General features: G+C 49.1%; 41 protein-coding genes and 2 pseudogenes. 35 read left to right on the forward strand and 8 right to left on the reverse strand.

What is annotated here, in order from left to right; all coding sequences use genetic code 11:
* Window positions 1–199 precede the first annotated feature (199 nt).
* Window positions 200–376 carry a hypothetical protein gene (locus ACFQ03_RS06870; RefSeq protein WP_379287034.1) on the forward strand — a complete coding sequence of 59 codons (177 nt, stop codon included), beginning with the start codon at window positions 200–202 and terminating at the stop codon, window positions 374–376.
* Between the two features lie 46 nt (window positions 377–422).
* Here ACFQ03_RS06870 and ilvD read toward each other — a convergent pair whose 3' ends face one another.
* Together ilvD and ACFQ03_RS06880 are read right to left on the reverse strand one after the other, a co-directional pair.
* Window positions 423–2,120, reverse strand: coding sequence for a dihydroxy-acid dehydratase (gene ilvD, locus ACFQ03_RS06875; RefSeq protein ID WP_379287036.1), 1,698 nt, complete (start codon window positions 2,118–2,120; stop codon window positions 423–425).
* 6 nt (window positions 2,121–2,126) lie between these two features.
* Window positions 2,127–2,810, reverse strand: a complete 684-nt coding sequence (locus tag ACFQ03_RS06880) for a GntR family transcriptional regulator (protein WP_150959888.1) — start codon at window positions 2,808–2,810, stop codon at window positions 2,127–2,129.
* A gap of 188 nt (window positions 2,811–2,998) precedes the next feature.
* Between ACFQ03_RS06880 and ACFQ03_RS06885 the strand changes: the two genes are divergently transcribed.
* The 13 genes from ACFQ03_RS06885 (at window position 2,999) to ACFQ03_RS06945 (ending at window position 18,210) form a co-directional block, all read left to right on the forward strand.
* Window positions 2,999–4,150, forward strand: a complete 1,152-nt coding sequence (locus ACFQ03_RS06885) for a phosphotransferase (protein WP_379287039.1) — start codon at window positions 2,999–3,001, stop codon at window positions 4,148–4,150.
* A gap of 991 nt (window positions 4,151–5,141) precedes the next feature.
* Complete coding sequence (locus tag ACFQ03_RS06890) at window positions 5,142–5,840, forward strand: GntR family transcriptional regulator (RefSeq protein WP_144938114.1); 699 nt, start codon at window positions 5,142–5,144, stop codon at window positions 5,838–5,840.
* A gap of 65 nt (window positions 5,841–5,905) precedes the next feature.
* The gene (locus tag ACFQ03_RS06895) at window positions 5,906–7,408 is read left to right on the forward strand and encodes a sugar ABC transporter ATP-binding protein (protein ID WP_144938111.1); all 1,503 of its coding nucleotides are present in this window, start codon (window positions 5,906–5,908) and stop codon (window positions 7,406–7,408) included.
* Entirely contained in the window at window positions 7,401–8,387 is a 987-nt protein-coding gene (locus ACFQ03_RS06900; protein ID WP_144938108.1) for an ABC transporter permease, read from the forward strand. Before ACFQ03_RS06895 ends, ACFQ03_RS06900 begins: the two co-directional genes overlap by 8 nt.
* A 25-nt stretch (window positions 8,388–8,412) precedes the next feature.
* The gene (locus ACFQ03_RS06905; RefSeq protein WP_144938105.1) at window positions 8,413–9,381 is read left to right on the forward strand and encodes a substrate-binding domain-containing protein; all 969 of its coding nucleotides are present in this window, start codon (window positions 8,413–8,415) and stop codon (window positions 9,379–9,381) included.
* 31 nt (window positions 9,382–9,412) lie between these two features.
* Window positions 9,413–11,644 carry a glycoside hydrolase family 20 zincin-like fold domain-containing protein gene (locus tag ACFQ03_RS06910; RefSeq protein ID WP_379287042.1) on the forward strand — a complete coding sequence of 744 codons (2,232 nt, stop codon included), beginning with the start codon at window positions 9,413–9,415 and terminating at the stop codon, window positions 11,642–11,644.
* A gap of 31 nt (window positions 11,645–11,675) precedes the next feature.
* Window positions 11,676–12,842 carry a M20 family metallopeptidase gene (locus ACFQ03_RS06915; protein ID WP_150959859.1) on the forward strand — a complete coding sequence of 389 codons (1,167 nt, stop codon included), beginning with the start codon at window positions 11,676–11,678 and terminating at the stop codon, window positions 12,840–12,842.
* 6 nt (window positions 12,843–12,848) lie between these two features.
* A complete protein-coding gene (locus ACFQ03_RS06920; RefSeq protein ID WP_150959858.1) occupies window positions 12,849–13,235 on the forward strand; it encodes a RidA family protein in 387 nt (128 codons plus the stop codon).
* 36 nt (window positions 13,236–13,271) lie between these two features.
* Window positions 13,272–14,009 carry an MBL fold metallo-hydrolase gene (locus tag ACFQ03_RS06925; protein ID WP_379287045.1) on the forward strand — a complete coding sequence of 246 codons (738 nt, stop codon included), beginning with the start codon at window positions 13,272–13,274 and terminating at the stop codon, window positions 14,007–14,009.
* Window positions 14,010–14,064: 55 nt separating this feature from the next.
* Window positions 14,065–15,216 (forward strand): aminotransferase class V-fold PLP-dependent enzyme, encoded by a 1,152-nt coding sequence (locus ACFQ03_RS06930; RefSeq protein WP_379287047.1) that lies wholly within the window; start codon window positions 14,065–14,067, stop codon window positions 15,214–15,216.
* A complete protein-coding gene (locus tag ACFQ03_RS06935) occupies window positions 15,213–16,253 on the forward strand; it encodes a galactitol-1-phosphate 5-dehydrogenase (RefSeq protein WP_379287049.1) in 1,041 nt (346 codons plus the stop codon). Before ACFQ03_RS06930 ends, ACFQ03_RS06935 begins: the two co-directional genes overlap by 4 nt.
* Window positions 16,250–17,245: a Gfo/Idh/MocA family protein gene (locus tag ACFQ03_RS06940; RefSeq protein WP_379287051.1), complete on the forward strand. Its 996-nt coding sequence runs from the start codon at window positions 16,250–16,252 to the stop codon at window positions 17,243–17,245. The genes ACFQ03_RS06935 and ACFQ03_RS06940 overlap by 4 nt, the downstream gene beginning before the upstream one ends.
* Before the next feature lie 29 nt (window positions 17,246–17,274).
* Window positions 17,275–18,210, forward strand: coding sequence for a fumarylacetoacetate hydrolase family protein (locus ACFQ03_RS06945; protein ID WP_379287053.1), 936 nt, complete (start codon window positions 17,275–17,277; stop codon window positions 18,208–18,210).
* Between the two features lie 161 nt (window positions 18,211–18,371).
* Here ACFQ03_RS06945 and ACFQ03_RS06950 read toward each other — a convergent pair whose 3' ends face one another.
* Window positions 18,372–18,797, reverse strand: coding sequence for a VOC family protein (locus ACFQ03_RS06950; protein ID WP_144938083.1), 426 nt, complete (start codon window positions 18,795–18,797; stop codon window positions 18,372–18,374).
* Window positions 18,798–19,099: 302 nt separating this feature from the next.
* Between ACFQ03_RS06950 and ACFQ03_RS06955 the strand changes: the two genes are divergently transcribed.
* From ACFQ03_RS06955 to ACFQ03_RS06965, 3 genes and pseudogenes are all read left to right on the forward strand, one after another.
* Complete coding sequence (locus ACFQ03_RS06955; protein WP_379287089.1) at window positions 19,100–21,343, forward strand: ATP-dependent helicase; 2,244 nt, start codon at window positions 19,100–19,102, stop codon at window positions 21,341–21,343.
* Window positions 21,344–21,372: 29 nt separating this feature from the next.
* Window positions 21,373–21,660 (forward strand): annotated as a pseudogene (locus ACFQ03_RS06960) (RNA polymerase alpha subunit C-terminal domain-containing protein); the annotation flags it as partial.
* 97 nt (window positions 21,661–21,757) lie between these two features.
* Window positions 21,758–21,952, forward strand: coding sequence for an AraC family transcriptional regulator (locus ACFQ03_RS06965; protein ID WP_379287055.1), 195 nt, complete (start codon window positions 21,758–21,760; stop codon window positions 21,950–21,952).
* 20 nt (window positions 21,953–21,972) lie between these two features.
* Here the strand turns inward: ACFQ03_RS06965 and ACFQ03_RS06970 are convergent, their stop codons facing one another.
* The 4 genes from ACFQ03_RS06970 to ACFQ03_RS06985 all read right to left on the reverse strand — a co-directional run bounded on the left by ACFQ03_RS06970 (window position 21,973) and on the right by ACFQ03_RS06985 (window position 25,080).
* Window positions 21,973–22,728 carry a MerR family transcriptional regulator gene (locus ACFQ03_RS06970; protein WP_150959851.1) on the reverse strand — a complete coding sequence of 252 codons (756 nt, stop codon included), beginning with the start codon at window positions 22,726–22,728 and terminating at the stop codon, window positions 21,973–21,975.
* Window positions 22,677–23,078 carry a DUF4870 domain-containing protein gene (locus ACFQ03_RS06975; RefSeq protein WP_150959850.1) on the reverse strand — a complete coding sequence of 134 codons (402 nt, stop codon included), beginning with the start codon at window positions 23,076–23,078 and terminating at the stop codon, window positions 22,677–22,679. Before ACFQ03_RS06975 ends, ACFQ03_RS06970 begins: the two co-directional genes overlap by 52 nt.
* Before the next feature lie 194 nt (window positions 23,079–23,272).
* Entirely contained in the window at window positions 23,273–24,370 is a 1,098-nt protein-coding gene (locus ACFQ03_RS06980) for a sensor histidine kinase (RefSeq protein ID WP_379287058.1), read from the reverse strand.
* Window positions 24,361–25,080 (reverse strand): response regulator transcription factor, encoded by a 720-nt coding sequence (locus ACFQ03_RS06985; RefSeq protein WP_379287060.1) that lies wholly within the window; start codon window positions 25,078–25,080, stop codon window positions 24,361–24,363. The genes ACFQ03_RS06980 and ACFQ03_RS06985 overlap by 10 nt, the downstream gene beginning before the upstream one ends.
* A gap of 155 nt (window positions 25,081–25,235) precedes the next feature.
* On the opposite strand from ACFQ03_RS06985, the pseudogene ACFQ03_RS06990 reads away from it, so the two are divergent.
* The 3 genes and pseudogenes from ACFQ03_RS06990 to ACFQ03_RS07000 all read left to right on the forward strand — a co-directional run.
* Window positions 25,236–25,922: pseudogene (locus tag ACFQ03_RS06990) on the forward strand (ATP-binding cassette domain-containing protein); the annotation flags it as partial.
* A gap of 37 nt (window positions 25,923–25,959) precedes the next feature.
* Entirely contained in the window at window positions 25,960–26,664 is a 705-nt protein-coding gene (locus tag ACFQ03_RS06995) for an ABC transporter permease (protein ID WP_379287062.1), read from the forward strand.
* 203 nt (window positions 26,665–26,867) lie between these two features.
* On the forward strand, window positions 26,868–27,002 hold the full coding sequence (locus ACFQ03_RS07000) for a hypothetical protein (RefSeq protein WP_379287064.1): 135 nt from the start codon (window positions 26,868–26,870) through the stop codon (window positions 27,000–27,002).
* Window positions 27,003–27,135: 133 nt separating this feature from the next.
* Here the strand turns inward: ACFQ03_RS07000 and ACFQ03_RS07005 are convergent, their stop codons facing one another.
* Window positions 27,136–27,714 (reverse strand): hypothetical protein, encoded by a 579-nt coding sequence (locus tag ACFQ03_RS07005; protein WP_379287066.1) that lies wholly within the window; start codon window positions 27,712–27,714, stop codon window positions 27,136–27,138.
* Between the two features lie 295 nt (window positions 27,715–28,009).
* Here ACFQ03_RS07005 and ACFQ03_RS07010 point away from each other — a divergent pair, with 295 nt between their 5' ends.
* The 15 genes from ACFQ03_RS07010 to ACFQ03_RS07080 all read left to right on the forward strand — a co-directional run bounded on the left by ACFQ03_RS07010 (window position 28,010) and on the right by ACFQ03_RS07080 (window position 43,167).
* Complete coding sequence (locus tag ACFQ03_RS07010; protein WP_225312520.1) at window positions 28,010–28,693, forward strand: ABC transporter permease; 684 nt, start codon at window positions 28,010–28,012, stop codon at window positions 28,691–28,693.
* A gap of 843 nt (window positions 28,694–29,536) precedes the next feature.
* The gene (locus ACFQ03_RS07015; RefSeq protein ID WP_379287068.1) at window positions 29,537–30,265 is read left to right on the forward strand and encodes a Fic family protein; all 729 of its coding nucleotides are present in this window, start codon (window positions 29,537–29,539) and stop codon (window positions 30,263–30,265) included.
* A gap of 411 nt (window positions 30,266–30,676) precedes the next feature.
* Window positions 30,677–30,856 (forward strand): hypothetical protein, encoded by a 180-nt coding sequence (locus ACFQ03_RS07020; protein WP_379287070.1) that lies wholly within the window; start codon window positions 30,677–30,679, stop codon window positions 30,854–30,856.
* Between the two features lie 609 nt (window positions 30,857–31,465).
* Entirely contained in the window at window positions 31,466–32,086 is a 621-nt protein-coding gene (locus ACFQ03_RS07025) for a TetR family transcriptional regulator (RefSeq protein WP_379287072.1), read from the forward strand.
* A 27-nt stretch (window positions 32,087–32,113) separates the two neighbouring features.
* Window positions 32,114–32,659 (forward strand): GNAT family N-acetyltransferase, encoded by a 546-nt coding sequence (locus ACFQ03_RS07030; RefSeq protein WP_379287074.1) that lies wholly within the window; start codon window positions 32,114–32,116, stop codon window positions 32,657–32,659.
* Between the two features lie 172 nt (window positions 32,660–32,831).
* A complete protein-coding gene (locus ACFQ03_RS07035; protein WP_379287076.1) occupies window positions 32,832–33,758 on the forward strand; it encodes an ABC transporter permease in 927 nt (308 codons plus the stop codon).
* A gap of 80 nt (window positions 33,759–33,838) precedes the next feature.
* Window positions 33,839–34,711: a carbohydrate ABC transporter permease gene (locus ACFQ03_RS07040; RefSeq protein WP_144938178.1), complete on the forward strand. Its 873-nt coding sequence runs from the start codon at window positions 33,839–33,841 to the stop codon at window positions 34,709–34,711.
* A 97-nt stretch (window positions 34,712–34,808) separates the two neighbouring features.
* A complete protein-coding gene (locus ACFQ03_RS07045) occupies window positions 34,809–36,311 on the forward strand; it encodes an ABC transporter substrate-binding protein (protein ID WP_379287078.1) in 1,503 nt (500 codons plus the stop codon).
* A 155-nt stretch (window positions 36,312–36,466) separates the two neighbouring features.
* Complete coding sequence (locus tag ACFQ03_RS07050; protein ID WP_379287080.1) at window positions 36,467–38,212, forward strand: sensor histidine kinase; 1,746 nt, start codon at window positions 36,467–36,469, stop codon at window positions 38,210–38,212.
* A 23-nt stretch (window positions 38,213–38,235) separates the two neighbouring features.
* A complete protein-coding gene (locus ACFQ03_RS07055) occupies window positions 38,236–39,843 on the forward strand; it encodes a response regulator (RefSeq protein ID WP_379287082.1) in 1,608 nt (535 codons plus the stop codon).
* Between the two features lie 101 nt (window positions 39,844–39,944).
* A complete protein-coding gene (locus ACFQ03_RS07060; RefSeq protein WP_150959275.1) occupies window positions 39,945–41,081 on the forward strand; it encodes a VanZ family protein in 1,137 nt (378 codons plus the stop codon).
* A gap of 241 nt (window positions 41,082–41,322) precedes the next feature.
* Window positions 41,323–41,661 carry an antibiotic biosynthesis monooxygenase gene (locus ACFQ03_RS07065; protein ID WP_144935536.1) on the forward strand — a complete coding sequence of 113 codons (339 nt, stop codon included), beginning with the start codon at window positions 41,323–41,325 and terminating at the stop codon, window positions 41,659–41,661.
* Window positions 41,662–42,166: 505 nt separating this feature from the next.
* Window positions 42,167–42,430 (forward strand): YqkE family protein, encoded by a 264-nt coding sequence (locus ACFQ03_RS07070; RefSeq protein ID WP_379287085.1) that lies wholly within the window; start codon window positions 42,167–42,169, stop codon window positions 42,428–42,430.
* 130 nt (window positions 42,431–42,560) lie between these two features.
* On the forward strand, window positions 42,561–42,689 hold the full coding sequence (locus ACFQ03_RS07075; protein WP_379287087.1) for a hypothetical protein: 129 nt from the start codon (window positions 42,561–42,563) through the stop codon (window positions 42,687–42,689).
* Window positions 42,690–42,852: 163 nt separating this feature from the next.
* On the forward strand, window positions 42,853–43,167 hold the full coding sequence (locus ACFQ03_RS07080; RefSeq protein WP_144935527.1) for a metal-sulfur cluster assembly factor: 315 nt from the start codon (window positions 42,853–42,855) through the stop codon (window positions 43,165–43,167).
* The last annotated feature ends 227 nt before the right edge of the window (window positions 43,168–43,394 follow it).

Raw genomic sequence — 43,394 nt, forward strand, 5'->3', positions numbered from 1 at the left:
ATTAAGCAAGCAATCAAACGTCTAGAGTCTCTAGGAATAAAAGTTAACATCGAACAATCGGCCTAAATTTGATACATACCTAATTTTTCCAAGTCCCTTATTTGGCAAAGGGTCTAGTTTCGTATTGTCTAAAAAGTTACTTTATGCATATCTAGATTTTCAAGTTAGATGCACAACCCGCTGCGGGGCGCGCCACCAGATGAAGAAATTGGATGAATTATTGCAGCAAGAATCTCCAGTTTCCAAGGCAGGCATCGATGCCGGAAAGGGCGCCATTCTCCCTGGATATCAGCGGAATATCTCACATAACGCACTCCATAGCAAAAAGGCCCCGAATCCGAAAATCCGGTTCAGGGCTTTTTCTAAATCAGCTTAAAGGTAAGCGGCTTTAATTATTAACCAGGTCAATCCGCAGCCGCGCCTTATTCGGAAAGGTCAAGGTCGGTTACGGCCCCTCTGGAGGCCGAGGAGACCAGCCGGGCATATTTGGCCAGCGCGCCGGAGGTGAATTTGAGCGGGGGCTTCACCCAGCTTTTCGCTCTTGCTTCCAATTCCTCAGCCGTGACATCGAAGTGAATCTCCTGCGTTTCGCTGTCAATCGTAATGAGGTCTCCATCCTGCAGTAAAGCGATAGGGCCGCCTACCTGGGCTTCGGGCGCAATGTGCCCGACGACGAAGCCGTGCGACCCTCCGGAGAATCTTCCATCGGTAAGCAGAGCCACCTCGCTGCCCAGCCCTTTGCCGACAATCATGGCCGTCACCGAAAGCATCTCGGGCATGCCCGGCCCGCCTTTGGGCCCCGCATACCGGATGACCAGCACATCCCCCGGGCGTATTTCATCCTGCATAATTGCCCGAGTGGCTTCCTCCTCACTGTCGAAGACGCGGGCCGGACCGGAGAAGCGAAGCTTCTTGAGCCCGGACATCTTGGCCACAGCTCCTTCGGGAGCCAGATTTCCTTTCAGCACGACCAAGGGGCCTTCGGGCTTGATCGGATTGTCAAAGGGCCGGATGACGGTCTGATTTTCCTTCAACGGAGGGGCGGATGCGAGATTCTCGGCCAAAGTCTGCCCGGTAATCGTCAGGCAATCGCCATGAAGGAGTCCTTTCTCCAGAAGCAGCTTCATGACGCCCGGGACTCCGCCGGCATCGCTGAGATCCTGCATCGCATATTTTCCGCTTGGCTTCAGATCCGCCAGATGGGGGACCCTCCGCCGGATTCGTTCAAAATCGTCCAGGCTCAGATCGACCTGAACCGAATGGGCGATGGCCATCAGGTGGAGGAACGCATTTGTCGAGCCTCCAAGGGCCATCACCAAAGTGATGGCGTTCTCGAACGCTTCCTTGGTCATGATATCCCGGGGCCGTATGTTTCGCTCCAGCAGCCGGATCACCTGTTTCCCGGCCTCCGCGCATTCAACGGCCTTATGGGGGGATATAGCGGCCGTGGAGGATGAACCCGGCAGGCTCATGCCCATTGCTTCGGCTGCGGCCGCCATCGTGTTGGCGGTGTACATCCCTCCACAAGCTCCCGCTCCCGGACAAGCATGGCATTCAATCCGATGCAGTGTCTGATCATCCAAGTTGCCCGCCTGGTGCTGTCCTACCGCCTCGAACGCGGAGACGATGTCGATCTCCTTGCCATCCAGCTTTCCCGGTTGAATGGTACCTCCATACACATAGATGGCCGGCAGGTTCAAGCGGCCTATCGCCATCAGACAAGCCGGAGTATTCTTGTCGCAGCCTCCGATGGCGACTAGGCCGTCGAAGCGTTCCGCTCCTGTTACGATTTCAATAGAATCGGCTATCGCTTCACGGCTGGGCAGAGAGAACAGCATGCCCTCATGCCCCATAGAAATTCCATCCGATACCGTTATCGTGTTGAAAATAAGCGGAGCCCCTCCGTTCAGCCGGGCCCCCTTCTTGGCTTCCCGCGCTAATTCATCGAGATGAATATTGCATGGGGTTACTTCGCTCCAGGCACTGACGACGCCGATCATCGTCTTGCGGAAATCCTCATCCTGAAAGCCGACCGCGCGAAGCATCGCCCGGTTGGGCACGCGGTTAACCCCTTCACTGATTACCTTGCTGCGAATCCTCAAATCCCGCTGTTCTGACATCATACATCACTCCTTGTTTTGGGATGAAATCCATTCATACAGCTCTCGCATAGGTCTTAACAGATTCTGTTTCATCATGGCCGCGGCCGTGTCCGAATCCTTGCGTTCCAAAGCTTCAATGATGCCGGCATGCTCTTGCACGGAGGAATGAGTAGAGGGCTCGGGCTGCTGCAGGAAAACATACTTGAACCGGCGGATATGATTTTGCAGATAGGAGCTGAAAGAAGAAATATAGGGATTGTCCGACATCTCCACCAGGAAGTTATGGAAAAGCTCGTCATATTCCATCGCCTGATAGGGCTGACCATGATCAATCGCCGCGGCAAACTGCCGGTTGAACTCTCTTAACTGCTCAAGATGCTCCGGCAGAATATGCGGACAGGCTTGCTCGACCGCCAAGGAATGCAAAGAAGCAAGGGTTGGATACATCTTGAGAATGTCGTCCTTCTGAATAGCCGTTACTCTCGTATCCTTCCCCGGATGCATTTCCACTAGTCCTTGAACCTCCAGAAGCTGCAGGGCTTCTCTGACCGGGGTCCGGCTGACGCCGAGCGCTTCCGCCAATTCCGCGTCCATCAATTTCTCCCCGGGCTGCAGCGTACCGTCAATAATCCATCTCTGAATTTGCGACAAAGCCCGTTCTTTGGCAGACAATCGAATAGGTTTTGAAAAATTGCTGGGAATGGGCATGGCTCTCTCTCCTTCAATATTTAATATGCAATATATCGCATATTTATATTTCAATCAAGTGTTTTCTGTAATTTCATTTCCCCGGCCATTAATAAAAAATACTTGTCGGGCGAAAATATGTTCGGTAAGATGAATAGAAAAAGTACAGGGAAAATGATCCTATTTTTCCTCCCTGGAGGGATGACGAGGTGGGGCAAACCCGGGAGATTGACAAACGGCATGATTTGAATGTAGAAGTGTTGGAGTACGCTGCCAACCGCGCCGCAGGCATAGATGGGAAACTGGAAACATGGACAGGTACGCCTATAGGGGCGGGGGCCGGGAATTTTGTTACTGACGGGGTTTACCGGGTGAAGGGCACCTCGAAGGCGGGCGCAGGGACCGTGTCGTGGTCTATGGTGGTCAAGCGACTGCGTCCCGACCCGGATCGGGATGATCCGGCACACTATAATTACTGGAAGAGAGAAGCGCTGGTGTATTCGTCCGGGCTGCTGGAGCGGTTGCCGGGCGAACTGCATACTCCTGTTTGTTATGCGGTTGAGAATAAGCCGGACGGTTCCCTCTGGCTGTGGTTAGAAGATATCGGGGAACATACACAACCGGTCTGGCAAAAAGAAGACTACGCATTCGCGGCTGCGGAGCTTGGGCGATTCCAGGCGGCATTCTGCCCTGGGGAGCCGCTTCCGGTGGAGCCTTGGCTTAACCGGGCCTGGCTGCGCTCCTGGATCAACGAGTGCAGAAAATATCAGCCGCGGCCATCGCTAGCTTCTGCGGAGATACGCGGGAAGGACAAACGGCTGGAGCGGATTGTGGAGCAGTTTGAGCGGGTGAATCATCAGATGGACAACTGGCTTCAAGCTGTAGAACGTCTGCCAAGAACGATGGCCCATCAAGATTTCTATGAAAGTAATCTGATGATCACTCGCGATGCTGCCGGTCAGGCCCGGCTTACGGTAATAGATTGGCAGTTTGCGAGTTTATCCGGCATCGGGGAAGACCTGGGCCGTTTTTACGGACTGACGATGAGCAGAGGAAGTGCGCCTATCGAATGCCTGGACGAATATCGGGAGCTTTTTATAGGTTCATACATAGAAGGAATGCGTCAATCGGGTTGGAATGGGGACGAGCGAGACATCCGCCTGGGCTTCAACATTTCCTGCGCGGCACGCTCTGTTTGGGAGGTCCCGAAGCTTCTGAGGAAGGTCACGGAGGCGGTCAACAAGCCGGAGGAGGAACGATCTGCGGGTTCTGCGGCCGAAGCGTTATTGGAGAGGCTTGTCCGAGCCACGGAGATCCAGATGGAAATGGCCGCCGAAATGGATGAACTAATCAAGCAGTAGCCATATTATTCTACGAAATTATCCAATTCGAACTTAATGAATCCATCACCTGACCAAAAATATAGCCAAGAAGGATATAAGCCGCTGTTCCCTTATGGAGCAGCTTTTGCAAAGTTACGGACCTGGGGAGGCTGTCGATTCATTATGGGAAAGGTGTAGAACAGGATGTTGTGCTAGTGAAAAGTCCAATTGGTAATCAATGAAACCGGTAATGGAGAAACAGCGAAATTGTAACGGACTTGGGGAGGCTGTCGATTCATAGTGGGAAAGGCGTTCAACAGGATGTTGACTAGTGAAAAGTCCAAGAGCGAAAACGTAACGGATCTGGGAGACCTTATTTCGTCAAAATAGGCGGTTTTTTTAGACTAACGGAAACAGTTGCGCTTATTGCTTAGAATTCTTCTACTTTCGCGAGCATTTCTTGGGAATAAGGTCATCTGGTTCCGTTAAAATGACCGAGAGGCCCTTTTTAGTGCGATTAAGGTCTCTGGGTTCCGTTAAAACCAAACCGTGCAGGATTTTCGCATGATCTTTGGTTGTACACCATTAATCGCCAATCCTCCGGGGCCCTTTAATAGAATAGGTCTCGTAGGATGTCTCTTTGATTGTAACGGTCACCGTTGATGTTATTTGGTGGTTTCGATATGTATACAAGCCCGGAATAGAGAGATCCGTTTTTTCAAAAAGGCCAACGTTGCCAATAAGCCTCACAGTGTCCGTTAGCCCGCTGCGACATTCTCTTGTCCTTATGAGGTACGGTCAAATACAGCTAATCTCTTAATCTCCATATTGCGGCTCCCATCGTAGGGTGGGGGCTTTTTGACGTTCGCGCCGACGCTCTTTTTCTATTCTTTAGAAAATAAATATGTTGCACCAAAATTATATATTATATATAATCCATAATATATAATCCGAACATTGGTCTTGAACTGTTAACTTTATCGGCTTTATTAACAAAGCAACCATTATTCTTGTCAGAGCAGGTGATTGGATGAGCGTTATGAGAAATAAACAGTTTTTTATGGATAAGCAGAGCATTAGCCAGGATTTGGTCGATCATATTAAGCAGTTGATTTTAGACGGTGAATTGAATATGGGAGACCGCATAGTGGAAACGAGAGTGGCCAAAGATCTGGGGATCAGCCAAACCCCGGTCAGGGAAGCCATCCGCCAGCTATGCGGAGAAGGAATTCTCATTGTTGTACCCAACAAGGGACCGATGGTAAGAACCTTCGATCAGAAAGACGTCTATGAGATTTATTCCTTGAGAGCGGTGACGGAAGGGATGGCCATTCGTCTAGCCACCCTTAACGCATCGGAGGAGGATATCGATTCCCTTAAGCAGTTTTATGAAGAAATGAAGCGGAAGGAGGAAGACCCTGCCGTCGACTCTTTGTTAAGCGACTCCCTGCACATTCATCAGACGATTATGAGGCTTTCCAACCATTCCCGTTTGATTCAGACTTACGATTCGATATCTTTCCAAATTTCCATGGTCAACCGGATTCTTGGCCGGGAATCGACCAAGCGCAAGGAGGTAGAACAGCACCAGGAGCTGGTGGAGGCCTTGGCGTCAAGAAATCCGGAACATGCCGAGAAAACGATGAGAAGGCATATTTATCGCTCTTATGGAGAGTACGTTCAGCTTCAGGAAGGGGTCATTGAGCATGATGAGCAGGCCTGGTTTTAAACCGGCTGCTCGTCTTCGTCGGAACCCGGCCTCAAACAGGATTCAGCCGATAAGGAGGCTCCAGGATGGATGAGATACTGCTTGAAATGAAAGGAATCACTAAATCTTACTTTGGAATTAAAGCGCTTTCGTCAGCTAACCTTCAAATTAGAAAAGGCGAGGTTCACGCTTTGATGGGGGAGAATGGCGCAGGCAAATCTACATTGATGAAAGTACTGACCGGATTGGTAAAGCCTGATGAAGGAGAGATTTACTTTCAGGGGGAGCGGGTGACGATCGGCAGTCCTAAAGCTGCACTCGATATGGGGATTGCGATGATCCATCAAGAATTGAATCCCATTCCCGAGATGACGATTGCCGAAAATTTATTTCTTGGCCGAGAAAGCAGGTATTCTTACTTGCCCTTCGTCAATCGCAGAAGGATTCATGAAGATACGGAGCGCTTGCTGCAGGAATACCATCTGAGCCTGACTCCGAATCAGAAAGTGAAAGAATTGAATGTAGCCCAGAAGCAAATGCTCGAAATTATTAAAGCGCTTACTTATGATGCCAAGCTGATTATTATGGATGAACCTACCTCCGCGTTATCGGATGAAGAAGTGCAGACTCTGTTTGCAGTTATTAAGCGAATCAAGCAGGAAGGGGTTCCCGTCATTTATATTTCCCACCGAATGGAAGAAATTTTTGCTTTGGCGGATCGGGTTACGGTTTTGAGAGACGGGGAGTACATCGGAACGGAGCCGATTTCCAATCTGACCAAGGAAAGCTTGATCACGATGATGGTAGGCCGGCCCTTGACCAGTATTTTTCCAAAAACAGAGGCCGCAATAGGTGAGCCGGTTCTTGAGGTCAGAGGCCTTACGAGGAAAGGGGTGTTTGAAGAGATCAGCTTTCAGGTGCACAGGGGAGAAATTCTTGGTATTGCCGGATTAATGGGCGCGGGGCGGAGCGAAGTCATGAGAGCCGTGTTCGGGATCGACAGGGCGGATTCCGGGGAGATATGGATAGACGGCGTGAAGGCTTCCATTCGCCGTCCGATCGATGCCATCGCCTTGGGCATGGCCATGGTTACCGAGGACCGGAAGGAGCAGGGCCTTGTTCTAAGCCGCTCAATAAGGGAGAACATCTCCCTGGCGAATCTTCATAAAGTTGCCCGCAGCGGATTTGTCCGCTCCAGGGAGGAGAAACGGCTCTGTGAATTGATGATGAAAGAGATATCCATTAAAGCGAGCGGCTTAGGCCAGCAGGTTTCCTTCCTTAGCGGAGGAAATCAGCAGAAAGTGGTATTGGCCAAATGGCTGATTAACCGTCCCAAAGTGCTTATCCTTGATGAACCGACCCGGGGAATCGATGTAAAGGCCAAGGCGGAAATTTATCGGCTTATTTCGGAATTTGCCTGTCAGGGGATGTGCATTGTCATGGTGTCGTCGGAACTGCCGGAAATAATGGGGATGAGCGATCGGATTCTGGTCATGGGGGAGGGGAGGATCAAGGGCGAATTTTGGAGAGATCGGGTGACTCAGGAGGAAATATTGGAATGTGCAATAGGAGGGGACGGAATTGTCTAAATTGACGGCGGAAGTAAACGACAGAAGTATTTTCAAGGCTTGGAAAAGCAAGCATTCGGCGGATCTGATGAGAAAATACGGCATTATTATCATCCTGCTTCTGATGGTGCTGGTGCTGAGCTCCATCTCCGATGCTTTCCTGACCTGGAACAACATGATGAACGTGCTGCGCCAGGTATCCATTATAGGAATACTGGCCGTGGGGATGACTTTTATTATATTAACCGGCGGGATTGATTTGTCCATTGGTTCATTGATGGCCGTGTCCGCGGTTATTGCGGCGAGTATTGTTCAGATGAATCCCGATTATGTCCTCCTGGCCGTTGCTGCCGGAATGCTGGCTTCGGGAGCGTTGTCCGGAGTCAGCGGGACTATGACGGCCAAGCTCAACGTGGCTCCTTTCGTGGCAACGTTGGCGATGATGACGATTGCGAGAGGAATCGCCCTGATTTATACCAACGGCCGGCCGATCGTCATTGAATCCAAGCCGTTTCTGACGCTGGGTCAAGGTTATATCGGCCCCATACCGACACCGGTTGTCATCTTTGTAAGCGTATGCATCATTTTTGGAGTTCTGTTAACGAAAACCAAGTTCGGGAGGTATGTGTATGCGATAGGGGGAAACGAGAATGCGGCCAGAATATCGGGAGTGAATGTAACGAAGGCCAAAATTTCGGTTTATGTGCTGAATGGTCTCCTGGCCGGACTGGCCGGAATCTTGCTGGCCTCCCGAATCAGTTCCGGTCAGCCTAATAGCGGCCTGGGATACGAGCTTGATGCGATTGCCGCTGTAGTTATCGGAGGCACCAGCCTGTTCGGGGGTGTCGGCACATTGACGGGCACGGTCGTTGGAGTGCTGATCATCGGGGTTATCAATAACGGTTTGAACTTGATGGATGTGTCTTCCTATTATCAGCAGATTATTAAAGGGGTGATTATTGCAGGAGCAGTCATCTTGGACCAAAGAGCCAAAAAATAAAACCCAATAATGGAGGGTGCAGAAGATGAACAGAAGCGCTTGGAAAAACAGAATCCTAGGTTTGCTTGTTATCTTATGTATAAGTTTGGCCGGCTGCGGGAATCCGCCGCAGAGTGAAGGGGGAACCGGGAAGGAAGGCGGCGGATCGGATGCGAAATACCGAATCGGCGTCGCTGCCCAGGGCTTATCGCACGAGTTTATTAAAGCTCTTGTGGAAGCTATGCAGGACAAAGCGAAGGAGCTCAATGTCGAGCTGCTCGTCATGGACAGCCAGGATAAAATTGAAACCCAGCTTAGCCAGGTCGATAACCTGGTCACGCAAAAAGTGGATGCCGTCATTTTGAATACGGTTGACTTTGTAGGCCTGGGTCCTGCTGTGGATCAGGTAAAGGGGGCCGGCATTCCCCTGGTAGAGGTTATTACATTTACGAAGAATGAAAATTATGACGTATTTGTCGGTACGGATCCCAAACAGTCCGGTATTTTTATGGGCGAAATGCTTGCGGAGGTCTTGGGCGGCAAAGGCAATGTCGCCTTGCTGCAGGGGCAGATTGGCCACTCCGCAGAGATTACCAGGGGGCAGGGACTTCAGGAAGCTCTATTCGACAAGTATCCGGATATTAAGCTGATAACTCAGCAAACGGCAAACTGGAATCGTGATGAGGCAATGAGAATAACGGAAGACTGGCTGCAGCGTTTCCCCGAGATCGATGCGATCGCTGCCCAGAATGACGAGATGGCGATGGGGGCGCTGCAGGCAGTGGAAGCAGCAGGGAAAGACATAGTGGTCATGGGAATTGACGGTATACCGGATGCCCTGAAAGCGGTCAAAGAAGGGCGTTTGGCGGCAACGGTATTGGATAATGTGACGGCAGAGGGCAAACGGGCGGTTGAAGTAGCGGTAGGTCTGATCAAAGGGGAAAAATTCGAGAAGAAAGAATTGATCGACTATGTTCCCGTTACCGCCAAGAACGTGGATGAGTACTTAAAGTGATTAAAGAATACCTAGAGGAGGCTGAGCTTTAGTGAACGTTAACCTTGAAGAGAAGTTCATTCTGTTCCCTACTCCTAAAGAGACCGGGTCGCTCCCCGGGGAATACACCCTGCCGGCATCTCGCTGGAAGGTGTTCGTCCCACAGAGTCTTACGAAGGTTCAAGACATCATAGCAGCGGAATTAACGGAAGCCGGAGCAGAAGGGACCGAATGGTTATCGCAAGGTGAATCGTGCGATTTGCGATTTGCGCTGAAAGAGGAATTAACCGAAGAAGAGGTCGGTCGGCTGAATGGCTGTCCTGTCCCGGAGCAATCGTATGTGTTGGCTGTGAAGCAAGATGGGATCCGACTGGCTGCCCTTACCGTTCAGGGAGCCTTGTACGGACTGACGACTCTGACCCAAATGATCGGCAAAAGCGGCAGGCAAACCATCCCATGCTTGCAAATGCTGGATGGCCCCGATGTGGAAAAACGGGTGATTTCTCCTACCTTGACCTGGTATGCGGGCTATGCCAGAGCCGGCTTCGGCATGCAGTTGTGGAACGGGGAGAAGTGGAAAGCCTTTATCGATTGGTGCTTCCGGCATAAAGTTAACGCGCTGAATGTTGTCATGTACGGCTTCTGGCCGTTTGAGTTTCCCGAATATCCGGAAACCGTTCTAAGGGACCTGCCCGTTCAGACCTGGTGTAAAGAGACAGGCCAGTGGATGGAGGTTTCGTTTACTCATCCCAACCTGCTCCAGCCCTTCCTGTCTGAAGTTATCGAATATGCCAACAGGCGAGGGATTGACGTATACGCCTATATCGGTCTCAACTCATACAGCGGAGGATATGCTGTCCGTCATCCGGAAATGAGGGCGGTCCTTTCCGAAGAGTTGAAGGAAGCCGGGCATGTGAACAATTATGATGCGCTATGCCCTTCCAAGGCAGAGGTAAGGCAGTACTTGATCGCAAGCGTAAAGCAAATCGAAAGTCTCGGCTTTAACGGCCTTGTCTTCGAGGAAAGCGAGGAGGTGCAGTGGTTCTGCCAATGCTCCGCCTGCCGGAACACCTACGGACATTTGCCGCCCAACGATGCCAAGCACCAGGTTTCTGTCGATTTATTGAAGGATTATGTCCGGGTGCTTAACCCGGATACACTCGTCGGCGTAAGGTGGCTGCGTGAACCGCCGATTGTTAAAGAGCCGGATGCACTCAAGCGATGGGCGTCTCTCCTTCCGCCCAAGGTCAATCTGTTCTGGGCACCCGGTTTGGAGGATGACGACCGGGAATTTATCAAGTGGGTCAATATTTTCGGAAGAGAACGAATCTATTCTCGCAACTGCGAAGGCAGCGGATTCGCCGCCAGTCTAGGAAGAATCCCTTATCTGATTCCCGATACGTTCCCCGAAGAGCTCAGCAATTACGCTTTTCAACACCTGCGTAATGACATCGCCCAGTTTCAGGGGGCGGCCAATGCAGGCTGCAAGGGAATCAACGGCTATGGCTTTGAGTGGTACGGTCACGAGCTGTACTTCCTCGCAACGGCCCAATACGGGTGGAACAGCCGCAGGCTCGATCAAGACGAGTTCCTGGCCGTGGCGAGCCGGCATCTGTTCGGTACGGAGCATGGGCCTGCCTACGAGCGCATCATCCGGACAATTCCATGTATTCACGAAACCCAAATTTGTGCGGAGCTTCCTTCATTTCCATTCATGCCTAACAAATACATCGGACCTGAGGGCCGGTTGTATTTGGAGCAATGCCTCGATTCGGCTGCAGCGGTTATCGCCGCGCTGGAGGCCATTCTGCAAAGCTCCAGTCTAACCAGCCTACAGCAAGAATGTGCCTCGGCAACTCATTTGATGGCGCTGCGCATGAAAGCAGTCGCTGAAGCCGGAATCGCCTACAACCATTATTTGGAGGCCAAGAAGAACATGCCGGAAAATCGGGAGCTGCTCCGTCATTTTGCCCGGAAGGCTCTGGCCGCTGCCGAGGAGGATTACCGGATGATCAAAGAAAATTATTTCGATTCGAAAGAGCATACCTGGACGGGGGTGGCCATTGGAGAGTATTACATTCCGATGGTGATTAACGAATACCGCAAACAATTCGAAGCCGATCTGGGAGAGGAATTTGCCTCCAAGGAAAGGGTCGCTTACATTGTCGGAGGCGAGAGCCTTCCCTGGGAATGGCTGCTGGAATGGGGCCCCAAGATCGCTCAAGCCAAGCCCTTGGCCGCCCTAGGCCAATTGCTTCCTGATGACAAAGCCCCGGTTGGATAAATAAATCATGGAACGAAGTGAGGGCGTATAAGTGCAGGCAGACAAACAAACCGAAGTGCTGGAGCTGCTGGAAGCAATGATTGCTATTCCCTCCGTAAACCCGGCTTATGAAGAAGGAGCGGAAGGAGAGATGGAGCTGTCCCGATTCATTGAGCAGCGCTGCAGAGCCGCCGGCTTGTCCGTATATCGGCAGCCGGTTCTGCCGAACCGGGATAACCTCATCATTGAATTAAAGACCGGTCATCCCCAGCGGACCTTGCTGTTCGAAGCCCATATGGACACCGTATCCCTGGGGGGGATGCCTAATCCGCTGCAGCCAAGGCGTGAAGGAAACCGCCTCTACGGGCGTGGGGCCTGCGATACTAAGGGAGCGCTTGCAGCTATGCTTCATACGATGGAATATTTCTCACTGCATCGGGAAGAGCTGCAGGCCGATCTGCTTATGTGCGCATCGGTAGATGAGGAGCATGCCTACCGCGGGCTGCTGGCATTCATGGACCTGGATCTGCCCATCCAGGGGGCTGTGGTTGGTGAACCGACCAATCTGGATATTGTTATCGCTCATAAAGGCTGTGTCCGATTTGAAGTGGAAACGTTGGGTAAGGCTGCGCACAGCTCGGTGCCATGGGAAGGCCGAAATGCTATTACCGATATGATGAAGGTGATGGAGTATCTCGAGAGGTCCAAGGGGGACCTTGAACGCAAGGTTCATCCGCTGTGCGGCGCACCCACTTTATCGGTAGGAACGATTCATGGAGGCAGCCAAATTAACATCGTCCCCGATCAGTGTGTGATTAAAGTGGACCGCAGGCTCATTCCCGGGGAACGGCCGGATATAGTACTGAACGAAATCAGGAAGGAGTTGGCCGCTTTCCTGCATGGGCAAAATGTACAATTTGCCATTCATGAACTGCTGCTGGATGAAGCATTGGATACTCCGCCTGAATCCGAGGTTGTGAGAAGCGCCCTTGCGGCAGCCGGACGATTGGGGACCAACACCGCATTATGCGGCGCTTCTTATGGCAGCGATGCCAGCAAGCTTCAGCAGAGGAAGGGGATTCCGAGCATCGTATTCGGCCCCGGCTCCATCCAGCAGGCACATACGGATGAGGAATGGGTACCTATGGATGAAGTAGAACTGGCGGCCGAGTTTTACAAGGAGCTTGCCCGTCAGTTCGGAAAGTCGCCAAGGAGGTGATGCCATGTGAGAAAACAAATCATCAGAACCGATAAAGCGCCGGTCCCTTCAGGAGCTTATTCACAAGCGGTTCGTCTCGGGGACATGGTCTATGTATCGGGGATTTGTCCGTTTGATTTAGTTACAGGCGAGGTGCTGTATCCCGGCGACATGAAACGGCAGACGGAGCTGGTTCTGCATTATATATCCGAAATTCTGAAGGCGTCCGGCACTTCCCTGGAGCATGTAGTCAAAGTCCTTTCATTTATAAATGAACTTGACAGATTTCAAGAATACAACGAAGCTTACGGCAAGGTCTTCGCTGCTGAACCCCCGGCCCGAAGCACGGTGGAGATCGTGAAATTCCCGCCGGGAATGTGTGTGGAAATCGAGTGCGTCGCCTATGTACCGTAAGCCGGGGGAAAGAAATAACAGGCGAGGAGGAAGCGGATGAAGATCAGCGATAATCTGTATCTCGTGGGCAGCGGCCAATTCGGCATGCAGCTCAGCGATTTGAAGGACTGCAATGTCTACCTCGTGGATTGCGGCGAGGAAGCTGTGCTCATCGATGCCGGAGGGGGAGTCCGACCGCAGGCTATCCTTTCCAATATTGAACAGAGCGGTATTCCGCTTGAACGGATCACCCACATTCTGCTTACCCACGTTCATGGGGATCACGCTGCCGGAGCGTTCTATTTCCAGAATACTTATGGCTGGAAAGTGATCGTGTCCGAAGAAGCGGCCCCGTGGCTGGAACAGGGGGATCGGGACAAGACCAGTTTGAATCAGGCGATAGAAGCCGGGGTTTACGCCAGAGACTTCTCCTATCCCGCCTGCCCGGTTGCAGGGACGGTTCAGGATGGGGATGAGCTCCGAATAGGCAGCGTTACCTTTCGCGTGATCGATACCCCGGGACATTCCCGCGGCCATGTCAGTTATTTATGGGAAAAGGAAGGAAAACGGAGCTTGTTTTCCGGGGATGTTATTTTTGCCGGAGGGAAGATTGTTCTGCAAAACACATGGGACTGCGTCATTCAAGACTATGCGAGGTCGATAGCGCGGCTTCACGGCTTGAAGATAGACGCGCTCTATCCCGGACATGGCCCTTTCCTAAATACTCTAGCGTGGAAACATATCGAGATGGCCCATGAGAAATTCGTGAGGTTGGACATTCCGCCCAACTTGTAAGAAGATTAACCGTCAAGCACAAATTCCGGCAACGGATGAAGAAAGGTATTGGGATATGATGAGAGCACTTATAGATAAATCGGAGTTTGTCGGACTGGAGAATACGACCTGGCTATACAGCGGCGCGGAGACCCCCACGCACAGGGGGAGTATGGCCGCTGTCGAGGATTATATGCGTTCACGGAGCCTGGGGCCGATCGGAAGGGACCGCAACACGTCCGTGGAAAACAACTGCAAAGCCTTGTTGGCGCAAATGATGAATGGCCGGCCGGAAGATATTGCATTCATGTCCAATTCTTCCGAAGTGATATCGATGATCGCCAGCTCCATGGACTGGCAGGCCGGAGATAATCTGATCCTCCATACATTGGAGTTTCCTTCCGGAGTTTTGCCGTGGCTGAAGCTGAAGGAAAAGGGCATCGAAATCCGGATAGTTGAGGATACGAATGGCGAGGTAGGTGTCGACGATATCCTTCGGGTCACCGATGAGCGGACCAGGCTGGTTATGACCAGCCATGTCAGTTACTTGACCGGGGCGCGGCTGGATTACCGTTCTCTATACCGCAAGCTGAAAGAGACCCGCACACTGCTTCTGCTGGACGTAACCCAGTCTCTCGGCGTTGTTCCCGTACAAATGTACGAGGCGGATTTTGTCGTCTGCAGCTCGTATAAATGGCTTTTGTCCACGCATGGTGCCGCCGTATTCGGGATTAACCGGGAACGGATATCACTGGTTCCCGCTTACGTAGGCTGGAGAAGCGTCAAGGATATGTTCGGTCCGAATCGGTTTCAAGCTTTTGAACTGCAGGATGATGCCAGAAGATTCGAGCTGGGCTACCCGAGTTATCCGACTCTTTACTCAATGAATTTTACCGTTCAACTACTCCTGAATATTGGAATCGCCAATATTGAGCGCCATGTGCTTGAGTTGGGGAGCTATCTCATCCGGGGGCTCAAGGAGCTGGGACTTGAGGTCATGACTCCGGTACAGCCGGAGAAACGGGCGGGAAACATATCGGTAAGGCACGAGGCGGGAGAGCAAATTGCCGAGGGACTGCTGAAGGAACAAATCTATATCTGGGGAGGAGACGGCCGGTTCCGGATCTCTCTCCACTTGTTTAACGACAAGGACGATGTCGATTGGCTGCTGAACAAGCTGGCTCCGCTGTTGGCCGGGATTCAAGGGGAAGGGGGAGAGAATGGATGAAAGCTCTGATCTGGACTGCGCCTAATGAGATGGAATGGACCGAGGTGGAGCCCCCTCGCCCGGGGGAAGATGAGCTATTGATCCGCGTGGAAGCCGTCGGTATCTGCGGATCGGAAATCGAAGGATATCTGGGACATAACAGCTTGCGGGTTCCGCCGCTCATAATGGGGCATGAGTTCTGCGGCATCGTAGAGGGGACGGGATCGAAGGCGGATGAATTCATTGATATGGGAGCCAGGGTGGTTGTTAATCCGCTCCTGGCTTGCGGCCGCTGCCGATCTTGTACGAAAGGCTCGCCTCAATTATGTGTAAACCGGCAGATTATCGGGATTCACCGTCCGGGAGCTTATGGAGAACTGGTCACGGTTCCCGTATCATCGGTTATCCGGCTGCCGGATAGTATTTCTCCTTATCGGGCAGCGCTCGCCGAACCGCTCGCCTGTTCGCTTAGGGCGGTGAGGAGGGCGATGGAAGGATATGTATTTCCGAATGTGGTTATTTTCGGAGCGGGAGGCATTGGTTTGCTTTGCGCCAAATCGGCGAAGCTGCTTGGGGCCGAATCCGTTCTTATGGTGGATACGAATTCCCGGCGATTGGAAATAGCAATGGCGAACGGCGCGGACATGGTGATTAATCCGCTGGAGCGATCCGTAGAACAGGCCGCCGCGGAGATGTATGGAGATAAGGGAGTAGACGTGGTCGTAGATGCCGCAGGGTTTCAGCCGACCCGGTCCGCTGCAGCCGCTTTGCTAAACCCAGGTGGAACTTTAATGAATATTGGTTTGGGAATAGATGCTACCAGCCTGCCGGTTAATCATTTGATCCGCAGCGAAATCAATGTGCTGGGTTCCTTCTGCTACACCCGCCAGGATTTTGCCGAAGCGGTAGAGCTTCTTGTACGCGGGGCAGTTACAGAGGAGGGATGGACGGAAGTTAGGCCTCTTGCTTCAGGCGGCCAGGCTTTTGCGGATTTAGTGGCAGGCCAAGTCCATCATGGCAAGATTTTACTGGATGCGTCAGGGGGGAGAATCGGTTGAGAAAAGTAAGGGTAGCCGTAATAGGACTCGGAAGCTGGGGGGAATGCCATCTTCAAGCTTTTCATTCCCTCCCTTATGTTGAAATTGCAGCCGTATGCGATATCCGTGAAGAGAGAGTACACAGCTTGGCAGACCAATACGGGGTTCCCGGAAGGTATACGGATTATGAGCAGCTTTGTGAACAGGAAGAGATTGATTTGGTCAGTGTCGTCACGTTCGAAAAGGACCATCTGCAGCCGACGTTAAAAGCCCTGAAGTCCGGCAAGCGTGTTCTCGTGGAAAAGCCGGTAGCGACGCTCGTGGAGGAAGCAGCCGAAATGCGGGATGCGTCCATCAATCAGAATCGCAGTATTATCCCAGGTCATCTGCTTCGTTTTGATCCCAAATATGCCGAGGTTTACGAAGGGATTCGCAGCGGCTCAATAGGAAAACCACGAAGCATTTATTTAAGAAGGGGCCGAGCCAGGTCTCTCTTTGCCACCTACCGAAGAACCCATACCGTTTATGAACTCATGATTCATGATATTGATCTGGCCATCTGGTACGCGGCTAGCCGGGTCCGCAGGGTAAGGGCCTATGAGATAGCGCTGACGGACCCCGAGTGTCCGGAAATTTTGTGGGCGAACCTGGAGTTTGACAATGGAGTGCTTGCTGTATTGGAAAGTCATTGGATGACGCCCGATGAAGCGGGCATTGCCATCGCCGACACCGCTGAAATTATTGGAGAGCAGGGAACCGCTCATGTGGATACGCGTGAGACTGGTGTGCAGATTTGGAACAGCGGGGGAAGATTAACACCGGATTTAGCGATTCACCGGGACATCAATGGTTTACGGTTCGGGGCTTTGCGGGAGCAAATGAACTATGTATGCCAATGTATAGCGCAAGGGGAAGAGCCGCAGTACACTTCTTTTGCAGATGCGCTTCACGGGATTGAAGTTGCCGGGGCCATCTTGCAATCGGCGAAATCCGGTAAAGAGATTAGCTTGTAAAAAGACAGAAGCAGGAAGGAGCGGAACCGTTGAAGCTGGTACAATACCGAATGAAAGAAGGGAACAGGTCTCCAAACACGGCACGGGACCGGGAAGGGACGGCGGCTAGGGGAGAGGAGGCAGCCCTTCGTTTAGGAGCTGTCAACCGGAACGGAGAGGTCATCCCTCTCAGTTTCTCAGGGACGATGAGACAATTAATCGAGAAGGTGAGCCATACTCCCGAATATAAGCGGCAGATAGAGATAGAGGCGGAGGAGCTAACTTCAAGCCTTCCCATGTCGCAGGTCACGCTGTGTTCACCGCTTACCGATCCGGAGAAGCTGATTTTTGTCGGGCTGAATTACGCGGATCATGCCAGGGAGTCCGGGATGGACATTCCCGCGAAGCCGGTTTTGTTCGCCAAGTATAACAACTCCATAGCCGGGCCGGAGGAAGACATTTGGATCCCGGACGAGGTCAGTCAATGCGATTATGAAGTGGAACTGGCGGTGATTATCGGCAGAACCGCCCGGAACATTACCGAGGAGCAAGCGGTTGAGCACATATTCGGTTATACGATTATTAATGACGTTAGCGCCAGGGATATTCAATTGTCGGAGGGACAATGGACCCGGGGGAAGGCGATCGATGGCTTTGCCCCGATGGGGCCATGGCTCGTAACGGCCGATTCGCTGAGACATCCTGAAGAGCTGTCTATCTCTTTGAAGCTGAATGGAACTACGATGCAGAGCTCCAATACAAGAGAGCTGATTTTTAACATCCCTTATCTGGTATCGTTCTTGTCCAGAACGATGACGCTGAAGCCGGGGGATGTAATAAGCACCGGTACCCCGCCGGGTGTCGGAATGGGCATGACTCCTCCTGTCTGGCTTCAGGATGGGGATGTAACCGAAGCGGAAATCCAGGGGATCGGGATTCTTCGAAATACATTTAAGAGAGGATGCCAATGTCCGGAACATAAATAAAGCCCCATTCGATTTCCCCTGGAAAGCGAAAAGGGCGAAAATAGCGTGTTCCACATTATTTGGAAATTTGTTCTCTAGGAACCACCGCATGCGGACCGACATGTAAGGTGAGTGGAAGGGGGTTAGCCGCCCCCTTCTTAATTCGTTTGGCCAACGATTCCTTACTGTAGGCCCTCGGTGAAAACTTGGAAGGTGACGCCGAACTTGTCCGTTACACTGCCGTAAGCAGGGCTGAAGAAGGTTTCCTGCAATGGCATGTTCACACGGCCGCCTTGCTGCAGAGCTTCGAACATTTGCTTCGCCTTCTCCTTATCGTTCGTCGAGATGCAGATGGTCACTTGATTCCCGCTCTGATGAGGCTGTCCCGGGAATGTGTCCGAAAACATAAGATCGGTTTCGCCGACTTTTAACATGGCGTGGGCTACATGGTCCTTCGCTTCCGCCGGCAGAGGGAAGTCCGGATTCTCCGGCATCTCTCCGAAAGATTGGCTGAAGACGAGTTGGGCATCCAAGACTTGTTGGTAGAATTCGATTGCTTCTCTTGCATTTCCGTCCATCACAAGATAAGGGGACAATCTTAAAGACATTATTGATCAGCTCCTTGGCCATATTTTTATTACTTGCCTGCTCCATGCATTCCTCTGTGCAACATGGGTCGTTCAGGACACCGAATGAAACAAATCAAAGGGCCCACCCTCCATTATTACCCATAATTCAAGCATAAATCAGGAACATACGTTTGTAAATAAAAAGTATAAGGATGATGCTACAGAAACAAATGGGCATCCGCACTCTCCATCAAGGTCCCATTCGAATTTATTCCCTATCCGTGCGATGTTATAATGAAGGGACACACAATTTGACCGGTGGAATGGATGGGAATATGGGAATGACCGTACGAGAGCATTTTTTTGCCCGCAGTCTACATAGGCTTGGGGTGGCCCTGAATGAAATTCAGATGCAAGCCGTTCTTCAGACGGAGGGCCCTTTGCTGCTATTAGCTTCGCCCGGATCGGGGAAGACGACGACCCTTATCATGCGGATAGGCTATCTGATTGAAGAGAAGGGCGTGAATCCTTCACGAATCAAGGCGGTGACCTTCAGCCGGGCATCGGCGACCGATATGAAGGAACGGTACCGGCTCTTTTTTCCGCAGCATCCGACCGTGGAATTTTCGACAATTCATAGCTTCGCTTATGAAGTGGTGCGGGATCTCTTCCGCCGAACCGGAATGCCTTATCGAATCATTGAGGGGGATATGAAAGGGGAGAACCAGGCACCGGGTCCGGACCATCTGCCTCTCCACAAGAAAATGATCCTGAGAATGCTGTTCCATTCGATAGTCGGCGAACAGATCACCGATGACCAAATGGACGAGCTGACGACCTATATCAGCTTTATCAAGAACAGGATGGTCCCTAGAGACCAATGGTCCGGGGTTAAGGTGGGCGTTCCGGGAGCCGAGGCTGTCCTGCGCGAATACGAGAAGTACAAGGAGTCGAGCCATCCCGAGCGATTGATCGATTACGACGATATGCTGATCCTTGCTAACGATGCGCTGGAGACGGACCGGGAGCTGCTTCGCAGGTATCAAGGGAGGTATGATTATGTTCTAACGGACGAGAGCCAGGATACTTCCAGGGTGCAGCATGCCATGATCGAGAAGCTGGTTCGGGAGCACCGGAATCTGTGTGTCGTGGCCGACGATGACCAGTCGATCTATAGCTGGAGAGGGGCGGATCCGTCCTATTTGCTTAATTTCAAACAGACCTACCCCGAGGCCGTTATTATGCGGATGGAGCAGAACTACCGGTCATCCAAGGAAATTGTCGGTTCGGCCAATCAATTCATAAGACGCAACAAGAATCGCTACGTCAAAAATATGTTTACCGACAATGCCTCTTCAGAGCCTCCCAAGATTCACGTGTTTGCCCGCTACATAGACCAGACCCGATATTTGACGGAGGCAATTCAGAATGCCGAACTGCTTGGAGAAGTGGCGATTTTGTACCGAAACCATTCCTCATCCATTGCATTAATCAATGAGCTGGATCGGGCAGGGATTCCCTTCTATATGAAGGATGCGGATAATCGTTTTTTCTCGCATTGGGTAGTGGAAGATATATTGAACTTCATGAGGATGACCTTTACCGACAAGCGCCCGGACCTGCTGGAGAAAATCCATCTCAAATTTAACGGGTACATCAGCAAGCGGCAGATGGCGGCCTTGAAGGAGATCGACAATCAGGAATCGGTCTTCGACAATTTGCTGAATCATGTCCCGCTGCAGGATTATCAGGTTAAAGCCCTGCAGATGTGCCAGGAAACCTTTCGACAAATGAAGGGAATGCCTCCGCTGCACGCCATCCGGGTCATTCGCGGACGGTTGGGCTACGAGAAGGCTTTGGAGAAGATGTGTGAGCGTCTCGGGTTCCGCAAGGAATCCCTGATCGGAATTCTCAATACGCTGGAGGAAATTGCCCATTCCCTGGAGACGATGGAGGAATTTGCAGGACGGTTGAAATATTTGGAGTCGGTTCTGAAGTCCGCGAAATCGCGGAAGGGGCAGGACGCCGTGACGCTGTCCACGTTTCATAGCGCGAAGGGCCTGGAGTTCGACAGGGTGTACATGATCGATCTGATCGAGGGCATTATTCCGTCTTCGGAAGACCGGAAGGACGATTCGGGCGGGGCACCATTGATGGAGGAAGCGGCCCGTCTCTTCTATGTGGGAATGACGCGGGCAAGAACGCACCTGGAATTGTTGGCCTATCGGGAGCGGGATGGGGAAAAGACGGAGGAGTCCATATTCGTTACGGAAGTCAGAAATATCCTCAACCCGCCGAAGCCGATTTCGCAGGCCGGGAAGGCAGGGAGCGGAAATGAGGGGCGAAAGGGGAAGAAGGGCAGTCAGGGACAGGCGCCCATGGCAATCGATCCCCACGCGATAAGGACTCTATCGGAATTGCAGATGGGCGAGACGGTAAAGCATTCCGTCTTCGGACACGGGGAAATCGTCGAATTAAGTGAGGAAAGCATCAGCATACGGTTCCAAAGGGGAGTCAAGAAGCTCTCCATCCGGGTTTGTCTGGAGAAGGGGCTCTTATCGAATGGGGCGGAGGATGGATCTTAAAGTTAAATTTCGGGAAGGTGGTAAACAAAATGGCGGCCTCAAAGAAGACATTAAGGATTTGTGACAAAGGACATCGATACTACAAAAGCAGCGACTGCCCAGTCTGTCCGGTTTGCGAACAAGAGCAGAAGCCGGACACCGGATTCCTGTTACTGCTTTCCAGCCCGGCCAGACGGGCATTGGAGCACCATGGAATCACTACATTACACAAGCTGTCAGCCTATACCGAACACGAGATACTGCAAATTCACGGGATTGGACCGCGTTCAATGCCTATTCTTCGGAATGCGCTGAAGTCAATAGGCTTGGCGTTCAAGCCCGGGAGCAAAGCAAAAGGCAACAAAGCCAATGCCGTGGAAAGCGGCAAAGAGGAAAACGGGATAGCCGACCATTAACCGGTTCCGGGGCAGATCATTGACCAGTCGAAACAGCGGCTCCATTTTTTTACGGGGGCATGAAGTGGTGGAAATCGCCGAGAAGCTGCGATACAACAATTCGCAGAACTTTATCAGGGTGTTCGAGCGGATCAACGGCACAACTCCCGGAGAGTTCAGGACTTCGCGGGCAGCGTTGAAATCGCATGGCAGCCTTGCAGTGGAAGAGGATTGAACCATCAGACGGAGCCGGGATTACACGGCTCCGTCTTTGTGCTGATAAGCCTCCATCGCTTCTTTCAAAAAGCGCTCCTCTTCCTCGGTAAATGGGGTGGGGAAATCGAATGCCGTAGCCTCTTCAAGTTTTTGGTTAAACTCTGTCAAATTCCCCTTCAATGTCTTGTCCATAAGAATCATTAGCTTCCGGACCATATCTTGGGCTTCAGGAGCGAATGGAGAAACAGCTTGCTGGACCAGCGATTTTATTGTCGATAAAATCTGCATCCATTCTTGTTCTAACCTGAGCTTATCTTCGTGGTGAAGATCGAACAGTTCGTCCGCCTCTTGCTCCGGGAAGTGCCGGCGGCACCAATCCTTCGCCTCTTCCTCCCAAATAAGGGAATGGAGCATGGAGCAAAAAACGGAGACATCGACTTGATGTTGGCCGGCTATCATTTCGCTTAGGTGAGATAGGTTGGCTAAGATATGTTGAATTTCTTCCTGCTTGGCCTTAAATACTTTTTGCTGATACTGCAGGGATTCAGCCAAAGAGGCTTCGTCGATGATGCTTGTATCGATAATCTCTGCAATTTCTTTCAGCGAAAAGCGGAGAAACTTAAGAGCCTGAATTTGGTGCAGCTTCTGCAGATCAGGTATTCCGTACAAACGGTGTCCGCCTTCGGTATATCGGCTCGGAGTCAATAGTCCGATACTGTCATAATAACGAAGGGTACGGATGCTTACCCCAGACCTCTGTGCGAACTCTCCGATTGTAAAGCTCTCTTGTTCCATTGTCGTCCTCCCCTTTCACTGGTTTTAAAATAATGAATGACGGGATAAGAGAAGGTCTTCCCTCTAAGTGTACTGATGGCTGCAATACCAATCAATACAGTTTCAAGCAGTATTAATGCAAGCGAAATGGTTGAAGCAGGACTCCATAGCCTGGATAAACCAGAAAGAAGCAAAAATACCGGAAAAAAAGTAAAGTGCAGGTTCAACCCCTCCTTGGCATGGAAAGAGAAATAGTCGCTTTTTTTACGAACGGCGAAATAGACGATCAGCGGTAGAAAAAACGTCAATAGCAAGGATAAGAAGTGCATTAAGGCGGCCAATAATCTGTGAAGTAACGGTACTTGTTGCATGGTTTGCTCTCTCCTTCAACTTATGGTTATCGCTCACGGCTTCTGATGCAGAAGGTGACTGATGCCATTGTAAAAGGTGACGCGACTGGAGAATCAAGCCCGATATGCTCCAATAATAAAAGAACAGTATAAACTGTCGCTCGCTGGATCGCACGAGCAGGGCTACCGGAAAAACCGATAGCCCTGCTCCTTTTTTATCCTTTTTTCGGCAACCTAATATCGAACGTTGTTCCTTGCGAAGGCTCGCTCTCGACCGTAATGGTGCCGTTGTGGGCTTGAATAAGCTTGTAGACAATGGCCATTCCCAGGCCGGTGCCCTCGGAGGAGGAATCCGTGGTCGTGCCGCGGTAATATTGCTGAAACAGATGCTCCACCGTATGAGCCGGCATGCCTACGCCATTGTCCATGATGCGGATAGCCGCATATTCTCCTTTGTCCGCAAGCTCTACGTAAATATCGGTATTTTCCGGATTGTGGATTATGGAGTTCATAAAAATATTTTGCAGGATGCGCTGCATATATTTCGAATCAAAATCAACGTGAATGACAGGCGCATCCGTTTGAAAATGCATAGGGTAGTGGCTGGCTTGCGGATTGTTGCTAATATCGGCAACCACCCTTTTGGTAAATTCGACTATATCCTGATTCGTCTTCTGTAAGGGTAACGTGCCGTCAGCCCGATTGAGCTGGATGACGAGGCTTAAATCCTGGATCAATTCTTCCATGTGTTTTCCTTTGTCATCAATTTCCTCGATGAAAGAAATCGCCTCTTCCTTCGACCACTCGTACTGCTTATTCAATAAAAGGGTGGAGTAGCCTTTGATATAGGTCAAAGGCGTTTTCAAATCATGGGAAATCCCCGCAATCCAGTCCTGTTTGGCTTGTTCAATTTTGTTTCTCTCTACTTCGTTCGCTTGCAGTGTGACACCGAGGGATTGAAGCTGCTGGAGCACCTCCTTATACAGGCGGTAGCGCATGCGAAGCTTCCCTTGGCGGGTATATATTTTGGATAAATCGGGAGGCTGCTTATAGTTATCCTGCGAGAGTTGACGAATCCAGGCCATGATAAATCCGATCGGGCCGCCGAAATACCATCCAAACAGGCCGATGCATAGCAGTGTGCTGACCCCGAAGATCCATCCTACGAGCAAAGCTTCATTTTCCGGATTGACACGGATGTCGAAAATGGGAAGCAGGCCTTCCAACAACATGATGATGATGACTCCCGTCCCAAGCATCCAGAGAATAAGTCCTAATGCCAAATGAAGTGTGAATCGAGTTTTTATTCGCATCGGAACGCCTCATTCGGGGGGATGAACTTATAGCCGATTCCCCGCAAATTGACGATAATTTTTGGCTTCCGGGTGTCATCGCCGAGTTTTTTGCGGAGCTTGGAGATATGGATCGTGACTGTTTTCTCTTCTCCGAACACCTCATTTCCCCATACCAATTCATAAAGCTGGGCAGTCGTGAAAATATGATTGGGATGCTTGCAAAAGAAATGCAGCAATTCCAATTCCTTAGCTGTGCATTCTACAGGTTGATTCTTCACGGTCAATGTTGCAGATTCGGGATGAAAAGTAAAGTATCCATAATCGTATACCGTGTTCTGTTGATGCGTAGTCTCCACCATCCTTTGCCGGCGAAGGATCGCTTTAATTCGGGCAATAACTTCCAGAGGATTAAAAGGCTTCGTTATATAATCATCTCCACCGATTCCTAACCCCGTTAATTTGTCGAAGTCAGTGGAGCGCGCGCTAATAAAAATTATGGGCGCATTCGTATTTTTTCTCATCTCCGTGCATAGTTCAAAACCGCTTATATCCGGAAGCATGATATCGAGCAATATAATATCATATGCTTTTTCTCTGATCCGCTGCAGCGCACCTTTACCCGTCGATGCGGTGTCTATATGGGTGAAATTTTCTTTCTTCAATGTGATTTCCAACAATTTCGATATTCCGACTTCATCGTCTACGACTAATATTTTTGCCGATTCCATCGATCTTCCCTCATTTCAAACTTATCCTGTCCATCTCTTTCCATTTTACCCTATTTAAAAATGTTACGACTATTTTCCGCAGCGTTTACTTTGATTTTACTTTCATTCCTTAAGCTTAGTGTAGCACATCAATATGAACTCGGGAGGAAATCAAAGTGGAAGCTATCATTGAAATCAATCGAGTCAGCAAGACCTTTCAGGGCACGGAAACAATATCGAATGTCAATATGACCGTCAGCAGGGGAGAAATTTATGGATTTTTAGGCCCGAATGGAGCAGGCAAAACAACCATCATGAAAATGATTTTAAATCTGGTCAAACCATCTTCCGGCGTGATTAAAGTGTTCAAGCAGCCAGTTTTGCCAATATCTTATCAATATTTAAAAAGGATAGGCAGCATCATCGAATATCCCGTGTTTTATGACCGGCTAACGGCGGAACAGAATTTGGAGTTTCATTGTAAATATGTGGGCTATGGCGATAAGACAGCGATTAAGGAAGCGCTGGGAATCGTAGGTCTTCATGGAGTGGGGAATAAAAAAATCCACGAATTTTCCTTAGGTATGAAGCAGCGGCTGGGGATTGCGCGGGCGATTGTTACGAAGCCTGAAATCCTCATTCTGGATGAACCTATTAATGGGTTAGATCCTATCGGGATTAAGGACATACGCGAGCTCCTCTTGCTTTTGAAAGAGAAATACGGGACAACCATATTAATTTCGAGCCACATCGTATCGGAAATCGAATCTGTCGCCGATACCATCGGCATTATTCATCATGGGAAATTATTAAAGGAAGTAAAGATGGAGTCCATCCGAAGGCAAAATTCCGGATCGTTGGAAGAATACTTCATCAAACTAATTCATGGAGGCAATCTATATGCTTAAACTGATTCAACTTGAGTGGGAAAAAAGTAACGTATCCAGTTATTTTAAAGGATTAGCCATTTGCATTGCCGCTATTTTCGCTGCCGTTGCTCTGATGGCGTGGGGTTCTCACGAGGAAAGCAGCCACATGTTTCCGGATTATGCCGCATTCATGTCTTTAACAAATATTTTGATTCGCATCGTGTATATCATTTTCTCAAGCGTTATCTTATCGCGATTAGTAATTGAGGAATACAAGAGCAACATGATTCAAGTGCTGTTTACCTACCCGCTGCAGCGGAAAAAAATCATTCAAGCCAAGCTATCCATTGTCTTTGGATTCTGTTTCTTCAGCATCCTCTTAACGACGTTGATCATTAATCTGTTAACTTACTTCTTGAACCCGATAATGGGTTTATTCGAAGCGCCGGTTCGTATAGACGAAATGGCGGCTGCCATTCCAGCAACGTTGTTGAGTGCATTTATGATAGCTGGAATCAGCTTGATTCCTTTATCCTTTGGCATGAGGAAAAAATCCACGGCTTCCACTATCACCTCGGCTGTCATCATTGGATTTGTCATTAACGCGACGGTTTCGGATGGGGGAACCTCGACCAGCTTGTTCCAGTTCATAGCCATCCCGATTATACTCTGTCTGCTGGGTCTAATTATAGGGTATCTTTCTTTTTTCAAAGTGGACAAAATCGATGTGCGTTGAGATTTACACCTAAATTAAGCATTCCATTCCGATCGCCATCGTATTATGGCTGGTTGTTTATAATGCTCGTCTGTCAGGGGAGTGATGGTTTCTCCTTGTACTCTATCATTGCCTTAACGAAGATCGGTTCGGTGCCTCCGGGAATCTATGAGGCCTTTACTTCGATACGCCACAACATGTCGATAAGAAGGAGGGGGAAATAGATGGCGAATCAAGTGCTGATATGGAGTTGTTTATTATGGGTTGCCACCATCATTGTCAATGCGATTCCTAATCTTGAAACGGGAAGTCAGAAGATGCTTATCAGTCTGTTTTATATGGGCGGACTTGGAGTCTAGGGCGGAATCGGATGGCTGGTCACGAGGAATAAGGGGTAACTGGAAGGACATTAATGAGGTATAAAAAATCCCCGCTTAGCCGTAAGGCAAGGCTGGGGATTTTTATACCTAAAATCTATTTGCTATCTAATAGTTATTGCCAGTCAAACGTTCCGTTCACACTAACGTTAGCAGTATTTGTATCTGGTGTGCCGATAACGACATAGTATTCACCAGCATCTAGGGTGCTTGTACCTATAGTTCCAGAAGCACTACCTCCTGATAAATTTGAAATATAGTACTGTATATTAGGGTCGTTTTTACTTACAAATCCAATTTGAATATCTTGTCCGGTAGGAGACCAGTTTACACTATATTTTAATTTGTCTTTGCCTGGATCAATGTAATAGGTTGAAGAACTGGCCACGTAATGATTTGGTTCTAAACTTGAAGAGCTGATTGAAAAACTGGCCAAGATATCAAAGTCAGGACTCGTGTCCTCAATTACCTCAAGTACTCCAGCAGTTTCAGCTCTTTGGTAAGATTCTTGCTTCAAGACCTCATTTTGATCAGGTTGTTCGATCTTAACAGATTTCGGTTTTTGTAATACAGCTTCATCAGTAACTCCATTCCCATCAGTATTGTTAGATGCGAACGCAGCAACCGATCCTAGCAATACTAATACTAAAGACAACGAAATGACAGAAAACCACTTCTTTCCTTTCAAAGACATACAAATTCTCCTTTCATATTATTATAACAACCCATAATAAAAAGAAAAAACACCTCCTTTATATTAGGTATCTATCCAAAATTTGGGTTGTTATATACTAAGACACCGTCAACTTCAAAAACGTTCTACGAAAATTAGCAAAATCAAAATTAAGCGGGAAAACACAGAGAGGCTCTCTGTGTTTTTTTACTAGGTTCATATCGGGTCGCAACATAAGAAATTTGTAAGAAACGAGTAAGAAATAAGCAAACAATGATTTTTATAATGAAGCTTGTAACGAAACGGAGGTGGTTTAATGCTGGAACTGATGAGGCTCGAAATGCGCAAGTTTCCCGTCGGTCCTTATATTCGCGCGGCAGCGTTAGCCAATGTCGTGGTTTTGGCCCTTATTTGTCTGGTTAGTATCTTCGGCGAGGTGAAGGAGGCTCTGTCTCATTACGGCATGGCTTTTACGCTCATCGATACGATTATGCGGGGGATTTATATTGTGTTCGCAGCGGTGCTGCTGTCACGAATAATCATCGATGAGTTCCGCAGCAGAACGATCACGCTTCTGTTCATGTATCCCATCAACCGCAAAAAGCTCCTCGCAGCCAAGCTGCTTATCGTGGTGCTGTTTACGTTGTGTGCGATTTTTGCGGGCAATTTGTTCGTAGGGATCGGCTTCTATGTGTTTAATCTGGTCACACCTATCGTACCGGAGCCGATAACTGTATCTGTGGCGGCCCAGTCCCTGATAACGATGGGGATGAGCGCCTTGGCGACAAGCTTCTTAAGCTTGATTCCGTTGTTCTTTGGAATGCGCAAGCATTCCATTGCGGCCACCATCTTATCATCGCTAATTGTTGTGATGCTCGTCTGTCAGAATGTTGACGGCTTCTCGCTGTACTCTGTCATTGCCGTGCCGATTAGTTTGGCGCTTCTGGGAATCTCTGTGGCCTATATGTCGATACGCCATATCAAACATGCTGATGTATGAAATAACGAAGTAGAGGAGGAAAAGAGATGGCCAATCAAGTGTTGAAATGGATCTTTTTATTATGTGTGGCCACCATCGTCGCGAATGGGCTTCTTTATATGGGAACGGGAAACTAGAAGTTGCTCATCAGTTTGTATAGCGCGGCCGGACTTGGAGTTTTAAGCGGGATCGGATGGCTGTTCACGAGGTAACTGGAAGGAAATTAACGGTATACTATCATAGGTATTACCTCCCTTCCGGAGATTAAACCGCCCCCCCATCCGAGAATATCGAGTGATTCTATAATTTTACTTCCCATGATTACAAGTTCTGTGTGTCCTACCCTGAAATAAACTGGAAATAAAAATTTCGAAAAATTGGATAGGGAAAACTATATATGCAACTTTACTTTTGTCGTCGACCCCGATAGTGTAATAACACCCGGGGACCGACGACATATTGATTTTTGGAGATATACGAAGGAATAAGGAGAAAAGTAAAGATATTCTGGAGAATCTTCTTTTCTTAACTGGGTGAAAATAGCAAGCAGGACATAAGAGCAGAATGTAGAATGTTTATATGACGATGTTTTTACGGGTTCAGTAACTACCTATGAGGATTTGAAATTACTCAGCAACCGCTTTGTTTAAGCGAGTTTCTAGGGTTCAGTAACTACCTATGAGGATTTGAAATTCAGTAGGGTCGTATGCACGGAATTTAATGCGAAGGTGTTTAGCAACTACTTATAGGGCAAAACTATTAAAAATGGTAAAGCTAGGCTAAGGGTTCAAACGTTACCTGAACGACAAAAAAAGTAGCGATCACAATGATGAAATTTTCTGAAAATGGAAAGGAATCAATCCAATGTGGCAACAAATCGATGATTTAAAGCGTCAGATTGATGCGAAGCGACCGCTGCATCCGGATCTAATGAAAACAATCGCTCAGAAATTTCGTGAAGAGTGGACGTATCATTCAAATGCTATTGAGGGCAATACGTTTTCGTATCAGGAAACCGCTTTTTTTCTCCGTGAGGGACTTACCATAAAGGGGAAAACGTTGCGTGAACATCTTGAAATTGTAAATCACGCCGAAGCAATCGATTATCTCCAGGACGCTATTCAAGACAGAAAGCTTAGCGAAAGATTAATTAAGGATTTTCATGCCATCCTCTTTCAGGGCGTACGAAACCTTGATTTTCAGCCGGGCGAATATAAAAAGAAAGATAATCATGTCCTAACGATTTCGGGGAAAATCCATCATTACACATCATATGTTCAGGTTCAGCAAGAAATGGAGAATTTGATACGCTGGTATGAGGAGTCTAAGAAACATCCGGTAGAACTTGCCGCCATGTTTCACCATAGATTCGTTGCTATCCATCCTTTTTCGGATGGCAATGGGCGGGTTGGGCGCTTAGCCATGAACTTTATCTTGATGCAAAATGGTTTTCCTCCGGCGATCATCCGAAATGAGAACCGACAAGAATATTATACTGCGTTGGAGCAGGCTGACCAAGGCAACCCCAAGCCTTTTATCCAGATCATCGCAAATGAAGTCTTTCACGCGTTACAATTGATGGCATCGGTCTAACGCGGTCTAACGTTTTCCGGTTCAAGTTCTCTTTTTGGTTCCGATGATAATAACGTATTTATAAGGATTTGAAATAACGCTTCAGGTGAGTAATCCTCTTTGGATAGATTGAAATTAATATTTGTCGTCGACCTCCAATAGCGTAAAAATCCCCGGGGATCGACGGCACAATGGTTTTGGGAGTAGAACGAAGAAAGTGGATGAGAAGTAAAGATATTCTGGAATAATCTTCTTTTCTTAACTGGGTGAAAATAGCAAGCAGGACAAAGAGGCTGAATGTAGAATGCTTATTATGATGCCGTTTTTACGGGTTTAGTAACTACCTATGAGGATTTGAACTCACGAGAACAAGGAGCAGATCACCCCCGTCCGATAACATATATGGTATTTTAAGAATGGGAGGCTGGTAGCATGCGAGCGACAAGCATTTTGAAAAGACTGGAATCCCTCGATTATGTCGTCGAGGAGAACGTAATCTATCCTGCCGTCTATATGCCGTTTGATGAAGTTTCTGAGATAATTGACGACTATGTAGACGGGAAAGGAATCAATTTCAAGTCCATCCCGCTTCCGCGCCGGAGGCGCTCTTGAAATGTGGAAGGGAGCCTATCGGCTCCCCTGAGTGGTATATCCGTTTGCGTTGCTGCTGCATTTGGATTTGCTTTTCGTAGGCTCTCTGCTCCTCGTCAGTTAGTGTATACTTAGCGAGATTTCAGCCTCCCAATCCCGGAACATCTCCCGAGACATGCCATCCGGTTTCGCCGCTTTTTATTGGGGTTTTTCACCCCCGACGCGGCACTAACGTTTAGTAACTACCTATGAGGATTTGAAACTCGTTCATGACAAGCTGATTCTTGTCCTTCGTTAGCGTTCAGTAACTACCTATGAGGATTGAAACAATGTTCCGTTTTCAATCATCCCCAGATATACAGTCGGGAGCCGCTTGAATCCATATAGCTGTCGCGTCTTCGTTTGTAACGCACCTATAAGGATTTGAATCTGTCAACGAGTAGCAGGTGTACAGTTTAGATATTCGGTTTATAAACCCACCTTGCCCCCTCCCAATAACACCTATAGCCCGCAGCGGGGTTCCCCAGAATCATGCTGCGGGCTAAAATCTGCCTTGAAAAACGACACTATCGTCGTTTATAATGAATTAAACCGACATTCATGTCGTTTTCGTAAAGGAGGGTAAGCTTCATGGCCCCGAAGGTCAGCGATGAATACAAAATACAGAAGAAGAAAGAACTGCTGGAAGCGGCGGAGAAAGTGTTCGTTCGCAAAGGTCTGACTCAAGCGACGATGCAGGATGTTATGGAGGAGGCAGGAGTATCCAGAGGGGCGTTGTACTCTTATTTTGACAATATAGAGCATGTGTTTGTAGAGGTTATGCAGCAGGAGGACCAGCGGGAGCTACTCTTCTTCGCATCGGAGGAGCGAGCCCCTTCGTGGACGGCGTTAGCCGGATGGATCCGACAGCAAGAAGGGAGCATAGAGTGCATCCGGAACTCTCTTCTGCGGGCTAAGGCGGAGTTTTTCCTGACGGTCCATGATGTGCGAAATTCGCAGGCCCACCCTTATGTTACGGAGCGGTATCAAGCTTTGGCGGACGCTATTACGAGATTTATTGAATTGGGGATGGAGCAGGGAGAGTTTCAGCCCCGGCTGGCTCCTGCGTCTGTCGCTTTATATTTAATTTCATTTATGGATGGATTGATGCTGGACACGTACCAGTTAGGGTCGGAGAGAACCCGGGTCAAGGAGCAGCTTGAGGCTCTGCTTTTCTCATTGCAGGGAATGCTGAGTCCGGTCAACCATTAGCCTCACGGCGGGAAAGGAGCAACAGTGATGTTATTCGAATCTTCGAAAATCACTTTCAGAAAAATGACGGCGGAGGATGCAGAGCTCTATAATGGGTGGCGCAATGACTTGGAAGTGATGCACACGACCAATCCTTATTTGGATATTTATCCGCTGGAGGAGACGAGAAGCTTCGTCCAGCAGGTGATCCTGGGCTCTCCCTCCTCGAAGAGCTACATCGTTATGGATAAAGAGACCGGAACGCCGATCGGAATCACTTCATTAATTAATATCGATCTGAAAAACCGCAATGCCGAATGCATTATCGATATTGGAAATAGAGCGTACTGGGGACAAGGATACGGGAAGGAGACGCTGCGGCTGCTGCTCGATTATGCGTTTCTCGAAATGAACCTGCATCGTGTGTCGCTCAGGGTCTTTTCCTTCAATGACAAAGCGGTCAAGCTGTATGAGAAGCTGGGCTTTCAACATGAGGGGATTTCCCGGCAGTGCCTGTTCCGTGGAGGGGCATGGCATGACATCATTCATATGGGACTCCTTCAGGAGGAGTATTTGGCCGAATCGCGACAATGATAAATAGCTTTGAAAAGCAGCCATCTCCTAAGTTTAGGGGATGGTTTTTATTTTTGGAAGAAGTCATCATTGTGGCATCAGAAAGTCATAAGGATGGTGGCCGGCTATTCCGCCTGCAATATAGAATGGAGTTGTAAGGGCTTACTTCACCTTGATGAGAAGGGGCTGGATCATGAGAAGGTTGTCGCATTTAAGGAAAAGTCTGAAAAAGTACAAATGGCTGCTTCTTATGACATTGCCGGGAATTGTGTATTTGTTCATCAACAATTACATCCCGATGTACGGCGTCATCCTTGCATTCAAAAATTATAATTATGTCGACGGGATTTGGGGGAGCGAGTGGGCCGGGCTTGATAATTTTAAATTTTTGTTCAACTCGCAGGACGCCTACATCATTACCCGGAATACCTTCCTCTACAATTTCGTCTTTATCGTTCTGAATTTGGTTCTATCCGTACTGGTGGCGCTTCTGATCAATGAAATCAAGGACAAAGTGATCAGCCGGTTCTATCAGAGCACTTTCCTGCTTCCGCATATTATCTCTATGGTTGTAGTCGCTTATCTGGTGTACAGCTTTCTGAATGCGGACAGCGGTCTTGTGAACAGGCTGTTGATCAAATGGTTCGGCGCCGAGGCGATATCCTGGTACGGCGAACCGAAGTATTGGCCGTATATTCTCGTCATTGTTAACGCCTGGAAAAATGTCGGCTATCTCTCCATCATTTATTTTGCCTCGATTATAGGAATAGACAAGGAATATTATGAAGCCGCCACTATCGATGGCGCTAACAAGTGGAAACAGATGACCCGGATTACGATTCCGCTCATATTACCCGTCATCATCACCATGACTCTGCTTGCAATCAGCGGCATCCTGCGGTCGGATTTCGGATTGTTCTATCAGGTGCCTATGAATACCGGCGCTTTAATTCCGACGACAAATACGATCGATACCTTTGTGTACCGGGCCATGATTCAATCGGGGGATATCGGAATGTCGACGGCGGCGGGATTCTATCAATCGGTAGTCTGCTTCGTTCTCATCTTGGCGGCGAATACGGCTGTCCGACGCATCAATAAACGGGACGCATTATTTTAGACAAGGGGGAAATGGGAATGGAGTTGAACCTAAACGGGAAGAAGGAAGAAATTGCGGTGAAATTGACCCTGAAAAAACGCATGGGCTCATCCTTGATTCACCTGTTTTTCTGGGCATTTACCATTGCCTCGATAGTTCCGTTTCTTCTCGTATTCATGGTATCCATATCCAGCGAGGAATCTATTCTCCAGAATGGTTACTCATTGTTTCCGAGTGAAATCAGCTTTGCGGCTTATCAATTTCTGTTCAATGATTTTTCAGAAATCGCGCGAGCCTATGGAGTCACCATACTGACCACTCTCGTCGGCACGGCTGCCAGTCTGTTGATCACCGCTTTTTTTGCATACCCGTTATCCCGGCCGGACCTTCCCTTCCGCCGCACCATTTCCTTCTATATCTTCTTCACGATGCTGTTTGGCGGAGGGATGGTGCCTTGGTACATCACCTATGTAACGATGTTTAATTTGAAGAATACGATTTTTGCCATGATTATTCCCAACCTGCTGCTTAGCGCATTTAACGTGCTGCTGATGCGCAGCTTCTTCGCCTCGACCATCCCCGAATCGGTTATCGAATCCGCAACCATTGACGGGGCCGGTGAGCTGAAAATATTTTTTCAAATCGTCGTACCGCTTTCTCTGCCGATTATGGCTACGATCGGGCTGTTCAACACATTATCCTACTGGAACGACTGGTATAACTGCATGCTGTTTATCGATAAGCCCGAGCTCTACAATATCCAGTATTTGATGACGAAGACACTCACCAATATCCAATATCTTCTGATGAAGTCCAACAGTTCGGCCCAGGTCGGCGAGCTGCTTGCCAAAATGCCGCGCGAAACGGTGCGGATGGCCCTTGCCATTGTCGGAATTGCCCCTTTATTGTTCGCCTACCCGTTCTTCCAGAAATATTACATCAGCGGGATTACAAGCGGCGCGGTCAAAGGTTAGATAGAATCGGAATGCCTTAGAGGAGGTGAGGTTGGCAGGATACTGCGGCTTCCATGCATGTTTTACAAAGATTAAACGAGGAAGGGGACGCCATGACATGAAAAAAACCTACCATTTAGTATGGATGATTATGTTATGCGGAATGCTGGCATTGACAGGCTGCGCTAAAGGGGAAGCCGGAAAGACAACGGATTCCGGGACTACGCCCGCAACAAAGACGGGAGGTACCAGTCCTTACAAAATCACGCTAGTATACCCTGCGACCGCACCCAAAGGTCTGCAGCTTGTGCAGGATGAAATGAGCAAATATTTGACGGAAAAGATCAATGCTACGATTGAGCTTAAACCTATCGAATGGGCTTCCTGGGACGATAAAACCAATCTGATGAAGATATCCAACGAACCGTTCGATCTTATGTTTACGGCCAGCTGGTTCTCGTATGCGAAGGATGTGGCCAAGGGGCAGTATCTGGAACTTGACGAATTAATGGCCGAATACGGCAAGGATATTCCAGGGATTCTCGGTGAGGATTTCATTAAAGGCTCGAGAATCGGGGGCAAGCTGTACGCGCTTCCTACCAAGAAGGAGTTCGGGCAGGGCTTCGGTTTTCTGCTCGACAAGAAACTGGTTGACAAGTACAAGTTCGATATCAATGGCGTGAAATCTCTCGAGGATATGGAAGCTATGTTCCAGACGATCAAGGAAAATGAGCCGGGAGTTACACCGATCGTATCAAGTAAATTTACGAATATTTGGGAAGCGGCGAATTACGATGGAATCGTTGCGAACCTGGCTATTCCCCTCGGAAGCAAAGAACTGAAGGCTATAGACACGCTGGAAGACCCCAATTTTATTAATTTCTATAAACGTATGCATCAATGGAACCAGAATGGCTGGTTCGATAAGGATATCCTGACCTCGGATGCCGATCAGGGCTTGAACATGATCAAGGCAGGGAAGGCGTTCGCCGTTGCCCAATCCTTGAAGCCGGGGAAGGACCGGGAAATGAGCGTGAGCCTGGGGATTGAGCTTGTGCAGGTAGAAACGGCAGAGCCTTTTACGACGACAGGGGATGCCCAAGGGGCCATGCTGGGAATATCCCGGACGTCCAAAGATCCTGCGAGAGCGATGATGTTCCTTAATCTGCTCTACAGCGATCCGAAGCTTCTGAATATGCTGGACTGGGGGATCGAAGGCAAGCACTATGTGAAGAAATCCGATAACATTATCGACTATCCGGAAGGCATGAATGCAGATACGCAAACCTACCCCAATCCCGGAGGCTGGATGTTCGGCAATCAGTTCAACTCCTACCTGTGGGTGAACGAAGATCCGAAGAAGTGGGAAAAGTTCGAGGAATTTAATCAACGGGCAGAGCGTTCCATCGCTCTCGGCTTCACCTTTAACCAAGAGCCTGTCAAATCGGAAATGGCTTCTTTGGCGAATGTGGAGAAAGAGTTCGGAGCAACCTTAAGATCGGGCGCCGTTGATCCGGAGAAGATTATCGCCAAGTGGAAGGAAAAGCGGCAGGCCGCCGGCTTTGACAAAGTCCGGGCGGAAGTCGACAAGCAGTTGGCTGAATGGGCGCAGAACAAATAACGGATATATAAGAGACGAGAGGGAAATCTGAACCGGGACTATCGTTATGAGTCCTTAATAAGATTCCCTTTTTCTCGTATGAAGCTATACTTGGAAGTGTAGATAAAAAGCATCACATTCTACTAATATCCTCATAGAGCGGGGTAGTCAAGACGATGTCCAATATTAAGCATTCGCTTCGCTTTAAGTTAATCATCGGCTTTTCTATAATCGTGGTGCCTCTGGTCATACTGCTGCTCTACAACAATTATTACGCTTCGAACATTATCAGGGAGCAAGTGGCGGATTCCAATAAAAACTCGATGATTCTCTATTCGAATCAGATCGAGGCGGCCCTAAACAAGGAAACCAACTTTCTATACAATATCGCCGTCGAGGATCCGAACATCGCTGCCCTGTCGCAGCTGCTGGATGATCCGGATGAGTATTATTTGGCCAAGGCCAGAATATTGAACACGTTGACTCGCTATCACCGTTTTGACAACAGCGTTGATCTTCTGTTTATTTACTCGGTAGAGAAGCAGGATCTCTTCAGCACGCCGATCAAAACCCAATCCTATGAAGAGCTGCAATCGATTAAAACATCCATTGAAAACCTCGTCAAGGACGTTCGCCCGGACAGCGCCTATTTCGGCGAATGGAAGGCAATCGAATACAGTGAACACCAATATGCATTAATCCGGTTGGTGGATACGGGAGACGATTTTTATCTGGGAGCCTTCGTCAAGCTGGAGAACCTGATGATCCCCCTCGATTTAATCCACCTTGAGGAAGGCTTCGCCAGCTTCGTTAATAACCGGGGAGAATGGATGACAAGCACGGCCGGGATCGACCCGCATCGCTTGAATGCCTCTCTTGCCCTGGAATCGAATGAATTGTATCAGGTAGTAGAGAAGGATGACCGAAATTATATCGTCGTTATGAATCCGATTAATGGAACAGATGTGATTCTAAGCGCGTTTGTTCCGGAAGCCCGGATGCTGAAAAATTTATATCATTTTCGGAAGGGAATTATTATTTTATCGGTCGGTGTGTTTTGTATCCTGATCATTTATTTGGCATACCTCAATGATATCATCATGAAACCGATGAACAATCTGATTCGGGGGATGCGGAGAATTAAGCATGGGAACTGGGATACCCGCCTACATTCGTCCGGATCGAAGGAATTTGCCATTATCAATGAAACCTTCAACAGCATGGCCTCGCAGATTCATGAACTGAAGATCAGCGTGTATGAAGAACAGATCAAAGCGCACAAGGCCGAGCTTAAGCATTTGCAGCTGCAAATCAATCCCCACTTTCTGCTCAACTCTATTAATATCGTTTACAATCTGGCTGAGATAAAAAATTATAGCGTGATCCAACTGATGTGCATGAATTTGGTCAAATATTTCCGGTTTACGACCAAGACAAACCAAATCGTTGTAACGATCGCTGAAGAAATGGAGCATATGGAGAGCTACATCAAAATTCAGCAGGTTCGTTTTCCCGGGCGCGTAACCTATGAGATTCACATATCCGACGGAGCGGAGAAGGCGGCCATTCCGCCCCTGTTAATTCAGCCTTTCATCGAAAATGCAATTAAATATGGTTTTGATTTCATGGATCATCCTTTTCATATAGCTATTTATATCCGTCTACTAGAGCACGAGCGATTGGAAATTGTCATTTCGGATAACGGCAATGGCTTCTCTGAAGAAATTCTGGAGAAGCTGCAGACGGGCGGCTACTTGGAAAGTCAGAACGGAGAGCATTTGGGGATTTCCAATGTGCAATACAGGCTCAAGCATATTTTTGGCCAGCAGACGCAGCTGGAGTTTGATAACGCACCGGATTCCGGTGCGAGAATCCGAATCGCACTTCCTTTTCGAACGGTAGAGAAGTTTACTTCATATTGATGATCTGAATGGAGGCAGTCGCAATGTACAAGGCGCTGATTGTGGACGATGAGATCTACGCGGTGATGGGGATCCGAAGCGGTGTGAATTGGCAGGATCTCCAGGTGTCCGAAGTATATGAGGCTTATAATATGCGGGATGCGCTGCGGGTATTTGAACGCACTCCGATCGATGTCATGGTTTGTGATATTGAAATGCCCAGAGGAACGGGGATCGAGCTTCTTGAGCGGGTAAATGAAATTTCTCCCGGTACGGAAACGATTTTTCTGACCGCCCATTCAGCCTTCGACTTCATGAAGAGAGCGATCCAACTGGACGGATTCGATTATCTGTTGAAGCCGATTGAATTCGATGTGCTTCAGGAGACTATCGCCAAAGCACTGCAGTCCATTAGACAGGAACGGGAGCTGCTTCAATTGCGCGAGCAGTATAAACCTTACTACGAGATGTGGCGAAGGAAAAAGACTCTCCTTACGGATAAGTTCTGGAACGATTTATTGTCGGGCAGGATTGTCTGTTCTGCGGACAATATAGCAGGCATCCTTGAGGAGCATGAGCTTACGGGTCTCCAGGATGCCGTATTCCTGCCTGTTCTGGTAAGCGTCGAATCGTGGCTGCGCGAGTTCAGCACGAAGGATGAAGAGATGATGGAATACGCCGTTCGCAAAGGAGCATCCGAAATGCTGCTTCTTACCGGCCAGGGTGAAGTCATTCAGACCAAGCAGGGCGTGAATGTCGTTATCATCGTCGGAGCGGATGGAGGAGCGGAAGCGATGAACGAGCTGCATTCGCGCTGTGAAAGCTACATCCGGGACTGTCGTAAATACTTCAGCTGTAACGTTTCCTGTTATATTGGAAAGAGCTCCACTCTCTATGATATAGCCGAAACGTACAGACGGCTGCTGCAGATGGAGTACAACAATTTGAATAAATCCAACCAGGTGTATACATTGGCTGCGGCAGGCCCCTATTCGATTAGGACGATGATTCCGCGCCTATCTGCCTGGACCTTTCTGCTGGAACAGGGCAAGCTGGACGAATTGCAGAGAGAGATTCGCTGCCTTATCGCGGAAATGAGCGGCATTCCGGGACTTTCGATTGTAGAGCTGGAAGGGTTTCGTCATGAATTTATGCAGATGGTGCATTATATTCTTCATAAGAACGGACTGTCCGCCTTTGAACTGTTTCAGGATCAGGAAGGAATTCTGCTGAACGCCAGGCCTCGCAGCCTTGAGCAATTGGAGGCTTCAACTCTTCGAGCGGTTCAGGTTATTTATGATCAATTGCATCAGAATCATTCGGTGGTTCAGCGTGTCCAGTACTATATCACAGAGCACTTGCATGAACCAATCACCAGAGAGCAGCTCGCCGGCTGCGTTCATCTCAATCCCGCCTACCTGTCCCGCCTGTTCAAACGTGAAGTCGGGGAATCGATCACGGATTATATCCTGCATGCCCGGATGTCCCGGGCCAAAGAGCTGATTACCGGCTCGACCATCCCGATCTCCAATGTAGCCCGAAGCCTTGGCTATCACAATTTTTCGCATTTTTCCAAAATGTTCAGAAAGGTATATCATACTTCACCACAGCAATGCAGACAGCAATCCGGTAAAATGAACCAGCACTTATAGCGGGCTCATGCCGTATTTGTTCCGACAAAAGCTTGCTTCAAAAGGAAGCGGTCTGTATAATTTCAGAAGTGATCTTGACCTAATGAACAGGTGGTTATTCCATGTCGTCGTATTTATTTCCGATCAAGCAGGCCTTTATTACTTTCCCGATTGCGGCCTTCGTCATTCTGCTTCCGTTCCTGCTATACCATTATCGCAAGTACGGCTATGTCAATTGGTATCGCTCCATTGTGCTCTATTCCTTGCTGCTGTATGCAATGGCGGCTTACTATCTGGTCATTCTCCCTCTTCCGGAGACGACCAATACTTGCAGTCTGCAGCCTCCGGGTACGAAGCATATGCAGTTAATGCCGTTTTATTTCGTCGTAGATTTCTTGCGGGAGACCGGGTTCCAGTGGGACCATCCGATGACCTATATCGGAGTTCTGAAGGAGAGGGCTTTTCAGCAGGCGGCCTTTAACTTCTTGCTGCTATTTCCATTAGGGATTTATTTGAGATATTACTTTCATCGAACCTGGTTCCAAACGCTGATATTGTCGTTTCTGGCTTCGTTATTTTTCGAGCTGACCCAGCTTTCCGGGCTTTATGGCATTTACAATTGTCCGTACCGGCTGTTCGATGTGGACGATTTGCTTCTGAATACATCAGGGGCCATGGCGGGATGCCTCATTGCGCCAATAATCACCGGATTTCTGCCGAACACGAAAAAGCTGGATGAAGGAATTGATCTGGCTGCCCGACCGGTTTCGATGATCCGCCGGACCATTGCCTTGGCCATCGACTGGCTGCTGATCGGATTCATCAACGGATTTTTAAGCCTATTCGGGAGAATGAATTCCTGGCTGGAGGTTGCTCTCGTTGTCTTCCTCTACTTCATTGTCATTCCTTCCGCCACTAATGGCGTTACGTTGGGCAAATCGATCGTCCGCATCCGGGTGAAAGGGGCCGGGGAGAAGGTGACGCTGAAGGAGCTGTCGATCCGTTACGGCATTCTGTACTTCGGGATTTTCGGTTTGAATGTTCTGTTCCTGCAGATCGCAGCGGGAGGGAGCTTTGTCCGGATATTCTTCATGGCGCTTCTGTTTATCGTCGGGCTGGGCAATCTTGTTTTCGCCGTTCATTTCATGCTTCGCTTGTTCAGCCGGGACAAAACGTTGTTTTACGAAAAGCTCAGCGGCACCAGGAATGTGATCATTCCGCCCGGAAATAAACAAAATGAAAAGCCGGATCCGTCTTAACGGGTCCGGTTTTTCATTTTTTTGGGTTGGTATTCGTTCGGGAGAGGAAGGGGTGGCTGGTGTCGCCCCAGGCACGGCAGAAATCTGGTGCTGCGATACTCTGTCGACTCGCTGTTTTTCTCTCGGGCCCTTTTTCGTGAAAAGCCTTTGATTTTCGGATTTCATTGACAATGAGAATCTTTATCAATTAGAATGGTAGGGAATACCACCATCCGTAAATGGGAGAGGAGAGGGATAGATCGTGTTTATCGAGACTAAGACCATCGTGGTTAAGGAAGGAACTTCCAATAAAGTCGTTGAACGGTTTAGCGGAGAAGGGGCTATTGAGAAGTCTCCCGGATTTATAGATTTGAGCGTAATGGTCAAGAAAACGGTACGAGGCGATGAAGAAGTGGTCGTAATGGTCCGCTGGGAATCCGAGGAGGCGTGGAAAGGATGGGAGAAGAGCGAAGTCCATCTGGAAGGACATCGGCAGGCTAGAGGCAAGCCAAAGCCGGAGCATATCGTTAGCTCCAGTCACGCCGTATACTATGTCAAGGCACAGAAAGGCCCCTACGCCGCAAGTGCTTCCGAAGTATGATCGACCGATATGGGATAGTGGGAGCTTTTATGCGGTAATCCTTTATCGGGTTAAGTATCGCCCTTTATAGATGGAATCCGGATCAGGACTGGCATATTGCCGGTTAATGGGCAGCTGGCAGTAGTAGACTTGATAGGCTGCCTGCCCCCTAAATGTTCAAAACGCGCGCCTTCTCGGGGGCGCGTTGCTGCGTTTGATGGACTGGTCAAAAGCGGTCAAAAGCCTTTTCGCCTGGGGCGAGGCCTTTTCTCAAACGTGTGCTTCTCCCGGGAATCAGGATTGTACTGTGGAGGGATGACGGGTACAATGGATTCCAAGGTGGTGCTTGGCGAATCTAGCTCTGTCGTTGCTTTGACGACGGAATACCGAGGCGCCGTAACCGGAAGCAAGAACGACCAGAGATCATTCGCACGCTCTTCTGCCCGGCAGCTCCATTTAGACAGCGTCTTTATGGGAATGCACCGGATGCAGGAGAGCAGGGTGAATAAAGCGGGGGGAGCAACAAATGGCAAAGAAGAGAAGACAGGCTTCACCGTCCAATCGGCCATCTTCTGCGGAGCAGCCGGCCACATTGAAGGATTTACTGAGCAGCGAGATGGTCGATAAGCTGAAAGCTCAGGCGAACGAGATCAGGGCGGAAGAAGAGAAGCGGAAGGAAGAAGAACGCAAGAAGGCGGAACAAGCCCGCAAGGCCGAGCAGGAGAGGCTCGATAATGATTTCGAGCATTTGCTGAAGAACTCCAATCTGGACTGGCGGAAATACAAATAACGGGCTTCCATGGGGAGCCGGGAGTGGCACATCGTGGCGAAGGAACACTGGGGAGAGCAGCCTGGCGGCATGTGGTTGACCACCGTCATGTGACGTCAAACACCGCGCGCAGGGATGGGAGCCGCGCGCGGTGCGGAAGCAGACGACCGACAAGGTGCGGACCAGCGAAGCCGCGGATTCTATGGGAGGCTCCCAGATTTTACTGAAAGCCCAAGAACTACGGAGTAAGCAGCCGTTCAACTCCCGGCACAAGAGCTGACAGCGAAGGGCAGCCGAGATGATGCACCCGACATGTGATGTTTTCGGGGTACCCGGCCTAATCAGATGCCTCCTTGCCGCAAGAGACGCTTCATAAAAATTTTCCCGTTGGATACTTTAAGGAGGTATCCTATCACAATGAAATGTAAAGGAGAAGCGGGAAAATGGACTTGAAGGATAAGGTATGGTCCGTATTGGAGGAAGTGATGGACCCCGAGCTGCATATCAATATCGTGGACTTGGGGCTTGTTTACGAGCTTGAGGCCGATCCGGACGGTAAGGTAATGATTACCATGACTTTGACGATTCCGGAATGTCCGCTGAAGGACGAGCTTCTGAGCGAAATCCATGAGAAGGTAGGGGCCGTCTCCGGCGTCACAGACGTTGAAGTGAATCTCGTCTGGGAGCCGAAATGGACTCCTGCAAGAATGAGCGATCAAGCGATCCAGGAATTCAAGCGCAGACAAACTCTCGTGTAAGATTCATACACAGCGGCAGGGTGGGGCTACAGGGCTCCATCCTTTTTATTTCCCGGGATTCCTATTCATTCTATAGGCCGTCTTCTCGAGAGGAAGGTGGCGTAATTGAATCATTCTATATAAACCGGCTTCGTAACCCGGACTAAAGTAAATTCGCCTATACTAAAAATTCCTGTTGGTGCTAAGAAATAGCCTTTGAATGAAAAGGAGCGCCTCTGGTACGATGG

Source organism: Paenibacillus residui (genome assembly GCF_042677205.1).
In the GTDB taxonomy this organism is placed as follows: Bacteria; Bacillota; Bacilli; order Paenibacillales; family NBRC-103111; genus Paenibacillus_L; species Paenibacillus_L residui.

Coding starts and splice junctions, on each gene's coding strand:
- ACFQ03_RS06955 (WP_379287089.1), top strand. CDS start 19,100: ATGACCGTACGAGAGCATTTTTTTGCCCGCAGTCTACATAGGCTTGGG.
- ACFQ03_RS07020 (WP_379287070.1), top strand. CDS start 30,677: ATGCGAGCGACAAGCATTTTGAAAAGACTGGAATCCCTCGATTATGTC.
- ACFQ03_RS06970 (WP_150959851.1), bottom strand. CDS start 22,728: ATGGAACAAGAGAGCTTTACAATCGGAGAGTTCGCACAGAGGTCTGGG.
- ACFQ03_RS07055 (WP_379287082.1), top strand. CDS start 38,236: ATGTACAAGGCGCTGATTGTGGACGATGAGATCTACGCGGTGATGGGG.
- ACFQ03_RS06895 (WP_144938111.1), top strand. CDS start 5,906: ATGGATGAGATACTGCTTGAAATGAAAGGAATCACTAAATCTTACTTT.
- ACFQ03_RS07045 (WP_379287078.1), top strand. CDS start 34,809: ATGAAAAAAACCTACCATTTAGTATGGATGATTATGTTATGCGGAATG.
- ACFQ03_RS06950 (WP_144938083.1), bottom strand. CDS start 18,797: ATGTCTTTAAGATTGTCCCCTTATCTTGTGATGGACGGAAATGCAAGA.
- ACFQ03_RS07010 (WP_225312520.1), top strand. CDS start 28,010: ATGCTGGAACTGATGAGGCTCGAAATGCGCAAGTTTCCCGTCGGTCCT.
- ACFQ03_RS06890 (WP_144938114.1), top strand. CDS start 5,142: ATGAGCGTTATGAGAAATAAACAGTTTTTTATGGATAAGCAGAGCATT.
- ACFQ03_RS06935 (WP_379287049.1), top strand. CDS start 15,213: ATGAAAGCTCTGATCTGGACTGCGCCTAATGAGATGGAATGGACCGAG.
- ACFQ03_RS07025 (WP_379287072.1), top strand. CDS start 31,466: ATGGCCCCGAAGGTCAGCGATGAATACAAAATACAGAAGAAGAAAGAA.
- ilvD (WP_379287036.1), bottom strand. CDS start 2,120: ATGTCAGAACAGCGGGATTTGAGGATTCGCAGCAAGGTAATCAGTGAA.
- ACFQ03_RS06880 (WP_150959888.1), bottom strand. CDS start 2,810: ATGCCCATTCCCAGCAATTTTTCAAAACCTATTCGATTGTCTGCCAAA.
- ACFQ03_RS06985 (WP_379287060.1), bottom strand. CDS start 25,080: ATGGAATCGGCAAAAATATTAGTCGTAGACGATGAAGTCGGAATATCG.
- ACFQ03_RS07015 (WP_379287068.1), top strand. CDS start 29,537: ATGTGGCAACAAATCGATGATTTAAAGCGTCAGATTGATGCGAAGCGA.
- ACFQ03_RS07030 (WP_379287074.1), top strand. CDS start 32,114: ATGTTATTCGAATCTTCGAAAATCACTTTCAGAAAAATGACGGCGGAG.
- ACFQ03_RS07060 (WP_150959275.1), top strand. CDS start 39,945: ATGTCGTCGTATTTATTTCCGATCAAGCAGGCCTTTATTACTTTCCCG.
- ACFQ03_RS06980 (WP_379287058.1), bottom strand. CDS start 24,370: ATGCGAATAAAAACTCGATTCACACTTCATTTGGCATTAGGACTTATT.
- ACFQ03_RS07000 (WP_379287064.1), top strand. CDS start 26,868: ATGGCGAATCAAGTGCTGATATGGAGTTGTTTATTATGGGTTGCCACC.
- ACFQ03_RS07005 (WP_379287066.1), bottom strand. CDS start 27,714: ATGTCTTTGAAAGGAAAGAAGTGGTTTTCTGTCATTTCGTTGTCTTTA.
- ACFQ03_RS06930 (WP_379287047.1), top strand. CDS start 14,065: ATGATGAGAGCACTTATAGATAAATCGGAGTTTGTCGGACTGGAGAAT.
- ACFQ03_RS07070 (WP_379287085.1), top strand. CDS start 42,167: ATGGCAAAGAAGAGAAGACAGGCTTCACCGTCCAATCGGCCATCTTCT.
- ACFQ03_RS07080 (WP_144935527.1), top strand. CDS start 42,853: ATGGACTTGAAGGATAAGGTATGGTCCGTATTGGAGGAAGTGATGGAC.
- ACFQ03_RS07035 (WP_379287076.1), top strand. CDS start 32,832: ATGAGAAGGTTGTCGCATTTAAGGAAAAGTCTGAAAAAGTACAAATGG.
- ACFQ03_RS06925 (WP_379287045.1), top strand. CDS start 13,272: ATGAAGATCAGCGATAATCTGTATCTCGTGGGCAGCGGCCAATTCGGC.
- ACFQ03_RS06975 (WP_150959850.1), bottom strand. CDS start 23,078: ATGCAACAAGTACCGTTACTTCACAGATTATTGGCCGCCTTAATGCAC.
- ACFQ03_RS06905 (WP_144938105.1), top strand. CDS start 8,413: ATGAACAGAAGCGCTTGGAAAAACAGAATCCTAGGTTTGCTTGTTATC.
- ACFQ03_RS07050 (WP_379287080.1), top strand. CDS start 36,467: ATGTCCAATATTAAGCATTCGCTTCGCTTTAAGTTAATCATCGGCTTT.
- ACFQ03_RS06995 (WP_379287062.1), top strand. CDS start 25,960: ATGCTTAAACTGATTCAACTTGAGTGGGAAAAAAGTAACGTATCCAGT.
- ACFQ03_RS07040 (WP_144938178.1), top strand. CDS start 33,839: ATGGGCTCATCCTTGATTCACCTGTTTTTCTGGGCATTTACCATTGCC.
- ACFQ03_RS06870 (WP_379287034.1), top strand. CDS start 200: ATGAAGAAATTGGATGAATTATTGCAGCAAGAATCTCCAGTTTCCAAG.